General features: G+C 34.5%; 64 protein-coding genes and 1 tRNA gene (1 of these 65 running past the window's edge). 44 read left to right on the top strand and 21 right to left on the bottom strand.

Translation table 11 applies throughout. The annotated features are described in order from the left end of the window. Nucleotides 1-358 carry the beginning of an aldehyde ferredoxin oxidoreductase family protein gene (locus HPY60_07875; GenBank protein NPV51094.1) on the bottom strand. 1,361 nt of this gene lie to the left of the window's left edge, so only the first 358 of its 1,719 coding nucleotides appear in the window; the start codon lies at nt 356-358; the stop codon falls past the left edge of the window. 136 nt (nt 359-494) lie between these two features. Here HPY60_07875 and HPY60_07870 point away from each other — a divergent pair, with 136 nt between their 5' ends. The 3 genes from HPY60_07870 (at nt 495) to HPY60_07860 (ending at nt 3,299) form a co-directional block, all read left to right on the top strand. Then, nucleotides 495-1,598: a PAS domain-containing sensor histidine kinase gene (locus tag HPY60_07870; GenBank protein ID NPV51093.1), complete on the top strand. Its 1,104-nt coding sequence runs from the start codon at nt 495-497 to the stop codon at nt 1,596-1,598. After that, nucleotides 1,585-2,928 (top strand): DUF835 domain-containing protein, encoded by a 1,344-nt coding sequence (locus tag HPY60_07865; protein ID NPV51092.1) that lies wholly within the window; start codon nt 1,585-1,587, stop codon nt 2,926-2,928. Before HPY60_07870 ends, HPY60_07865 begins: the two co-directional genes overlap by 14 nt. A 62-nt stretch (nt 2,929-2,990) precedes the next feature. Then, a complete protein-coding gene (locus tag HPY60_07860) occupies nt 2,991-3,299 on the top strand; it encodes a hypothetical protein (GenBank protein NPV51091.1) in 309 nt (102 codons plus the stop codon). Here HPY60_07860 and HPY60_07855 read toward each other — a convergent pair. Both HPY60_07855 and HPY60_07850 read right to left on the bottom strand, forming a co-directional pair. Further along, the gene (locus HPY60_07855; GenBank protein ID NPV51090.1) at nt 3,293-4,867 is read right to left on the bottom strand and encodes an MMPL family transporter; all 1,575 of its coding nucleotides are present in this window, start codon (nt 4,865-4,867) and stop codon (nt 3,293-3,295) included. The genes HPY60_07860 and HPY60_07855 overlap by 7 nt on opposite strands. After that, complete coding sequence (locus HPY60_07850) at nt 4,868-5,737, bottom strand: protein translocase subunit SecF (GenBank protein NPV51089.1); 870 nt, start codon at nt 5,735-5,737, stop codon at nt 4,868-4,870. Nucleotides 5,738-5,791: 54 nt separating this feature from the next. Between HPY60_07850 and HPY60_07845 the strand changes: the two genes are divergently transcribed. Together HPY60_07845 and HPY60_07840 are read left to right on the top strand one after the other, a co-directional pair. Continuing rightward, a complete protein-coding gene (locus HPY60_07845; protein NPV51088.1) occupies nt 5,792-6,046 on the top strand; it encodes a DUF131 domain-containing protein in 255 nt (84 codons plus the stop codon). Then, entirely contained in the window at nt 6,043-6,789 is a 747-nt protein-coding gene (locus HPY60_07840; GenBank protein NPV51087.1) for a tRNA (adenine-N1)-methyltransferase, read from the top strand. Before HPY60_07845 ends, HPY60_07840 begins: the two co-directional genes overlap by 4 nt. Before the next feature lies 1 nt (nt 6,790). Here HPY60_07840 and HPY60_07835 read toward each other — a convergent pair whose 3' ends face one another. After that, complete coding sequence (locus HPY60_07835; protein NPV51086.1) at nt 6,791-7,306, bottom strand: CDP-2,3-bis-(O-geranylgeranyl)-sn-glycerol synthase; 516 nt, start codon at nt 7,304-7,306, stop codon at nt 6,791-6,793. Between the two features lie 70 nt (nt 7,307-7,376). On the opposite strand from HPY60_07835, the gene mtnA reads away from it, so the two are divergent. Continuing rightward, nucleotides 7,377-8,414, top strand: a complete 1,038-nt coding sequence (gene mtnA, locus HPY60_07830; protein NPV51085.1) for an S-methyl-5-thioribose-1-phosphate isomerase — start codon at nt 7,377-7,379, stop codon at nt 8,412-8,414. A gap of 8 nt (nt 8,415-8,422) precedes the next feature. Here mtnA and HPY60_07825 read toward each other — a convergent pair whose 3' ends face one another. From HPY60_07825 to HPY60_07815, 3 genes are read right to left on the bottom strand one after another with little or no spacing between them, the layout of a single operon-like run. Beyond that, a complete protein-coding gene (locus HPY60_07825; GenBank protein ID NPV51084.1) occupies nt 8,423-9,877 on the bottom strand; it encodes a hypothetical protein in 1,455 nt (484 codons plus the stop codon). Between the two features lie 10 nt (nt 9,878-9,887). After that, the gene (locus HPY60_07820) at nt 9,888-10,583 is read right to left on the bottom strand and encodes a DUF4956 domain-containing protein (protein NPV51083.1); all 696 of its coding nucleotides are present in this window, start codon (nt 10,581-10,583) and stop codon (nt 9,888-9,890) included. Next, nucleotides 10,583-11,326, bottom strand: a complete 744-nt coding sequence (locus HPY60_07815) for a polyphosphate polymerase domain-containing protein (GenBank protein ID NPV51082.1) — start codon at nt 11,324-11,326, stop codon at nt 10,583-10,585. The genes HPY60_07820 and HPY60_07815 overlap by 1 nt, the downstream gene beginning before the upstream one ends. A 175-nt stretch (nt 11,327-11,501) precedes the next feature. On the opposite strand from HPY60_07815, the gene HPY60_07810 reads away from it, so the two are divergent. Genes HPY60_07810 through HPY60_07800 form a run of 3 tightly spaced genes read left to right on the top strand, consistent with a single transcriptional unit; the run spans nt 11,502 to nt 12,367 of the window. Continuing rightward, on the top strand, nt 11,502-11,693 hold the full coding sequence (locus tag HPY60_07810; GenBank protein ID NPV51081.1) for a DUF2281 domain-containing protein: 192 nt from the start codon (nt 11,502-11,504) through the stop codon (nt 11,691-11,693). Between the two features lie 40 nt (nt 11,694-11,733). Then, nucleotides 11,734-11,955, top strand: coding sequence for a hypothetical protein (locus HPY60_07805; protein ID NPV51080.1), 222 nt, complete (start codon nt 11,734-11,736; stop codon nt 11,953-11,955). 4 nt (nt 11,956-11,959) lie between these two features. Then, nucleotides 11,960-12,367, top strand: coding sequence for a hypothetical protein (locus tag HPY60_07800; protein ID NPV51079.1), 408 nt, complete (start codon nt 11,960-11,962; stop codon nt 12,365-12,367). Here HPY60_07800 and HPY60_07795 read toward each other — a convergent pair. Beyond that, nucleotides 12,342-12,575, bottom strand: a complete 234-nt coding sequence (locus tag HPY60_07795; GenBank protein ID NPV51078.1) for a type II toxin-antitoxin system HicB family antitoxin — start codon at nt 12,573-12,575, stop codon at nt 12,342-12,344. The two genes, HPY60_07800 and HPY60_07795, sit on opposite strands and share 26 nt — an antisense overlap. Nucleotides 12,576-13,066: 491 nt before the next feature. On the opposite strand from HPY60_07795, the gene HPY60_07790 reads away from it, so the two are divergent. From HPY60_07790 to HPY60_07690, 21 genes are all read left to right on the top strand, one after another. Then, nucleotides 13,067-13,207 (top strand): hypothetical protein, encoded by a 141-nt coding sequence (locus HPY60_07790; GenBank protein ID NPV51077.1) that lies wholly within the window; start codon nt 13,067-13,069, stop codon nt 13,205-13,207. Continuing rightward, nucleotides 13,200-15,902, top strand: a complete 2,703-nt coding sequence (locus HPY60_07785; GenBank protein ID NPV51076.1) for a hypothetical protein — start codon at nt 13,200-13,202, stop codon at nt 15,900-15,902. Before HPY60_07790 ends, HPY60_07785 begins: the two co-directional genes overlap by 8 nt. Further along, entirely contained in the window at nt 15,865-18,009 is a 2,145-nt protein-coding gene (locus HPY60_07780) for a carboxypeptidase regulatory-like domain-containing protein (GenBank protein NPV51075.1), read from the top strand. The genes HPY60_07785 and HPY60_07780 overlap by 38 nt, the downstream gene beginning before the upstream one ends. 50 nt (nt 18,010-18,059) lie before the next feature. Next, the gene (locus HPY60_07775; GenBank protein NPV51074.1) at nt 18,060-19,124 is read left to right on the top strand and encodes a hypothetical protein; all 1,065 of its coding nucleotides are present in this window, start codon (nt 18,060-18,062) and stop codon (nt 19,122-19,124) included. A 52-nt stretch (nt 19,125-19,176) separates the two neighbouring features. Beyond that, complete coding sequence (locus HPY60_07770; GenBank protein ID NPV51073.1) at nt 19,177-19,515, top strand: hypothetical protein; 339 nt, start codon at nt 19,177-19,179, stop codon at nt 19,513-19,515. Between the two features lie 90 nt (nt 19,516-19,605). After that, nucleotides 19,606-20,508: a hypothetical protein gene (locus tag HPY60_07765; GenBank protein ID NPV51072.1), complete on the top strand. Its 903-nt coding sequence runs from the start codon at nt 19,606-19,608 to the stop codon at nt 20,506-20,508. Between the two features lie 19 nt (nt 20,509-20,527). After that, nucleotides 20,528-21,034 carry a hypothetical protein gene (locus HPY60_07760; protein NPV51071.1) on the top strand — a complete coding sequence of 169 codons (507 nt, stop codon included), beginning with the start codon at nt 20,528-20,530 and terminating at the stop codon, nt 21,032-21,034. Then, nucleotides 21,015-22,520 (top strand): phospholipid carrier-dependent glycosyltransferase, encoded by a 1,506-nt coding sequence (locus tag HPY60_07755; protein ID NPV51070.1) that lies wholly within the window; start codon nt 21,015-21,017, stop codon nt 22,518-22,520. Before HPY60_07760 ends, HPY60_07755 begins: the two co-directional genes overlap by 20 nt. Before the next feature lie 172 nt (nt 22,521-22,692). Then, nucleotides 22,693-22,980: a hypothetical protein gene (locus tag HPY60_07750; GenBank protein NPV51069.1), complete on the top strand. Its 288-nt coding sequence runs from the start codon at nt 22,693-22,695 to the stop codon at nt 22,978-22,980. Between the two features lie 10 nt (nt 22,981-22,990). Further along, entirely contained in the window at nt 22,991-23,512 is a 522-nt protein-coding gene (locus HPY60_07745) for a hypothetical protein (protein NPV51068.1), read from the top strand. Beyond that, complete coding sequence (locus HPY60_07740; protein NPV51067.1) at nt 23,502-23,906, top strand: hypothetical protein; 405 nt, start codon at nt 23,502-23,504, stop codon at nt 23,904-23,906. The genes HPY60_07745 and HPY60_07740 overlap by 11 nt, the downstream gene beginning before the upstream one ends. 5 nt (nt 23,907-23,911) lie before the next feature. Next, on the top strand, nt 23,912-24,859 hold the full coding sequence (locus tag HPY60_07735) for an NDP-sugar synthase (protein ID NPV51066.1): 948 nt from the start codon (nt 23,912-23,914) through the stop codon (nt 24,857-24,859). Next, nucleotides 24,859-25,773 carry an NAD-dependent epimerase/dehydratase family protein gene (locus HPY60_07730; protein ID NPV51065.1) on the top strand — a complete coding sequence of 305 codons (915 nt, stop codon included), beginning with the start codon at nt 24,859-24,861 and terminating at the stop codon, nt 25,771-25,773. Before HPY60_07735 ends, HPY60_07730 begins: the two co-directional genes overlap by 1 nt. Beyond that, a complete protein-coding gene (locus tag HPY60_07725; GenBank protein NPV51064.1) occupies nt 25,766-26,923 on the top strand; it encodes a glycosyltransferase family 2 protein in 1,158 nt (385 codons plus the stop codon). Before HPY60_07730 ends, HPY60_07725 begins: the two co-directional genes overlap by 8 nt. Beyond that, complete coding sequence (locus HPY60_07720) at nt 26,923-27,828, top strand: NAD-dependent epimerase/dehydratase family protein (protein ID NPV51063.1); 906 nt, start codon at nt 26,923-26,925, stop codon at nt 27,826-27,828. Before HPY60_07725 ends, HPY60_07720 begins: the two co-directional genes overlap by 1 nt. A gap of 34 nt (nt 27,829-27,862) precedes the next feature. After that, complete coding sequence (locus tag HPY60_07715) at nt 27,863-28,990, top strand: glycosyltransferase family 4 protein (GenBank protein ID NPV51062.1); 1,128 nt, start codon at nt 27,863-27,865, stop codon at nt 28,988-28,990. Continuing rightward, a complete protein-coding gene (locus HPY60_07710; protein NPV51061.1) occupies nt 28,983-30,149 on the top strand; it encodes a glycosyltransferase family 4 protein in 1,167 nt (388 codons plus the stop codon). The genes HPY60_07715 and HPY60_07710 overlap by 8 nt, the downstream gene beginning before the upstream one ends. After that, nucleotides 30,146-31,330 carry a glycosyltransferase family 4 protein gene (locus HPY60_07705; GenBank protein NPV51060.1) on the top strand — a complete coding sequence of 395 codons (1,185 nt, stop codon included), beginning with the start codon at nt 30,146-30,148 and terminating at the stop codon, nt 31,328-31,330. Before HPY60_07710 ends, HPY60_07705 begins: the two co-directional genes overlap by 4 nt. Then, nucleotides 31,320-32,999 (top strand): hypothetical protein, encoded by a 1,680-nt coding sequence (locus tag HPY60_07700; protein ID NPV51059.1) that lies wholly within the window; start codon nt 31,320-31,322, stop codon nt 32,997-32,999. The genes HPY60_07705 and HPY60_07700 overlap by 11 nt, the downstream gene beginning before the upstream one ends. A 337-nt stretch (nt 33,000-33,336) precedes the next feature. Continuing rightward, nucleotides 33,337-34,725 (top strand): hypothetical protein, encoded by a 1,389-nt coding sequence (locus HPY60_07695; protein ID NPV51058.1) that lies wholly within the window; start codon nt 33,337-33,339, stop codon nt 34,723-34,725. Nucleotides 34,726-34,738: 13 nt separating this feature from the next. Continuing rightward, the gene (locus HPY60_07690; GenBank protein NPV51057.1) at nt 34,739-35,584 is read left to right on the top strand and encodes a class I SAM-dependent methyltransferase; all 846 of its coding nucleotides are present in this window, start codon (nt 34,739-34,741) and stop codon (nt 35,582-35,584) included. 132 nt (nt 35,585-35,716) lie between these two features. On the opposite strand, the gene HPY60_07685 is transcribed toward HPY60_07690, so the two are convergent. After that, nucleotides 35,717-36,952, bottom strand: coding sequence for an oligosaccharide flippase family protein (locus tag HPY60_07685; GenBank protein ID NPV51056.1), 1,236 nt, complete (start codon nt 36,950-36,952; stop codon nt 35,717-35,719). Nucleotides 36,953-37,129: 177 nt separating this feature from the next. Here HPY60_07685 and HPY60_07680 point away from each other — a divergent pair, with 177 nt between their 5' ends. The 4 genes from HPY60_07680 to HPY60_07665 all read left to right on the top strand — a co-directional run bounded on the left by HPY60_07680 (nt 37,130) and on the right by HPY60_07665 (nt 38,809). Further along, nucleotides 37,130-37,468, top strand: a complete 339-nt coding sequence (locus HPY60_07680; GenBank protein NPV51055.1) for a hypothetical protein — start codon at nt 37,130-37,132, stop codon at nt 37,466-37,468. Continuing rightward, nucleotides 37,469-38,245, top strand: coding sequence for a hypothetical protein (locus HPY60_07675; GenBank protein NPV51054.1), 777 nt, complete (start codon nt 37,469-37,471; stop codon nt 38,243-38,245). A 136-nt stretch (nt 38,246-38,381) separates the two neighbouring features. Then, nucleotides 38,382-38,591: a hypothetical protein gene (locus HPY60_07670; GenBank protein NPV51053.1), complete on the top strand. Its 210-nt coding sequence runs from the start codon at nt 38,382-38,384 to the stop codon at nt 38,589-38,591. Beyond that, nucleotides 38,591-38,809, top strand: a complete 219-nt coding sequence (locus HPY60_07665; GenBank protein ID NPV51052.1) for a hypothetical protein — start codon at nt 38,591-38,593, stop codon at nt 38,807-38,809. Before HPY60_07670 ends, HPY60_07665 begins: the two co-directional genes overlap by 1 nt. Before the next feature lie 171 nt (nt 38,810-38,980). Here the strand turns inward: HPY60_07665 and HPY60_07660 are convergent, their stop codons facing one another. Next, complete coding sequence (locus HPY60_07660; GenBank protein ID NPV51051.1) at nt 38,981-39,229, bottom strand: type II toxin-antitoxin system RelE/ParE family toxin; 249 nt, start codon at nt 39,227-39,229, stop codon at nt 38,981-38,983. Then, nucleotides 39,223-39,486 (bottom strand): AbrB/MazE/SpoVT family DNA-binding domain-containing protein, encoded by a 264-nt coding sequence (locus HPY60_07655; GenBank protein NPV51050.1) that lies wholly within the window; start codon nt 39,484-39,486, stop codon nt 39,223-39,225. Before HPY60_07655 ends, HPY60_07660 begins: the two co-directional genes overlap by 7 nt. Before the next feature lie 211 nt (nt 39,487-39,697). Between HPY60_07655 and HPY60_07650 the strand changes: the two genes are divergently transcribed. Next, nucleotides 39,698-40,174, top strand: a complete 477-nt coding sequence (locus HPY60_07650; GenBank protein ID NPV51049.1) for a hypothetical protein — start codon at nt 39,698-39,700, stop codon at nt 40,172-40,174. A gap of 8 nt (nt 40,175-40,182) precedes the next feature. Here the strand turns inward: HPY60_07650 and HPY60_07645 are convergent, their stop codons facing one another. Then, nucleotides 40,183-40,524 carry a DUF86 domain-containing protein gene (locus HPY60_07645; protein ID NPV51048.1) on the bottom strand — a complete coding sequence of 114 codons (342 nt, stop codon included), beginning with the start codon at nt 40,522-40,524 and terminating at the stop codon, nt 40,183-40,185. Then, nucleotides 40,514-40,810, bottom strand: coding sequence for a nucleotidyltransferase family protein (locus HPY60_07640; GenBank protein NPV51047.1), 297 nt, complete (start codon nt 40,808-40,810; stop codon nt 40,514-40,516). Before HPY60_07640 ends, HPY60_07645 begins: the two co-directional genes overlap by 11 nt. 245 nt (nt 40,811-41,055) lie before the next feature. Here HPY60_07640 and HPY60_07635 point away from each other — a divergent pair, with 245 nt between their 5' ends. The 3 genes from HPY60_07635 (at nt 41,056) to HPY60_07625 (ending at nt 42,178) form a co-directional block, all read left to right on the top strand. Next, a complete protein-coding gene (locus HPY60_07635) occupies nt 41,056-41,322 on the top strand; it encodes a hypothetical protein (protein ID NPV51046.1) in 267 nt (88 codons plus the stop codon). Nucleotides 41,323-41,390: 68 nt separating this feature from the next. Next, nucleotides 41,391-41,702 (top strand): nucleotidyltransferase, encoded by a 312-nt coding sequence (locus HPY60_07630; GenBank protein NPV51045.1) that lies wholly within the window; start codon nt 41,391-41,393, stop codon nt 41,700-41,702. A 62-nt stretch (nt 41,703-41,764) separates the two neighbouring features. Then, nucleotides 41,765-42,178, top strand: coding sequence for a hypothetical protein (locus HPY60_07625; protein ID NPV51044.1), 414 nt, complete (start codon nt 41,765-41,767; stop codon nt 42,176-42,178). Here HPY60_07625 and HPY60_07620 read toward each other — a convergent pair. The 3 genes from HPY60_07620 to HPY60_07610 form a co-directional block, all read right to left on the bottom strand. Continuing rightward, nucleotides 42,175-44,949, bottom strand: coding sequence for a cation-transporting P-type ATPase (locus HPY60_07620; GenBank protein ID NPV51043.1), 2,775 nt, complete (start codon nt 44,947-44,949; stop codon nt 42,175-42,177). The genes HPY60_07625 and HPY60_07620 overlap by 4 nt on opposite strands. 173 nt (nt 44,950-45,122) lie before the next feature. Beyond that, nucleotides 45,123-46,448 carry a PQQ-like beta-propeller repeat protein gene (locus HPY60_07615; protein NPV51042.1) on the bottom strand — a complete coding sequence of 442 codons (1,326 nt, stop codon included), beginning with the start codon at nt 46,446-46,448 and terminating at the stop codon, nt 45,123-45,125. Between the two features lie 283 nt (nt 46,449-46,731). Beyond that, a tRNA-Thr gene (locus tag HPY60_07610) sits at nt 46,732-46,803 on the bottom strand. 115 nt (nt 46,804-46,918) lie between these two features. Here HPY60_07610 and HPY60_07605 point away from each other — a divergent pair. Both HPY60_07605 and HPY60_07600 read left to right on the top strand, forming a co-directional pair. Further along, nucleotides 46,919-47,218 (top strand): nucleotidyltransferase family protein, encoded by a 300-nt coding sequence (locus HPY60_07605; GenBank protein ID NPV51041.1) that lies wholly within the window; start codon nt 46,919-46,921, stop codon nt 47,216-47,218. Continuing rightward, complete coding sequence (locus HPY60_07600; protein NPV51040.1) at nt 47,202-47,543, top strand: DUF86 domain-containing protein; 342 nt, start codon at nt 47,202-47,204, stop codon at nt 47,541-47,543. The genes HPY60_07605 and HPY60_07600 overlap by 17 nt, the downstream gene beginning before the upstream one ends. A gap of 21 nt (nt 47,544-47,564) precedes the next feature. On the opposite strand, the gene HPY60_07595 is transcribed toward HPY60_07600, so the two are convergent. Genes HPY60_07595 through HPY60_07585 form a run of 3 tightly spaced genes read right to left on the bottom strand, consistent with a single transcriptional unit; the run spans nt 47,565 to nt 49,774 of the window. Continuing rightward, entirely contained in the window at nt 47,565-48,467 is a 903-nt protein-coding gene (locus HPY60_07595) for a TIGR00269 family protein (protein NPV51039.1), read from the bottom strand. A 1-nt stretch (nt 48,468) separates the two neighbouring features. Continuing rightward, nucleotides 48,469-48,663 (bottom strand): thiamine biosynthesis protein ThiS, encoded by a 195-nt coding sequence (locus HPY60_07590; protein ID NPV51038.1) that lies wholly within the window; start codon nt 48,661-48,663, stop codon nt 48,469-48,471. Between the two features lie 4 nt (nt 48,664-48,667). After that, nucleotides 48,668-49,774, bottom strand: coding sequence for a site-2 protease family protein (locus HPY60_07585; GenBank protein ID NPV51037.1), 1,107 nt, complete (start codon nt 49,772-49,774; stop codon nt 48,668-48,670). A gap of 46 nt (nt 49,775-49,820) precedes the next feature. On the opposite strand from HPY60_07585, the gene HPY60_07580 reads away from it, so the two are divergent. Together HPY60_07580 and lysS are read left to right on the top strand one after the other, a co-directional pair. Next, complete coding sequence (locus tag HPY60_07580; protein ID NPV51036.1) at nt 49,821-50,507, top strand: nucleotidyltransferase; 687 nt, start codon at nt 49,821-49,823, stop codon at nt 50,505-50,507. Between the two features lie 2 nt (nt 50,508-50,509). Beyond that, entirely contained in the window at nt 50,510-52,063 is a 1,554-nt protein-coding gene (gene lysS / locus HPY60_07575; GenBank protein NPV51035.1) for a lysine--tRNA ligase, read from the top strand. Here the strand turns inward: lysS and HPY60_07570 are convergent. Both HPY60_07570 and HPY60_07565 read right to left on the bottom strand, forming a co-directional pair. Further along, the gene (locus HPY60_07570; protein ID NPV51034.1) at nt 52,057-53,226 is read right to left on the bottom strand and encodes a hypothetical protein; all 1,170 of its coding nucleotides are present in this window, start codon (nt 53,224-53,226) and stop codon (nt 52,057-52,059) included. The two genes, lysS and HPY60_07570, sit on opposite strands and share 7 nt — an antisense overlap. A gap of 9 nt (nt 53,227-53,235) precedes the next feature. Next, nucleotides 53,236-54,396 carry a TraB/GumN family protein gene (locus tag HPY60_07565; GenBank protein NPV51033.1) on the bottom strand — a complete coding sequence of 387 codons (1,161 nt, stop codon included), beginning with the start codon at nt 54,394-54,396 and terminating at the stop codon, nt 53,236-53,238. 203 nt (nt 54,397-54,599) lie between these two features. On the opposite strand from HPY60_07565, the gene HPY60_07560 reads away from it, so the two are divergent. Both HPY60_07560 and HPY60_07555 read left to right on the top strand, forming a co-directional pair. Further along, nucleotides 54,600-56,015 (top strand): PAS domain-containing protein, encoded by a 1,416-nt coding sequence (locus HPY60_07560; GenBank protein ID NPV51032.1) that lies wholly within the window; start codon nt 54,600-54,602, stop codon nt 56,013-56,015. After that, on the top strand, nt 56,002-57,671 hold a 1,670-nt coding region (locus HPY60_07555; GenBank protein ID NPV51031.1), incomplete at its 3' end, for a PAS domain S-box protein. The genes HPY60_07560 and HPY60_07555, both read left to right, overlap by 14 nt.

Raw genomic sequence — 57,671 nt, 5'->3', positions numbered from 1 at the left:
AGACTGGTTTTTCTGAAGCTCCTTTGATTACAACTACATCATATCCGGCCATTCTGAGCTCTCTACCAAAAAAACCGCCGGCACTTGAATCAAAAATAGTGCCTGTGAGCGGAGATTTGGAAATAACAACGTGCCTACCTGAAAGGGGAACTACAGTACCTGTGATGGGTCCAGTAGTAAAAATTAGGATGTTCTCTGACGAAAATGGCTCAGTATTTGGTGGGAGCATATCATATAACAATTTTACACCAATGCCCCTCCCACCAATGAACTTAGAAACAGTTTTTTTTTCAAGTTTTTTAGTTTCTATTTTTTCAGTATCTAGATCTATCTCAAGAAGTTTTTCTATGTGAGGCAAGTAAATCTCCTTTCCAAACTAAAATAACTCTGTTTAAGAAGTTTTCTTTTTATTTCTTTGGAATTTACTTAATTCCATATAAGATTTTCGCAATTCTAAAGCAAATATATAAAAAGAGTTCTCAAAAATAGTAAAATTGAGTAAGAATCAAATGGCACATAGTAGCGAATTTTCTCCATCAAATAGTACATTTAATGTATGTATCTCAAAAAATTTTGCCATGCCAATGGCCGAAATAGCAGATGATAAATTAATTTACTTTAACGAGGCTTTAATAGATATGACGGGATTTTCAAAAGAGGAGATGAAAAATATCTCCTTTTCAGATTTATTATGTCGTAATGAAAAAGATAACATATTGGCTATTTTGAATTCAAAGAATAAAGAAAGTATTTTTTCATATACTACAAATAGCTCTCTACTTAGGAAGAATGGAGAAAATATCCCTTGTGAAATAAAATTAGATTTTTTAGATAGAGATGGCAAGAAAACGGTATTAGCATCATTTAAAGAAATTGATAAAACTAAGGGCATCAATCTCTCCCCGTTAATTTCTGAGAAACTTGATTCAATAAAAAGACTTTCAGCTAGCCTTTCTCATGAGATTAATAATCCTTTAAATGTGATTGTTAATTACATGTACATAATTGAAAATACCAAAGATGAAGATAAAAGAAAAAAATATATTAAGACAGTAAACTATGAAGTTGAAAGAATAGCTGGCATCTTAAACTGGCTTTTAGATTTTTCATCCTATATGCATGGAGAAATTTCCGCAATAGATATTGGAAACGAGGTCAAAAGAGCAATTGAATTAGTTGAAAATGATTTTAGATCAAAAAATATACTAATCTCTTACAAAGAATCTGGCGAGTGCATAGTACCATTCACCGAAGGTCAGCTTCAAAGAGCTATTACTAATCTGCTATTAAATGCCAAAGACGCCGTTCTTAATATTAATCACAATGCAACTATAATAATAGATACTATAAAACATGAGGACTACATCGAAATTAAAGTTTCAGATAATGGTATAGGGATACCTCCAGAAAATCTTGAAAGAATCTTTGATCCATTCTACACAACAAAATCTTTTACAAATAATAGGGGAATTGGTCTTCCAATGACTCATCGTATAATAGAATCTCATGGTGGCAAAATCTATGTTGATAGTGCCTTGAACAATGGAACTACTGTTAGAATTGTTCTCCCAAGGGGGCAAATTAATGGAAAAGGATGATTTCAATATCTTAATAGTAGACGATGAGATAAATATAAGGGAAAGCCTAAAGCTAATTTTAGAAACAGAAGGCTACAATGTATTTGATGCTGAAAGTGGCGAAGAAGCGGTTAATCAATTACAGAGTAAAAAAATAGATTTAGTTCTCCTTGACTTGAAAATGAAGGGAATATCCGGAGAAGAAACATTAAAGCAAATTAAGGATATTAATCCTGAAGTAATGGTTATAATTTTGACGGGATACGCAACTCTTGACTCTTCACTTGAAGCTATTAAATACGGGGCATATGATTACCTTAAAAAACCTGTCAGCGTGAACGAAATAAAGCGTCTTATTTTCAAAGCATATGATCATTGGAAACTATCCGCCCTAGTCAAGCACTATAATACTGAGCTAAAACAGAGATATGTAAAAAGAAATAAAGAACTAATCTCAGTAATAACTTTATCAGAAAAGCTAAGGGAAATTGATTCCTTAGATAAAGGGGCAAAGCTTATCGTTGACACAATTCACGATGCAGTCGGATTTGATAAGGTTTGTTTTTATTCAGTCAATGGGGGCGGAACTCCAAGAATTTTAAATAGAATTGGATTTAATTCAAAGGAATCAAAAAAACTACTTGAAATTTACGATAATCATGTCAACAAAAAACAAAATCTTCCTTCAAAAACTAGTTTTATTTCACCTATATTTTTTGAAAAAGATATAATTGGAGCATTGTATGTAGAGAAATTAAATTCTTCTCTAGAGCAAGAAGATGAAAATCTAATTACATTAATCTCCGGAGAAGCCACTTCATTTCTTTTGAGGTTTAAGTATAACATTGTTACAAACGGAGAAGAAGAGGCTCCTTTCCCAATTAAACATCAAATCCCTCAAGGGAGGTCATTTATAGTATACGAGGATAAATATGAAAAGAGCTTTGAAATTTTTAAAGATCTTATAACACACAATATCTCTGGCCTCGCAATAACAAGAACCCCTCCAGAGTCTTTAAAGAAAAATTATGACATTGAAAAAACGCCTTTTATTTGGTTATCAAAAATAGAAGGCCCAAATACTATTTCTCCAATCTACCTTAATAGTATCATGAATCTAATAACTGATTTTATCAATAAAGGAAAAGATTCTGTTGTTATAATTGAGGGGCTTGAATATCTTGTATCTCAAAATAATTTTGACATAGTCTTGAAATTTATCCAAGCCTTAAGAGATCTAGTTATAGTTGAAAATTCAAGATTGATTATCCCCTTAAATAAAGCTGCCGTCACTCCAAAAGAAATAGCACAGTTAGAAAAAGAGCTTGAAGTCCTTAAGTTAAAAAATTGAGAAAATCGCATTTTTTAGCCAAATCTTTTTAAGCTTTTCACTTCAACTTTAATAAGATTTCTATGAGCAGCAGTATAAATGAGGAAGATTTGAGAAAGGAACTAATCAAACTTATCGAAGAAACAAGACACCAGATACCTCAAAAATCGGAAATGAAAGAGGCAGTATTAGCCAGATCTTTCATTGTATTTGCACTAGGATGCTTTACTGGAATTGAAATGTATACAATTAATCTCTTTCTGACTTCTAAAATAGAACTAAGCTTGGTACTCCTATTGTTCTTCTTTGCCGTTGGATTCTTGATTGGCGTCTTTGTGGAAAAAATAGATTTAATAAAAGTAAAATCTAAATATGGCCATTTAGATTATTGATTTTTTAATAATATTTTTGCTATATTTCCATATGCAGGTCTTGTGATTGTTATACCGATCAAAAGACCTATTATTGTAGTCACTGCAAATCCTCTAAGCATTCCCAAACTTAGGTATGCAAGAGGTGCCATTGCACCTATTGTTGTAAAGGCTGAGGTGAATATAATAAAGAAGGCATGTTCTACTCTTTTCTTGATGCTCTTTCTTTTCCTCTTCTCTCCACCCTTTTCCATTATAGATTCATCTGTAATAACTATCTGGTGGTCTACTCCGGTACCGATTGCCGCAATTATACCTGCCATTGCTGCAAGGTCTATTGTCCAGTGAATAACTGATGCAACCCCAAGTATAATAATGATCTCAGAGAACGATATCATTATTATTGGCAATGAAATGAAAATTTTTCTATATCTTATGAAGACAATTGCCGCTACTGCAATGAGAGCTGCAAGGCCTGCGATTAAAACTTGTCTAATGAATTCTGAACCTAGAGTTGGAGAAATAAAACTTTTTCCAGCAATGTTTGTTGCGACTGGCAGTGCACCTGACTGAAGTATAATTTTAAGTGATGAAGTTTCTTTTGCAGCTTCAGCAGGAGTTGCTGAAGTTCCAGTAATAACATATGCCGGTGTGGCAGAAGCTTCCCCTGTAGCGAGATCATCAGAGAGCCTTGGTGAGCTCATAAGCCCAACTACCCTAGTAAAGTAAGTATAATCGCTTTCATTTTCTGCTCTAGTTTCCCTGTCTGTTTTGAATCCCATGTCTCCTATCTGATTTAGAGTGTCCCTTCCAACTTCTTCTTCTGTTGCAAGGACAATTACTCTTTCCTTATCTCCCACATAAGTTTTCAAAAGTGTCGGGATTTCAGAACTGTTGTTGAATGTAAGTAATTTTATGTCGTCTCCAATCCTCTTTTCAATGGGGAAAGGATCCTGTATCTGAGGAATTGAAACATTTGCATCAAGTCCTGAAATATTTAAATCTAGTGTGGAAGCGGTAAGTGAATTGTAAATGTTCTTGTTCATGACAATAACTGAGTTAGCTGGTCTATCAAGAAACATATCAACTGGGTATCCCCCTTTACCTTTAGCAACATTTGCAAAGTTCTGACCTGCTTCTTTTGTAATAGTAAACGGCACTTTCCATTCAGTAACAGCTTGATATCTTGATTGAACTATTTCGGGAGCATCTACCCTTATAATGTCTGAACCTTTTACAGCAACAACTCCGTCAATTCTAGCCTCGTATACCCCTTGTTCTTGAAGAATTTTGATTACACTCGCTTCTTTTTCTGCAGAAGTCCCTGAAACTTCTACCATTATATTTGATTCTCCCCAAGGTCTAACATTTACATCAGAGATACCAAGCCTGTTTAATCTCAACTCAAGCCTTGTAACTGTATCCTCCATTACATCAGTTGTAACAGCCCTTTCAAGTTCTAGTGTAACTAATGTTCCACCTTCAAGGTCAAGACCTGTGGATATGCCGTTAAAATAAATTGCAGTAACTGAAAATATGACTGCAAGTATTAATATGAGAACCCTACCATTTTTTAGAATCTTGCTCATTTATTCGCCTCCTTTCTGCCTTCTTAGTGCATACCATTTCAAAACTCCGGCATTGAATAGCCATGTCATCATAAGATCCCCAATTAGACCGAATATTAGAACAATTGCAATGTCATCAAGGACATCAGAAGTGGAGAATATGTAAAGGGCACTCAATGCAGCAAGAGTAGTAAAAGTCATGGTAAGCCCTGTTTTCATAGCGGTCCTTACCTTTTCATTTACATTTTCCCCTTTCTCTTTAATCACTCTTGCCGTAAGAAGAATATCCGTATCGACAGAGTAACCGATTAACATCAAGACTGCAGCTATAGTGTATCTTGAAAGCTCAATTCCTGTAATGGACATAAATCCAAGAGCAATAAGCATATCTGAAAATGCTGAGAAGACAACTGCTGCAGAGGGTATGGGTATTCTGAAGGCCAAAAAGACAACAATTGCCATAAATAGAAATGCAAACAATACAGCTTGAGTACCCTGTTCTAAAAATGAAGCTCCTAGGGAGGGGCCTATATTCTGTACGCTTATAGCAACATCAGGATACCTCTGATTGATCAAGCTGATTAACTTTGCAGAATCAACATCAGGCCCAGTTTCCACAATAAACCCTTCTGTAAGTGGGCTGAAAATTGATCTAACTTTAATTGTAGAATCCCCTAAGTTTGTAATAAGATAATTTTGAATTTCAGGAGTGTATTCAACTCCCTGAACTGTTGCAAGTGTCCCACCTCTTAAATCAACACCTAAGTTAATGCCAAAAGTAGCTATGAATACTACAGACATTAAAACTAAAATTAATGGGAATATTACTAGTTTTTTATAATTATAATTTGTTACATCAATTTTATCAAATATTTTTTCAAAGGTCGCCATAATAACCCTCCCCCAAAGGAAAACTCTTAAGAACTATTTAAATAACTTTGTATCATGTATTTTGAGAGACTTATTCCCTTAGGATTTATTTTTATTTTAATAGGGATCTTAATTATCGTGGCGGGAACTTTTTTGTCTTCATTTAAGGGGTATTCAGAGAGTCACATTGAAACGGGAGGGGTAATATTTATTGGCCCAATTCCTATACTCTTTGGGAACTCTAGACCTCTTATATTTATATCCATAGCAGGTGCAGTTATTCTTATGGTCGTTTATTACTTAATTTCAAGGGGGGATATAATACGATAGCAGAAAATGATAGGGTCTTACTGTTGGATCCAAGAGGAAAAAAATACCTTATTACAGTTACAAGCAAAATATTCCATACAAATCTAGGCAAGCTTGATCTTTCTGAGCTTGTAGGGAAGTCTTATGGAGATAAACTTAAATCCCACATGGGAAAGAGCTTTTCGATTCTAAAACCAAATCTGATTGATTATATCTACATGATGAAAAAGATGCCACAGACAATTAACCCTGACGACGCATGCCAGGTTATTGCAAATACTGGTATCTCTTCTGGGGATACTGTTGTCGAGGCAGGCGCGGGGTCAGGTGCCATGACGTTGATATTATCTTATACAGTATTCCCTGGAAAGGTCTATTCTTACGATATTAATGAAAGATTCCTAAAAGTTGCTAAAGAGAATATTGATATATATGGCAAAGGAAACGTCGAATTTAAGCTAAAGGATATCTATGAAGGGATAGACGAGAGAGATGTTGACCTTATTTCTCTAGACCTACCTGAACCATATAGGGTCGTTGGTCATGCATATGAAGCTTTGAGAGCAGGTGGATTCATATTCTCATTTTCTCCATGCATTGAGCAGGTCATTGATTTTAGAAGAGAAATATCTAAGTATGATTATTCCGAAGTAAGAACAATTGAGACCATAATCAGAGAGTATGAGGTCAAAGAAAAAGGAACAAGGCCAAAGACTAGAATGCTGGGGCATACCGGGTACATGTCATTTGCACGAAAAGCTTAATTTACCACCAGACTTCTTTTTTACCGGCAAGATACCATACAACATTTGAAACAAAGTGGACAAACGGAGTTATTATAATAGATATGAGGACAACTTCAAAAGAGGGAAGCCCTAGGGGCGCAACTAGTATTATTGCACCTAACATGAAATCAAGCTGATCTAGTAAAGGCGCTGCATTACCACTTTCTATATTTACTCTCCTTTTTATGAAACTTCCAAATATGTCCCCACCAATTGCACCAGCACCCATCAGAAATCCCCTTAGGATGGCATAACCTAAAGAGGGGAATGGCAGTGCTATATGCTGCAAAAGGCTTATTATTATACCTGCCAGGATTCCTACAAAAGTTCCTTTTATTGTCTTTCCTTTACCAAACAACCTTCTACCATCAGAAAGAACCCTACCGCCATCAAGTGGGGGGCCTCCTCCCCAAACGGCCGGTGCCATATTAGCAATGTAAGGTGGCAGTATAAACCAGATAATATTGAATATCAAAAGAGGCGTTATTTCGATCATATTGGGTCTCGTTAGTTTTTTATAGCCAATGAGAGTGGAGTATTTAAACCTTTTTAGGGAGGCCATTATGATTAAAACTATTTATTTTGAAGATAATATGGTCAAATATATAGACCAGACGCTTTTGCCAAATGAGTATAAAGTTGTATCTTGTACAGATGTTAAGAAACTGGAAGTTGCCATAAAGACCCTAGCTATCAGAGGCGCACCTGCAATCGGCGTTGCAGGGGCATATGGCATAGTCCTAGGGGCTTTAAGCTACAACGGAAATAATAAGGATGATTTTTTCAAAATAATTAAAGATTCTGAAAATATAAAAAATGCTAGGCCCACTGCAGTAAATCTCATGTGGGCAGTTGAGCGGATGATGCGTCATTTTGCCTCTATAAAAAATAACTCAATTGAAGAAATTAAAAAAGAGCTCGTTCTAGAGGCCGAAAGGATAAGGAAGGAAGATGCAGAGATTAATAGACAAATGGGGCAGTATGGGCACCCCCTTATTTCCACTGGAGATGGAGTACTTACTCATTGTAATGCTGGAGCACTTGCAACTTCTGAGTACGGGACCGCACTTGGGGTGATCAGGGCCGCCGTTGAAGCTGGAAAGAAGATTAGAGTCTACTCAGATGAAACAAGGCCGCTTTTACAAGGTGCAAGGCTAACTACATGGGAGTTAAAAGAGGACGGAATACCTGTAACTTTGATATGTGATAACATGGCCGGGATTTCCATGAGAAGAGGATTGATTCAGAAGGTAATAGTTGGGGCAGATAGAATCGCCATGAACGGGGACGCCGCGAATAAGATTGGAACCTACCAAGTAGCAGTTTTAGCTAAAGAAAATAACATTCCGTTTTACATTGCAGCGCCCATTTCTACATTTGACCCAAAAGCAAAAACAGGCGAAGATATACCTATAGAAGAGAGAGACAAGGAAGAAGTGACCCATCTTGGCGGCAAGAGGATAGCAACAGAAGGGATAGATGTTTTTAATCCTGCTTTTGATGTTACACCTGCAAAATATATATCAGGCATAATAACTGAAAGAGGCGTATTAAAGCCCCCTTATGAGAAGAGCATCAAGGAATTATTTGATAATTCTTGCTAGATTTTTTTCTATTTACAAATACCTTCTCTTTTTTGATTTACATACTCTATCATCTTTTGGACTTCAGCATCATAGGTGCTCTGATCTAAAATATTATGTTCTTTATTATACTCAGTAAATACTTTGGCGATATATTCTATTTCTTCTATTAGTGCATCATCACAATAAATTTTCTTTGATATTTCATCATATTTTTCTTGGTACATCAGGCTAAACTTCTCATTTGCAAAGAATCTTTCTTTGAGTTCATTTGTTCCCTGCATACCACCTTGCATCATACCTTCCGGCCTTTGGGCAGTCATATTGAAATCCCTTTGTGGCATTCCTTCAGGTCTTACAAAAGTCATGTTTAGATCTCTGTTTTGAGGCATTTGAGCACTCATATTGAAATCCATTTGATGCATACCGCCAGGCTGTTGGAAGGTCATATTGCCATCCCTATTTTGCATGTTTCTGTTCCCCCCTCCAAACCCACCAAAGGCAAGATTAAAGTCCCAGGCAAGCATTGTGAACTGCTCAGTCTCAGGATTATAGTAAAGGTAAAAATTTCGCCCCTGATTGTAAAATGAATCTTGATTGTCTATCAACTCATTTATTGCAATCATCGTCATAAAAGAATCCAGTTCTAGCCAGTTTGGTAGTTCTTTTTCAAACTCTTCATCACTTGATTCAGAAACAAATTTCATGAACTCAATTAGTTTTGAATAGTCCTCATTCTTCTTGTTTGTCTTCTGTTCGTACTCACTTACATATTTAGTCTGATCTTCTCCCTTGTATGCAAACTCTGGAGAGTTTCCTTTTTTGTATAGGATGCCGTTAGTTTGGTCAAAGTGCTTTTCTATATAGTTACCATCGATATTTTCACATATTACATAATAGTAAGCTTTGTTATCCCCAATCTTTACACTTGCATAGGAGTACTCTGGAACTATCTGGCCATTTTCTTGATAGATGAAAAGTGAGAGTGGCTCTTCTAGAAGAGCGCTACCGCTATTGAAGCTACCTGTACGTACTGCAATTTCTTTGTAACCTTGGTAACTCTGGCCATCCACATACTCATCTAATTTTATTAAATAAGGCGCTTGAACATCTTGACTAATAGTATTTTTCTTAAATAGACCATTTAGGGAAGAGTTTCCTTTTAATCTCAATCCAACGTTTTTGATCGTGACGCCATCTATAGTAATATCTGCAGGGAAATAGTCTTTTTCACCAGTTTCACTGAAAGTTGTGATCATCAAATTATAGTTTTCTTCCGTCATCTCAATTTGGATTTCATGAACTAGAGAGTCATCAAAGATGTATACGTCATTTTCAATAGTATCGGTATTTGCATTAACATTAAGATTGTTAGAAGAGCTATAAGGCACAATCATGGTATTCCCAATAATTACACCAAAAAATAAAATGGTAAAAATAAAAAGGAGAATAACTTTGTAATGCCTCTTTAGTTTGATATCCATGGTCTCCCCCTCAAAGGTCAGTTGTGTTGTATCCAGTGATCAGCGTGACCTTTAAGTTGCCGTTTAGTGTCTTTATCGAACTCAAAAACTTGTGTTTGTCAGAGTTTTTCTTTAGTTTAACACTATATACAAGTTCAGTGAGCATACCAGACCTAACAGAGTCGACACTTATCAGGTCAGATGATTCAGTGTACTTGACAAATGTATCGTCAAATAACTTCTGGAAGTCTACTTCGTTATTGACCTGTATCTTTAGTATCTGGCTTGTAAGTGGCCTTGAATACCAGTCAAATCTATACATGATGTAGATGATCATACCTATTATTATTGTAGCAACTATCGAAAGGAAGTAGAACTTTGTTCCTGTTGACATCCCTATCGCCATTGCAAAGAATATGAATCCAACATCCCTTGTCTCCTTCATAGCATTTCTAAATCTTATTATAGATAGCGCCCCTACAAGGGAGAATGCCCTAGCTATGTTTGATCCCACAACAAGCATTATTATGTCAACGACAAGCGCCATAAGCACTAGTGTCTGGACATAACTCTGGGTATAGGACGCACCCTTGTGAGTCTTCTGGTATATCCACCCGATAAATGAGACCAACACAAAAGAAAGTGTTAGTCCTAGCACTACATCTGTTGTGGAAAAAGTACCGCTCAAATCCTGAAAATTAAAAATTTCATCCAATAAATTTGCCATTAAAACACCTCATAAGCGTAATTTGGAACCTTTTGCGCCGCCTCTAATCCTGTGCAGTATTTACTAATTCTAATAAGCCTATAGTTCCTGTGCCCTATGACTTCAGTCACCCAGTAGGGTATCCTTTCATTTGCCTTAATTTCTAGAATTGATCTGTCAGGAGAGATAAGGAAATTTCCTATCTCTTTGGAATCCAAGACAAGATTATTTACCCTATACCTTATGTTTGTGTCAAAAGTTATCCTAAGGCCGATATCGTAGTCAGAGCCGACATAAGCCTTCCTAAAATAACTTGTAATTAGTGTGGGCTTTAAGTTGTAATTAATTAGCATTGAAAGAATTTCCTCTATCACAAGAGAATCTCTTGGATCGTGAGGTGGGATCTTTCTTTCATTGCAAAGAAGAAGGGCATCTTTGTATTTTAGTGCAACCCTCCTCTTCTGCACAGTTTTGTTAGTCCTCTGCTTTATCTCGACAAAGACAATTGAATCTTCAGTTAATTTATCAATTGTTTCGTAGAATCTTATCCTTAGTTTTCTCCTGAACTTTATTCCTTCGATCTTCTCCCAGTAGAAGCGATAGTCTTCAGTGTCGTAGTAGAGGCTTGTTATAGCGTAAGTTCCAGAGTTTCCATGGTCGTCCAATAGGAGGTATTTTTCCAGATCCTTCTTTAACTCCTCTACCTGTTCTATCGAGAGGAGATACTTTAATTCAAATCTGTTGAACTTCCTTATTGGCTCCATAAATAGGGCGATACTTATAATTAATATAGGGATTTTCTAACATTGTCTTGGAACATTGTAACTAGAAGTTTTAAGAGGTGGCTAACGTATCTAGCCAGTGTTAAAAGCAAAACTCCAAAGATTTCTTTCATTCATTTAGAAAAGACTTAAATAATCTCATACTTCAAAATATATGATGAAAGTTAAAGAAATAATCATCAAAGAAATTGAAAAAACTCCTGAACCTATTTTAGAAGAAGTATTAGATTTCATGATTTATTTAAAAACAAAGAAAATGGATATTCTTGAAATTTCTCTAATGAGTGAATCCTCTCTAAAAAAAGATTGGCTAACTGTAGAGGAGGATAATGCTTGGGCAGATTTGTAAAAGCCAAATTTTATATATTACTTTTATAATATTTAATCAGATGAAATCCGATATTATTTCAATTCCCGAAGATATTAAACTAGAAATGGAGAAATTTTCTGACATTAATTGGTCTGAAATAGTTAAAAATGCGATAATAGAAAAAATCTCCTTTTTAGAAGAGATGGAAAAAAATTTGGATAGAAGTGCCCTTACTATTGAAGATACAATTATTCTTGGTAAAAAAGTAAATAAATCTTTGAGAAAACACTATAAGGATTGATATATTGGAACTTGTAGTAGATGCCAACATTATATTTGCTGCATTTATTAAAGATAGTAAAACTAGAGAAATTTTAATTAGTAATAAATATGTACTATACGCTCCTGAATATTTACAATTTGAAATAAATAAACACATTGATTACCTACAAAATAAAACAGGATTATCTAATTCTGAATTAAAAAAATATGTTTCTAGATTGTTTTTTGAATCAAATATTAATATAATTTCTAAAAATTATTTTTCTAGCTTTTTACAAAAGGCAGAAATAATATCGCCTGATCCCGATGATTGCGCGTATTTTGCTTTAGCCTTAAAATTAAAATGTGGGATATGGTCAAATGATAAGGATTTGAAAAATCAAAATATTGTAAATATATACTCAACTAAGGATCTTCTAGATATCTTCTAAAATAGTCCATACATCTTAGTTCAATTAAGGTATTATTTCTTAGAATTGTAAAGCTCTTTAATTTATTTAAATCGTTTGGATTTTGATCTTCTAAGCAAAGCTCTATAGCTTCTTTGATGTTTTCCATTGCTTCTTCTATAGTTTCTCCATAAGAGTGGCAACCTTTGAGTTGTGGGCAACTTACTATATATACGCCATCTTCATCCATCTCAATAATAATAATTGGAAGATGCAGTTTTTCCAGAGTATCGCCTATTCCATATATGTTACTACGGATATAAACTTTTCTAATACATATTTATCACTATTTTAGCCAGTGTTAACAGTAAAAACTCCAAAGATTTCTTAAGAAGTATTTGCATTGATAAGCAATAAATGCGAAAGCTTTAAATACTATTAGCGATAAATGATAATGATAGTAGATAACAGTTTATACATATATATGCCGAAAACTGATAATTGTTAATCATAGAGGTTAATTGATGAAAAGTATAACGATTAAGGGCATCCCAGACGATCTCTACTTCAAGCTCATCGAGTGGAAGGGCAAGATGAAGGCTGAGAACTGGGAAGATTTTTTGGAAAAGATGGTAAAGATGTTGGAGGAGAGCTAAAATTGAGTGTTTCATTTTCTGAAATTATGGTAAAATCGTTTCATGATAATGTTTTTATATCGTTTCACATTAGGGAGGTATTAGCTTGAGATATTATGAACCAAAAATTGGTTTAAATTATGACACAATTAAGAGAATTGATTATATGGATGATACTGTTAAGAATCGAAATCTTATGATAAAAAAACTAATCGTTTCAAAAAAGGAGGTAGATTTGTTTGAATAAGAAGATTTTAAGTTTTATATTTGGATCATTGTTAGTATTTAGTTTATTTGGAGCAATTGAGTTTGGGGAGGTTAGTGCTGCAGAAACATGGGGAGTTGCCTTAACTAGTGCAACTTCTGGAACGGCTTATTTCAATAGCGGAAGCATGCCGATGAATTTCAATGTTAAAATTACTTATAGTAGTGTTCCATCAGGAACTCCACTAACTAAGATTACTATCACACCACCAGCAACATATACCTTAGCTAATCTTGGTAGTCAGCCATCTGCCCCATCAGGGTGGTCAATAGATTATACTAGCCCTGCAGGAACAATAAGTTATAATCATACCGGGGCTTCTGGAAGTGCTACTATTACATTTCCTGTTAAGATTACAGCCGCACCTTTGGTAGATACTTTAGGTGACACTTGGACAATAGCGGCAACTGGTGGTGGTACATTAGGAAATCTACTCCCAAATACATTTGTAGATAATACCCCTCCTGAATTTGAAATGAGATACATTAAATCTCCAAAAGTTGAGAATGCGATAGGGATTAACGATATCTTGGGATTAGGTACTGTTACTCTTCAACTTTTTGCAGATGAACCAGTGGCTCCGACTTCATCAACTAGCGATAGACCCACAGTAAAAGTCAAACAGATTAATAAAACTGAAACGTCAGTTACAATGACCTCACAATCATCGTCATATCCTGATAGCATCTTTACTGGTTCTTATTCAATAACAAGTACCAGCGGGGCAAGTGATGGGTTAGCAACAGTAACTGTTTCTGCAAAAGACATGGCCGGAAATATAGGAACTACTATCAATTGGGCAACATACGATGGGCCTTCATTTATAGTAGATTCACAGTGTCCTGTTCCAGTACTTTCTAGCCCCTCTAACGGTGCTTCTCAAGCATCTCCTACAGTTGTATTCATATGGGAAAAGATTCCCGATATTTCAAATAAAAATGTAACTTACACATTACAATATTCTACCTCTTCCACATTTGGCTCTAATGTCGTAACCGTAGCCGGAGTTTTTGATGATGATGCAGGCACCCCATTATCTGGGGCTGCATGGACTGTTCCTTCAGCCTCAACTAGGGCATATACAACTAGTATTATACCTGGTACATACTACTGGAGAGTAAAGGCTGCAGACACATTAAATAATGAAAGTGCTTACTCTTCATCAAGAAGCCTTACTGTTACTTCAGATGATACAACTCCTCCTAATTTCAGAATTCGTTATCTAAAAACACCTAAAATTGATTATAATACAACACCGGATGTAGTAGGCGGAGGGTCAATGCAAGTTAGGATCCATGCATCTGAAACTCTAAAATCAAAACCAACAGTTCAAGTAAAACTACACAATCAAACTACATGGACTACACTCACTGTCACTGAATCTGCGCCTGCATCTATTTTCACCGCTACCTACAATATTCCAACTTCAAACACATATAATGGATTTGCTCAAATTACTGTATCTGGGGAAGACATCTCTGGAAATGTAGGAACAACTATTAATGCTTCTGCATGGGATCCCCTTAGAAGCACCACTCCACCTTACTTGTCAAAAGAAACTGATTCAGACGGTGCATTCTTCTATGTGGACACTGCAACAGATGCGCCTGCATTAAGGTTTCCAAATAATGGGTACTCAGTTCCAAATCATCAAAACGTAGTTGATTTCAATTTCAGTAAAATTACTGACATTTCAGCTGAAAGACCAGCAGATCTTGGACAAAACAACTGTATTACATACCATATCCAATACTCAACAACAGCTGATTTCTCATCAAATGTTATTACACAAAGTGTTGATGTAAATGAATCTATAAATTCTCCTGTTTTTTGTGATACTGGCTCAGCTGCAAATTACAATAACTGGTCAATAGGAACATCAGTTGTAAATAGTAGGGGCCACAAATCTCAAGCACTTTCAAATGGATCATGGTACTGGAGAGTATGGGCGACAGATAAACTAGGTAATCAGAGCCCATATTCTGAAACAAGGCAGTTCTCAGTTTCAACTGTAAGACCTGGACTTAATTCACCAACTGATCTCTCTCTCTTGAATTATAATGACCCAGTTTTAAGATGGGGAAAAGTTCCAAGTGCTACATCTTATAACATAAGACTCTCTAGAGGGGACAATGTCTTTATTAACTATACATTATACCCTGATAAGATCGCAGTCAACGGATTTTCAAATGATTGGGACCCTTTAACAACTAGTATAATGGACTATAATGTTTCAGTATCAACTCCGCCAACACCAGCCATAGGCAGGCTTGAAGACGGGGTCTGGTACTGGGCGGTTTCATCAAACTTAGATTCACAGGCTTACTCTGGGACTTGGAGATTTACTGTTGATACAACAGGCCCTCCAGGACCACAACTAATTACGTTGACAGATGGACAGGTAAGCCAGAACAAGAGGCCAACATTTACTTGGGCGTCTGTATCGGATACGAATGATTTATCTAATCCAGTAAGATACTATATCCAAATATCTGGAAATGCAAGTTTCCCCGACGCACCAGGACCTGCAAATTCTTCATTTAGTGGAACTTCTCCTGATTCAAAATGGAATACTAGCCAATTTACGCCATGGAAAGACGTGACTTATCAAAGAGGTCCATTAACTACTACAAGTTTTTGTGCCTACAAAGGATTTCCCAGAAACTCTATTAACTAACCCAGGCGATGCTTACTATTGGAGAGTATATGCAGTTGATTCTGCTGGAAATCGTGGAACAAATTCGCCTACAAGAAACTTTAGGGTAAGCACATCCCCTCCTCTAGTTTGGGGCGAAATACCTTCAGGGGTAACTACTTGTAACAACAACTGGCCAGATGAATGCTTAGTTGCTCCAAGAGACAATTTAGCATTAGGACTTAGATCACCATCAAATGGATTCACTACTAACACAAGAAATCCCTCTTTAGAATGGAGACATTCAAGGTGTGATTGTGTAGTAAGGGAGATATCAAGCTATATAATACAATACTCCAAAGATATTACTTTCCCCTCTGATAAAACAACAGATATCGCTGGGGTTTTCCAGGTATTGGGAGTTAATCCAGACAATAACCTATTACTAAACATGGGGTACACCATTCAGACACCACTCTACAATGGAACATACTTCTGGAGAGTATGTGCAGTAGATACTGCAGGAAATAGAACTCAGTTCACAGCCCCATGGAGTTTTACAGTGAATGTCCCTGACAACGAGCAGCCATCAACACCAGAGTGTTCTTCAACAGTTCCATGTCCCTCAGGTCAGACCTGTCAATCTGGTGTGTGTGTTCCAATAACATACTCTGCAGGAAACTTGACAATCACAGTACAAAACTCTGGAGGAACTGCAATATCCGGTGCTACAGTCACAGTTGACGGCACAGCCCAGACAACTGATGCTGCAGGGCAGGTAACATTCTCAAGCCTTTCCGGAGGTAACCACACAATAAACAACATAACTGCCTCAGGATATGTCGACTATGGAACAGCTACAGTCCTAGTTAATGGAAACACAACACAGACTATAACTCTAACAACACCAGGTACAGAGGGTTATGTCTGGGGATCAGTATACTTTGATGCAATAGGAACTGCTGCACCAAATGTCTTGATAGACATATACAATCAGTCTACAGATGTAAAGGTAGATAGCCGTCTTACAAACAGTGAAGGAAAGTTCCAGTCATCACCACTCCCCTCAACAGGCACATACTACATAAAGATCCCGGCATACGAAAAGGAATTAAGAGACTTACAGCCTACATCACTCACAACTGGAGAAAAGATTGTAATCCTTGAAACAAAGGGAACAGTCACAGGAATAGTCCAGGATGACACCGGCCAGATAGTTTCATCTGCAACTGTTGTATTGAAGAAGTACCCTGGTGAGGAGTTTGTCGATACAAAGACAACTAACTCAATAGGCCAGTTCTCCTTCGATGCACTACCTGGAACATACATCGTGACAATATCAAAGGCAGGATACGATGCATACACATCCTCATCATTCAGTGTCCAGTCAAAGCAGACAGTAAACTTGCAATCTGTTCTTGGAAACATAGTGCTTAACTCAATAAGAGGTACACTAACAGTATCAGTTAAAGATGACAAAGGTGCAACAATAAACACCGCTACAGTAACAATAAGATCAAGCACTGGAGCTGTAGTTAGGTCAATTACAACATCTGGAGGTACAGGCTCAACTCAGCTTGCACCAGGCGCATACAGGGTATCAGCAGTATCTAGTGGATTTGCAGAAAGCCTTCAGCAGACAACTAACATCACATCAAACCAGACTTCATCACTATCTATAACTTTAGCCCCTGCAACAGGCTCAATTAGGGTAGTTGCAACAGATGCAAGCGGCGCACCACTTACTGGAGCAAGTGTCTATATCGACGGCACACTTTCTGGAATAACAGATGACCAGGGAGAGCTTCTTGTTACAGGGCTCAAACTCGGAACACACACAGTCAAAGTATCGAAAGGCGGATACACTGCAGTAGAGGAGCAGATAACAGCAGGCGAGGCAACAGCAATTGTTGACACTGCACTTCCAAAGAACAACTTAATACTATACCTTGGTATAGGTCTTGGATTACTAATACTTGCTGGTGCAATATACTTCCTTAAATTTGCAAATAAAGGAGGTCCAAAGAGACCACCAATGCCAAAGGGACCAGCCCTACCAGGAAGACCAGGCGCACCAAAGCTTAGACCTCACAGACACAAAGGCGGACTACCACCATCCTCAATTAAGATAAAGAAAAAGAATCTTTAATTTTTTAATCTTTTTCTTTTAAATTATTTTTAATACTATACTAAATAGCCATGAAAAATAATCAAATGCCTCCCTCAGCCGAAAGACAGCTTTTCAGGCTTGAGAGGGAATATGAAAACGGATCTATTCCGGAAAAGGATTATGAGATAAGAAAAAGGGAAATTCTAGCTAGGGCAAGCGGTATCCCTCAAGGACACACAGATACACATCGCATAAAAAAACAGAAGATTAGAAAACAAAAAATCCAAAAACCCGCAAAAGATTCTAGTTTTATAAAAAATGCATTCCCATTTATTTTGATTGGATTGCTCTTGATAGGTCTTTCTTTTAAGATAATTCCAGAGCTTGGGCAAAAGGGCTCTGTAATAGTCAGCACAATTGAGAAATCTGTCCCAAAGGAGATAATCCCTTCATTGAGCCAGGATAATAGCCAGGCAGGCAATCAAAATTCTGAGCCATACTCCCCTCCAAATATCCCTCAGATTTCAGTCCCGCCACCTGTTTCATCCACATCTACCATAGAAACACCTACATCAACAATTACACAAACAAACACTATAATCGATGATTATATTTCCCAAGATAAAGCCACACACACCTTTACAGTCCCAGAGGCAAATTCAATTATCTACAAGGTTCAATCGGAATTGAAGATCAATGTACCGAGATCAATGAGCTTTGGCACACCTTCAATATACGGTGGTGAAGGTATAATAAACACTTCAGTTGTGAGGGGCGGGTACTACCTCTTCTCTGACAGGCCACCCAAAGACAGTAACACGATGATAACGATATTTGTCATTGAGCCCGGCAAGGAAGATACATTCTTCAAAGAGCTTGACCGATACATGTCATCGTTTGAATCTGCATACAACATAAATTCTACATTATATGAGAAGGTGGACGGCCCTAAACTCACATCTTCACCCTCAATCCAATACCAGTTCAAGTTTTATCCGGCAGGTGACAAATCTTTCCAGTCAAATGTAAGGCTTACAGCGATTAAAAAATCTAATCTTATCGTCTATATATACCATCTTGACAACCTTGGGCTCTTTTCCTCCCAGATAGACAATGAGAAAAAGATCATTTCAATATTAAATTCTTACAAATAACCTTAAGGAAAAACTTATAAAAGAAATTTAACTAACTATAATGAGGATATATATGAAGTCTAAGTTATCTTTATTTGCAATAGCAACTATCCTAATCTTTAGCTTATCTTTAGTTTCTGCCCAGTACCCTTCAGTAGTTGACAACTCATCTTCATCAGCAGGCGTAGGTCCCCAGGTAAATCCAGACGGGTCATACACCTTCATTGTAGAATCTCCAAGCGGAGTATTCTCGTCAGTCTCCGTTGTAATTAACGGCAAGACTTACCCTATGGAATACAGTAACACTAGATGGATTGTTACAATACCGGGGCTTTCATCAGGTACAATTTATTACTATCAAATTGTAACTTCCGCAGGGGTAGTATTCCAGGGCGCAAACCAAAAGCTTTAGAGATTAGATCAAATTAAATTTTTCTTTTATTTATTTCTTAAACTAATTAAACAGAAAAAGTTAAAAAAATATTAGATTATTTTACAGTTGATGGCCACAAACGATGAGTTCGATAGAGAGATTAGGGAAGCAACGAGAAGATATGTCAGAGGCGAGGTATCAAAGGACGAGTTTGAATCTTTAAAGAAAGAGATAGTTTCCCGCCACTTGAAAAGAGCCTATCAAAAAGATATTGAATCCCGAAAGAAAACTCCAAATAAGCTATCTAGGGGCAATAAAGGCTTACTTTTACTTTTGATCCTACTGATTTTATCCTTATCCACATACGCGATTGTTACAAATGTACTGTACGTCGCTCCGCTAGATACAACTGCTAGTGAAGAGGAGACTATATTTGAAAAGATTATTTCCATACCTAAGGCCATAATTGAAAATGATCCTGCTACTACTATCGAGCCTATTGATAAGGCGATAATTGACGACAAGTCAAGGCACATATTCACACAAGGAGAAGCTAGCACTGTTCCAGCTAAGATTCTAGCTACCTTGCCATTTTCCTTGATGCGGAGTATGACTATAGACAACTTCTCTCTTGACGGGGCGGAAGGTGTGGTAGACCTCTCAGTTGTAAAGGAAGGATATGTTATTTACCCCTCCAAAACTACGGGTGGTGCTGAAGTCTATATAACACTGTTTCTCGTTGAATACGGCAAACACAACAAGTTCTTCAGGGAGATTTCAACTTATGTTGGAAGTTTTGACAGCTTAAGGAGGGGCTATACAAGAGGAGGGGACGGCGTTTCTACAGAACTTTCTTCCATACAATACGATTATGCCCTAACTGAAAACAGTAACAGATATCCAGTGAGGGCAATATCGTTTAAGAGTTCAAATATTGTAGGCTTCATCTACTACCTTGATCCAAAGGGGGAGTTTTCCCTCCAAAGCCAAATAGAAGGGAGCGTTAAATCCGTACTAAAATCTTATGAGTAGCCAAGAGGAAAGAATTACTATGAGAAAACTTTTGCCTGTGACTTTAATTATACTCTTCACATCTCTTGTTCTCTTATTCTCTAAATTGAGTGGGGTGCTCCCAGAAAATAACGATGCACTACGTATTATTATTTTTCTTGAGTTGTTATTGATATTTTTTGCTGCTCTGAACTATTTTAACTTTAAAATAACTGAAAAGAATATTGGGCCAGTTGTTTTTGTTCTAATCATAGTTACCCTTTTGATATACGTCTTCTATTCCTTTAAGCTCTATTCAATGCCGGTCTTAGGATTTCTTGTCTTGGCATGCATACTGGCCTCTTTAATACTGCTATTTAATGCTAAAGATAAATCCGTGAGATATTACCTAGGTATAGTAATACTTGGGATACTGGGTGGCGGCCTTATTACTTATAGGTTCTGGGACCTTTCTTATATTTCCATACTGCTTGGGATAATGACTTCTGTCTTGATTATATCATTATCTTTACTTCTGGAGGAGGAAGATGAAAAGCCCAGCAGTTAAGATATTGGCACTTTCCATTATACTTGGAAGTTTCTTAAGATTGTACAAGCTTAACACCAATTACGTATGGTTCAATGATACCTTTTTTAGATTGACTCCTGCTTTGGAGATATTGCAAGGTGTACCTGTAAAATACGATTCTGGCATGATAGGTGTAACTGGACTTGGCCTACTGTGCTTTTCCATATCAAAAGATTTGTATCCTGTTGTTCTAGCAGTCTGTTTAGCCGGGATACTCTGCATACCCTTATCCTATTACTTTGTCTTAAAGATGACAAAGGATGAAAGGATAGCTGCTTTGGCAGCACTATTTGTATCTATCAATCCTACATTGGTGGCCCTGTCAAAAGTCTTGATTTGGGACATCTTTGTCGTTTTTTTCTTTTTAATATCGGGGATTATTTTTTTGTCTTTAAAGGAGAAGCCCAGCACGGTAAAAGGGATATTACTTGGGATTTCTCTATTCCTCTTATTTTCATTTAAACTGCCGAACGTCCTATTTGCTATTGTGTTCTATCTTTTCCTATTTTATTTTAGGAAATTTTCTATTCCCAAAAGTAAAGATCTTCTTATTTCTGGAGCGGTGTACGGGGCTTTACTTGGAATATTCTTCTATTCCTTCCCGAATGCTTTAAATTTTTTTACAAGAGGAGGGGGGCCAAATTTTTTTATAAAAGAGGATTACATTTCATTGACCATTGCAACCCTAAAGTTACTACTCTCTCCAGTAGCCTCACCACAAACAAGTATGGCCTTTTCATTTGACATGGGGATTGGCATCTTTTTTTCTCTTGGGATTATCTCTATCATACCCTTTATCTTTTATTTTAAAGATATTAGGAAAATAGACGAATTATTCTATGTTTCAGTAGTTCTAGTTATATCCCTCTTCTATATTAATTATAGTGGCTGGTCGCATAGGTACCTTTCAGTGCCACTAGTTTTAATGCTAATTTTTGTTTCATACGGCATAATAAAGATGAGGGAGAAAAACAATTTAATTTCGTTTGTAGTTATCGGTGTCTGCATTTTTGCTTCGTTGGGATCATCTGTTATTACGGTGGACAACTGGGCTTCTGATAAATCCCTTGCAGAAAATCATGTTGCAACGCCACTTTCTCTTTTTGATGGCGTTACTGAAATGGTAGAAATTGAAGGCGTGGATGCTATTGCTTCCCCTTATGGAAGGGTCTTTAAATTTTATTATTTATCTGGGCATCTTAACTCTGAGATAATTGATTTTTATTCCTTGGAGGATACAGAAGTTAAAGAAAGGATTGATACAGCAATTTTCAATGGGAAAAAGGTGTGGTATGTTGAAGGGTGGCCAGATGTATTTGTTTCCGGTGGAAAAAATACAATAAATTACAAGGCCATTATAGAAGATTCATTTTTCCTTAAAAATTATTATATTTCTAGAGAAATGATATATCTATCGGACATTGCATACCCTTCCCTTACAATTTATGAAGTTGAAAACAAATAAAAATATGGAAAAAAATAGGGAAAATAGGGAAAAATTTAAATTTTCCCTATTTTTTGCGAATATCTTAAATTTTTTTAGAAAGATTTATATATTAGAAAAAAAATCAATTATCGGTGATTAAATGAAAGCAAAGTTGATAGTAGGACTTGCTATATTAATGATGGTAATGGCAATGGCAAGCGTTTCTGCTCAGTACCCTTCAGTAGTTACTGGGGGAGTCAGCTCTAGCCCATTTCCACCAGGCCCTCAACAAATCGGTAACAACTATTCCTTTGTAGTAGATGTGCCTTTAGGAACCTTCGATTCAGTCCAAGTTATAATTGATGGAATCGCATACGATCTAACATATGAAAATGGGGCTTGGAGAGGAGTATTCCCAGCCAAACCAGGTCAGACCTATATCTACCGAATTACAACAAGATTTGGAGTAACATTCGAGAGCAGTCCACACAAACTGTAAGTTGAATCATATGAAAGATATTTTTTCGTTAGCTTTTATAATTTTAAATTTACTAATTTTTGGGTATGTTCTAATAGGTTTTCATGAAATTGGTCAATTGTTGTATGGTAGCACCATTTTAATAGGACAAAATATAGCAAGCGCTTTTGCGCTAGTTTCTTATATTTATGTTGGATTTGATTTATTTAAAAATAGATCCTATAATGGAATAGTATTTGCTTTAACTTTAACATGCCTTATTTGGGCCATATCTTTGGCATTATATTCTACAACTTTTTTCCTTGAGATGGGAAAACAGTTGGCCTTGCCTTTTATTTTCACCATGTTTCTATTTTACAAAAATAGACAAGATATTTCTACTAGGAAAATCCTGACTGAAATACCTCTCGCTGCTATTTTTTGGATAAGTCTTACCATTTTAAGTTTTGAGAATATTTATAATTTAGTAATATCAATTATGGTATTGGGGATAGCTTACTATTTGATTGAAATGATCTACCCAATTCAAAAGGAGGTCTTAAATGAAGTATAGATTAGTAATAGTTTTATTGATTTTAGGAGGAATATTATTTTCAGGTTGTTCAGAGAAAAAGACTACGGTCACACCTGAGGAACCAGCAGAACAATACAAAGAGCTAATTGCATATAGGACGTATATTGACAGAATTGAGCAAGATGGTAGAAGGACCATGGTAATCATTGTAAGCTCATCTGCAACTAAAACGCAAGTTAAGGACCTTGTAGACTTTCTAGTAAAAGATATCAAAGAAACAAAGATCTGGTTAGAGGTATGGGATGACCTTGAGACATTGCAAAAGGGAAGTGCAATAACAGATGCAGATAAGATTGCACATTACATTATGTATGCAGAAGTAGACAAAAGCACAGGTAAGAAAGGCTACTACTGGGAAAGAACATACAGTTGAGCGAAATGATTGGAATAGTTCTTGCAGGCGGCTTTGCTACACGAATGAAACCGCTTACCTGTAGTAAGCCTTTGCTACCGCTAGGCAATAAATCCTGCTTAGAGCATGTCTGCGATAAATTATCTGAGATAAAAAACTTAGATAAGATTTACATAACAACATCAAAATTATTTGAAGAAGATTATAGAAAATGGGTGGATTCATCAGAGCTAGGTGAAAAATTTCAACTTTTTATTGAGCCTGCGAAATCTGAGGCAGAAAAACTAGGAGCTTTAAGAGCAATATTGTACCTAATTGATAGTAAGGGGATAAGTGATGACCTATTGATTTGTGCAGGGGATAACTACTTTGACTTTTCAATTAAAGAACTAGTTGATACTTATAAAAAGTCAAATTCACTAACTGTTGGATTGCATGATCTGAAAGATATGGAGAAGGTAAAACTTTATTCAGAGATAACACTTGAAAATAATTACATAAAACATTTTGAAGAGAAGCCAAAAGACCCAAAATCATCACTTGTATCAACAGCACTTTATATTTATCCGAAGAGTTCTATTTCTTTGCTTAGGAAAGCCGTTGATAGCGGCTATGTTGATAGCCCTGGTAAGTTTATTGAGTTTGCAGTAAGAATGGGACACCCTATTTACGGGAAAGTCATGGGTGGCAAGTGGATTGATATAGGGGATCGAGACTCTTACCTAGAGGCAAATTCCTTACTGCTTAAAGGCAAATCCTTTATCGGTGAAAATTCAAAAATAGATGAAAAATGTGAGATAGGCAATAACGTTGTAATTGGAAAGGATTGTAATATCACTAGTTCCCATATCGATAATGCCGTTATCCTACCAAACTCTATAGTTAGCTCATCAACTATAATAAACGCAGTTATAGGGGCAAATTCTAAGATTTTTAGTAAAACTATAAAAGATAAAATCTGTGAGGTAAATTGATGGCTAATTATTTAGTTACTGGTGGAGCGGGTTTCATAGGGAGTCATCTTGTTGATAGGCTTATCAATGACAATAATGTCACTGTAATTGATAATCTAAGCTCTGGCAAGAAAGATTATATTAATCCAAAGGCATCCTTTGTAAATAAAGACCTTCTAGATTTAGAAAGTATTTTAAGTGATTTTGAAGGTATTGATACAGTTTTTCATATAGCTGCTAATCCTGATGTCAAGCTAAGTGCAGTTGACACAAAAATTCATTTCGACCAAAATATCGTTGCAACTTACAATGTGTTGGAGGCCATGAGAAAAAAGGATGTAGGAAAGATTGTCTTCACTTCCTCTTCAACTGTATATGGAAGAGCTCCAATGCCGACACCAGAACATTATGGGCCTTTGATACCTGAATCTATTTACGGAGCGTCTAAACTTGCATGTGAGGGGTTGATTTCTTCTTACTGCCATACATTCGGTTTTAAGTCGTGGATATTTAGATTTGCCAACATAATCGGCGAAAGGTCAAATCACGGGATTATACCGGATTTTATAGAGAAGCTGAAAAAGAATCCTACAGAGCTTGAGATACTTGGAGACGGAAAACAATTGAAATCTTACCTCTATATTGGAGAATGTATAGACCAGATACTTTTTGCATATAATAATAGCAATGATAAGGTTAATATTTTCAATATAGGATCTCTAGACCACATTTCTGTAGAAAAGATAGCGGAGCTTGTTTCCAATAAAATGAGATTGAATCCAAAGTTTAAGTTTACCGGTGGGGAGATAGGCTGGAAGGGGGATATTCCAAGAATGCTATTGGGCATTGACAAGTTGATTAGCCTAGGGTATGCCCCTAAATACAATTCTTTTGATTCAGTAAAAAAAACTGTAAGGGAGCTATTGCATGATTGAAGTTTCAGTCGTTATACCGACACTAAACGAGGAGAAGACCATCGGTATTTGCATCGATAAGATAAATAAAATCTTCAATGAATACAAAATAAACGGCGAAATAGTAGTTTCAGATAGTTCAACAGATTCAACTCCTGAAATTGCAAGATCAAAGGGTGCAAGAGTTATACATCCTAAGGAAAAGGGATATGGCAACGCTTACCTTGATGGAATAAACGCTTCTAAAGGAAAATACATTATAATTGGGGATGCTGATGACACCTACGATTTTCTGGAACTACCGAAGTTTTTAGGGCCACTTCAAAACAAAGAAGCTGACTTTGTTATTGGAAATAGATTTGGTGGTGGTATTGAAAAAGGCGCAATGCCATTCTTACATCGATATATCGGAAATCCTCTATTGACTAGAGTATTGAACTTATTCTTTCATGGAAAAGTTTCTGATACCCATTGTGGAATGAGGGGATTTACAAGAGATGCCTGGAAGAAACTTGATCTTAAGACAGGTGGGATGGAGTTTGCCTCAGAGATGATTATAAAGGCAATTCAGAAGAAATTAGTTATAAAGGAAGTTCCGATAAAACTCTATCCAAGAAACGGTAGTGAAGCAAAGATAAGTTCATTCGCCGATGGGTGGAGACACTTAAGATTTATGATGCTTCTTGCACCAAACTACCTCTTCATGATCCCAGGATTATTGTTATTTGGTTGTGGACTAATACTTATGACTTTATTGTTATTTGGACCATTGAGGGTGGGTGTGATCAAACTTGATATACACCCGATGGTATTAGGTAGTTTACTTACATTATTTGGATTCCAGATAATTCTCTACTCCCTAATTGTGAAGGAGTACGGTGTTACTGAAGGGCTTATACCGGAGAGTAGGACTGTTAGTTTTTATCATTCACACTTCAGTTTGGAAAGCGGATTAAAAATTGGAGGGATAATATCTATACTTGGATTTATTTTCAATTTATGGATACTTTTGGCTTGGACCTCTAATGGTATGGGTGCGCTCCCCGTTTCATCATTGAGACTTGCCATACTAGCACTCACAATCTTTATTATAGGAATAGAGATAATGTTTACATCATTTGTCATGAGTATTTTTAATATCAAACATATATATTCAACGAGGGGATCTTAATGTCAAAATACTTAGTTACTGGTGGCGCAGGTTTCATAGGAAGTCATCTAGTTGACGAATTAATAAAAAAAGGAAATGAAACGATAGTTGCAGATAATCTACATACTGGCTCTTTAGATAATATTGCAAAATATAACAAAGATATTGATTTTATCAATAAAAATATAGGAGATATTTCCCAACAAGATGTTAAGGACATAGATGGAATATTTCATTTAGGAATCTATTCTTCCTCTCCGATGTATAAAGAAAATCCTTCTTTACTAGGAATTGCCATAAACGACTTTATTAATATGTTAAAGCTTAGCCAGAGCTTAAATGTTAAAATTGTCTGGGCCTCTACTTCTTCAATCTACAATGGAAATCCTACACCTTGGAGAGAAGATATGGATATATTTGTTAAGGATTACTACACAGAAACTAGATACGCAATGGAAAGATTGGCTAGTTTACATCATGATTGGCATGAAACTATGTCAATTGGGCTTAGATTCTTCTCAGTTTATGGCCCAAATGAAAGATCAAAAGGAAGATATGCAAATTTAGTATCTCAATTCTTATGGGATATGAAAAATGGAAAATCTCCAATCATATATGGAGATGGAGAGCAACGAAGGGATTTCATCTATGTAGATGATGTAACCAATGGTATTTTGAAAACTTTTAATTCTAAACTCAAGTTTGGAATTTACAATATCGGAACTGGAGTTTCCTATAGTTTGAATGAAGTTGTAGAGCTAATAAACGATAGTCTAAATACTTCTATTATTCCAAGCTATTTGGATAATCCAATAAAAGGATATGTCAAAGATACCTTGGCAGATACGTCAAAGAGCAAAAAAGAACTTGGATTTGAGGCCAAAATTGGATTGAAGCAAGGGATTACTTACTTGTTGAACAAATAAATGGAGATAATCTAAAATATAAAATCGTGATTGCTTGAAGATTGCTATAGTTATTGATGTAATTTATCCCTATAGTAAAGGAGGAATGGAGAAACGTTTATGGGATATCACAAATAGATTGGCATCAGAAGGACATGAAATACACATCTATTGCATGAAATATTGGGACGGAGAAAATGTAATTATAAATCAAGGAGTATACCTGCATGGTGTTTGTAAGAGTTTAGAATTATATAAAAATGATAAAAGATCTATAAAAGAGGCCTTATATTTCTCAATTAGACTATTCTTCCCATTATTAAAAGGAGATTATGAAATAATCGATTGTCAGAATTTTCCGTATTTTTCATGTCTTACGGCTAAATTAGTATCTCTATTAAAAAGAAAAAAATTGATAATAACTTGGCATGAAGTTTGGGATAATTATTGGTATGAGTATTTAGGTAAAAAGGGAGTTTTTGGAAAGATAATAGAAAAATTTGTCTCAAAAATTACAAATTACAACATTGCTGTTTCTGAGTTAACAAAGTTAAATCTAGAAAAGATTGGATGCAAAGGATCTATACAAATAATACCGGTTGGCATTGAATATGATTTTATATCAAGAGTTAACCCATCAGAAAATAAATCAGATATAATTTTTGTTGGAAGGCTAATCGAACATAAAAATCTATATTTATTATTAAGATCTATCTATCTATTAAAAAAAGAAATTCCCAATATAAAATGTAATATTGTTGGAGATGGTCCTGAAAAAGAAAAACTAATAATATTAGCAAATAACTTAAACTTGAATAATAACGTTTCTTTTTTAGCATTTATAGGTGAGCACACAGATTTAATTTCCCTTATGAAATCTTCAAAAGTTTTCGTTCTGCCGTCCTCAAGAGAAGGATTTGGAATAGTTGTTCTAGAAGCAAATGCTTGTGGATTGCCTGTAGTAACTAGTAATCATGAAATGAATGCCGCAAAATATTTGATATACGATTATAATGGACGAGTTAGTAAAATCTCTGAAAATGATTTTTCTAAAAATATATTAGAAATAATCCATTTAAAAGAAGAAAATAAAAAGAGATGTATCGAATTTGCTAAGAAATACGATTGGAGTATCATAACAAATAAAATCATAAATTATTATAGAGAGGTTAATCATGCCTGAAGAAGTAAATATTTTATCAGTTACTCCATATTCATTTCCAGAAAAAGGGGGTGCCGAGAATTATACACATAATATAGAGAAAGAATTGGTCAAAAAAAATTTCAATGTAACTAGGGTATGTAGTTCTATTCTATCCAAAGAAAAAAATTATATTGATGGTATTAATGTTATCCGACACTTACCGGATTTTGTTATTTCAAACACGCCAGTGAAAATATCTCTCCATACTATATTAAAAAGATTAGTAAAAAATGAAAAATATACTTTAATTACTTCTTATATGCCAGTTCCATACTATGCAGATATCGCATCTGTAATAAGTAAAAAGAATAGTATTCCATTTATACTAACATATCACAATGATCTTGTGAAAGATGATTCTTTCATGAATTTAATTAGTAATATTTACAATAATACTCTATGCAAGAATACTCTAAAGAATTCATCTTCAATCATTACACCTTCTCCTTATTGTTTTAATGAATCAAAAATTCTAAGTAACTATAAAGAAAAGTTAAAGTGGATTCCACCAGGAGTAGATATTAAGAAATATAATCTAGATGAATCAAATGAATTGCATGAAGATTATAATCTAAATTATTCATCTAAAATAATATTATTTGTAGGCCAATTAAATAGATCACACACACACAAAGGTGTAGATATTTTAATAGAATCTTTCAAGACGGTATTAAATGAAGTAAAAAATGTGTATCTTGTAATTGTAGGTAGTAGTGACATGATACCAGAATATAAAAATTTATCGATGAATCTTGGAATTCACGATAATATTATTTTTACTGGTTACGTAGAAGAATCTAAACTAATTGAATATTATAAAAGTTCAGATATAGTAACACTTCCTTCTACCAACATCTCTGAAGGATTTGGGATGACTTTAATTGAGGGCAATGCTTGTGGAAAACCAGTTATTGGTTCAAATGTAGGTGGAATAAAATATGTTATTAAAGATGGTGAAACAGGGATATTGGTAACCCCAAAAAAATCTGATGAACTTGCTAAATCTATAATTATGCTACTCAAAGATGAAGAAATGGCAAAAAAAATGGGAATTAATGGACGCAAATTAATTGAAGAAAAATATACCTGGGAAAAATCTAGTAAATCAACGATAAAAATATTTAAGGAATTCTTATGAAAATCTGCTTAATAAATACTCTTTATCCTCCAGATATTATAGGCGGTGCAGAGGTAATTGTACAAAAATTAGCTGAAGGTCTAAAAAAAAATGGATACGAAATATTTATAATAGCGACGAATTCAGAAAGGAAATATTTTCATGAAGAGTCTAATGGGATAAGAGTATATCGAATTAATCCTTTTAATTTATATCCTGCATATAAAGCTCAAAAATATCCAAATATAATAAAACCTATTTGGCACGTCATTGATTTGTGGAATCCATTTATGTATTTTAAAATAAAGAATATTCTTAAAGAAGAATTGCCCGATATTGTGCATATTAACAATTATAAAGGATTGTCCTTATCCGCTTTTAGTGCTGCTAAGTCTTTAGGTATCCCTTTCATATTTACTGCACATGATTATTCATTAATATGCCCTAGAGCAAATTTATTAAATAGACATGGAAAAATCTGTAATAAAAAATCAATTCTATGTAAGCTGTATATAGCTTTACAAAAATACGTTTTTGACAAAAATTCTCCTTATATATTTACTTCACCTTCACAATTTGTTATTGATAAATTAAAAGAAAATAAATTTTTAATTAAAACAAAATCAGTTAAAATCCCTTTAGGTCTTGAATTAAATAATAAATTAACAAAAAAAAATTATTCATCAATAAATATTCTCTTTGTTGGAAACTTAAGTAAACATAAAGGCCCCCACATATTAATTGAAACTTTTAAAAGAATAAAAAAAGATAATCTCGTTCTCAATATAGTTGGAAAGGGAGAAGATGAGAACGAACTTAAAGAGTTTTCTAAAGAAGATACAAGAATTATTTTTCATGGTTTTGTATCTGATAAAGAACTAGTTAGATTTTATAAAAAGGCTAATATTTGCGTTGTTCCTTCAATTTGGTATGATAACTCACCTATGGTAATATATGAGAGCTTTAAATATGGAACTCCAGTAGTTGCTAGTGACATAGGGGGGATACCTGAATTAATCGAAGATGGAGTAAATGGTTATTTATTTGAGCCAGGTAATTTAATCCAACTTAAAGAAATAATTGAAAGATTAATCAATGATACAAAAGAAATTAAAAAAATTGAAAAAGGAACTTATAATACCTCAAAATATTATTCAATCGATAATTATATCAAAAAAACAGAGGATCTCTATGAAAAGTGAAAATAGCAAATATATATTCTTACTAGTATTTTTACTATTTTGCATTACTAATTATATTCCTTTTACAGTCAACTCTTCTCAATTTTATGAAGGAATACCTCAAGATGAAGATGCTATAGCAGAAATGGTTGGTACACGCATTTTAATTGAGAAAGGGATATTCAATCCTTCGTTTGTCCACAATACAGGATACTCAATAGAAAAATATAAACCTGGCGCTCTTATTTATTATCCTATAACTCAAATTATTTTATTAAATATTAGTGAAATTTTTAGTTTAAGTACACATATCTTTCATGGCATTTTTAATTACCTATTATTATTATGCATACCACTTTTATTTTATACCCTTTTTAAAGACGAAAAAGAAAAAAATCTGAAATTATATAGCATTTTACTAGTTTTAATATCTCCTACATTATCTAGAGATATGATTTGGTCTACAAATCATACAATTTTAGCCTTAGTTTATATTTTATTATCCATATTATTTTTAAATAAATACTATAACACAACAAATCTCAAATGGCTTTTTTTATTCGTATTTTGTTTTTTTTCATTAATTTTTATACATTTATTGTCTTTTTTTTTATTAGGATTAGGTTTCATGCTTTTCATTTTTATAGAATATATAGTAGTTGGAAAAAAATTTAAGTATATTTTAGTTCTATTACTGATTTTTTTAGCAATATTTCTAGGGGCAAAAGAATTCATTACCATAGCAGGAGCAAAAATAAATTTTGAAACTTTTATATTAAAGTTTCTTTATATACAAGCAGATGCCTCTCAAGAAATGAGAATCAGTTATCCTATCCAAGATCTTTTATTTGCTTGGGGATATATTCCAACTTTCTTAGCAGGTTGTTCCATTGTATATTTTACGAAATCACGATTTTTAGATCCAATAAAATTATTAATGCTTTCTTTTCTTGTAGTCATACTAGCTCTTGGTTATTCGTACTTTTTAGGTTTTTATTTTATTAATAACAGGATATTGCTATATGGATCAATACCTATAATATTTTTTGGTACCTTTGGCCTAAATGAAATTATAGAAAATCATTTACTAAAAAAATTAAAAAATATTTTTCCAGTAGTGTTAGTCCTTATATTAATTGTCTCAATATCAAATGTATTATCCTATCAAAATATTAATCTTAATATATATACAAAAGAAAATGTTTTTCCATTAAAAGAGCATATGAATTCCTTTGTTTGGATAAAGTCAAATACTTTAGAAGACGATGTGATAGTAACATATTATGATTCATCAAATTTTTATTTAAAATGGATGCCTTATTTCACAAGCAGAAAAATAATTTTTGGTTGGCTAATTGATACTAAATTTGATCAATTATCAGATAGAATATACTATTCAAATAAAGATACTATTCTCTTGAAAGTTTTATCCCCTTTTTTATCAGAGGAGATATTTCGATCTAAATACACAATTGTGTATAACGAATGGAAAAATAAAGACAATATATCCAATATATTCAAATACCCCGACTCTGCAGACTCAAAATTGATTTTAAATGAATATAATATTAAGTATATTTATATTCCAATAAACAATGAACAGATAATTAACAAGTTTATTACATCAAGTAATTATCAACTTGTTTTTCAAAATACTAACATAATGATTTTCACAAGGAGTGATAATTAGTATGTTAAATATAATAAGAATAATTGTCATGAGTATAATTATATTTTTCTTACCTGGATTTATTCTAATTTATACTTTAGATTTAAATAAATATATGAAAGCGATAGAAATATGTCTAATTTCATTCTTACTATCCTTATCTTTTTCATTCGTTACAATTTATATTATCAATAAATTACTTAAAATAAAAATTACATTTTTAAATAATTTATATGTTTCTATTTTGATTATTATCTTTTTATTATTCTTGAAATTCATATCGAGTTATTTAGGTTGTAACCAAGTTTTAAAAAAGAGTAATAAAATCAAGACTATCATGAAGACAGAGAGGAGTTAAATGAAAAATAACTCTCCAAAAATTCTTGTTATTGGACTTGACGGAGCAACTTGGGACTTAATAATGCCTTTAGTCAAAGAAAATAAATTACGTACTTTTAAATCGCTTATAGATAATGGTACTTGTGCCAATTTAGAAAGTACTATGCCACCAATATCAATTCGCGCCTGGCCAAGTATGTTCACTGGAAAGAAACAAGAAAAATTTGGAGTTTATGATTTTAAAATTTTAGAATTTAATAGTGAAAATAATAAAATAGAGACAAAACTTGCCTTAAGTGATAAATGGAAAGGTAATTTCATTTGGGACATAATTTCTAAAGAAAATTATAAGTCATTTATAATAAACATACCCGGAACTTATACGCATTATCCAATAAATGGCCATTTAATTGGATTGGATTTTGCCCCATTAAATATGGAGAAATCTACAAAAGAGGTATATAAAGAATTAGAAAAAATTTTAGAAACTGTATCTAATTTTCATGAAAAATATTGTCATGATGCATATTTCATTAGATTTGGCATACCTGATAATATCTCACATCTTACATTAGACGATGGAGAAATGGAAAAATGTCAAATTTTAATGGATAAAACAATAAAATTACTTATTGATAAAATTAATCCAACAAACTTATTTATTGTTAGTGATCACGGGATTAAAAAAGAAAGTGAAGTATTTTATATAAATATTTTTTTAAAAGACAATGGATTCTTAAAAATACTGTTAAAATCCAAATTCAAATTAATTATCTCAAATTTCATCATTAAATTAATCAATAAAGACAGACTTGTTAAATATTATAATTTTTTTAGCAGCGCATCCAGGCAAAAAAGTAAAAGAAATAATGGAACACAATTTAATTTGGATCTTATGGACATAAATAACACCAAAGCATTTTCTTATTCTTTTTTTGAGACTAATTATGCACCAATTTATATTATTGACAAAAAATATAAGAAAGACATAATAAATAAATTAAAGAACTCAAATAATATTAAAAATATTTATACAATAACACCTAATAAAAAGGCTTTTGGACTTAAACCAGATATCATAATAGAATCTAATAAGTTAATATCTACCTCTTTATTTAAGAAAAATGAGAGAGAAAAATTTATTTCATATACTCATGACGTTAAAGGAATATTTCTTTCATCTGGTCCAGAAATAAAAAATAATCAAATGATAGAAGATGTCAAAATATATGATATCACTCCAACAATTTTACATATACTTGACATTCCAATACCTTCAGACATGGATGGAAGAGTGCTAACTGAAATATTTGAAGAAGATTCAGAATTGGCTCAAAAAAAGCCAAAATACGTTGAGCCTTATTATTACGAATCAAAATATAATAAATTTAAAAAAAGTAATATGTAATAAAGTGAATTAAATGCTAAAAATTAGAGAAGTATCCGATAAAAAGGAATTAATAGATTTATATAGGCCAAAAGAAATAGTTGAGAAATATGAGGAATATAGATTTTTTTCTTTTTATGGAATACTTTCTAATCTATTGGAAAGAGAAATATTTTTTACCATTCTAAAAAATACTAGTGAAAAAGATGTAATACTAGAAGTTGCTACTGGAACAGGTAGACTAACAAGAGGCATACAAGTTCCATACTTAGGCATTGCAATTGATACTAGTTTCGAAATGTTAAGATTTGCTAAATCAAAATCCTTTTCTGAAAATTGGCATTTCGTTCAGGCTAATGGATTTAAAATTCCGTTTGCAGATAATTCAGTTAGTTTAATAGTGACCTTTAGATTATTAAGGCATTTAACTAATGTTGATAGAATTCAAATTCTATCTGAGTTTAATAGAATATTAAAGAAAGATGGAATTATATTATTTGATATGCCAAATCCAAATAGGCCATTTATTGGTAAAATCATAGAAAAAATATTTTTCAACATGTTACTTCTCTATAACTTAATTATAAAGAAAAATAGTATAAATTCAAAAGTATATGATGACAATGAAAATAAATATAATGTTATAAATGAACTAAAAAAAACAGGTTTTAATATCGAAAATATTTTTAATGTTGGAAATTATTATTCTATAGAAGTGATATTAGATTATCTTACCATACTGCCAGCTATATCTAAACTTACCCGAAAAATTAGTAATCCCCTTATAAATAGATTTTATATGAAAGAAAAATTAAAACTTAATGACGATAGATCAAATCCAAAAGATTTCATTTTTTATTGTAGAAAGGAGAAAAATTAATAACCAATATACTGATAGAATGCTAAATTAATTAAAGAATATTTTTATTAATAGTTTATAAGAATCTCATTTCATTTGATATTAATGGCCAAATAAATAATGAAAAAATCAATCTATAGAACTAATAAAAAATTAAGATCTATATATGTAAATCAATCCTATCAAAAACAAAAATAAATTAGTAAATAACAAAATATTTATTGTTTGAAATATTGTCGAATTGAATAAAATTAACAAACAAACATGGAAAACTAGAACTATAGATATTATTTTTAAAAAATTAAACTTTTTTACAGCCACCAAATAACTAAACATTACAAGACCGAGTGAAAGAAAACTCATTGCTAAAGATAATAAAGGTAATAATTTAGATGATTCAAAATAGTCTTGGCCAAACAATAACAAAGTTATCTCCCCATCGAATAAGAAACAAAAAGTTACAAATATCAATGCAAAAAGACCAACATATAATAATGATTGATAAACTATATGTTTAGATCTCTCTTTTGATTCATCCAAGTCTGAAACTTTGGGAAACATTGAGGTTGTAATGGCGGGCGTTAGGTATAGAATTATCATTCCTATCTGTAAAGCCACTAAATAAATCCCAGTTTGCTCTGATGAGAAAAAATGTTTCACAAATAAAATATTTACTTGTTGAAACAGTAAGCTAATTGAAGTGAATATTAAAATCGAATAAGAATAATTGTAAATCTGTTTTTTATTCAAATTAATTTTTTTTGCTTTGTATTTAATAATCCTTTGGAGAGGTATGAAGTATATTGGTAAAAGAAATAAAGGCGAAATACTAAAAGAAGCTAAAATTCCGTTTAGTCCAAATCCAAATGAAAAAAAAATTATAGCCATAATAAATCTAGACAAAGTTTGCAAGATCACAAAAGTACCAAACCAATTGAATTTTTGTAATCCCTGAAGTATTCCTTGTGGTATTGGTAATATAAAAGACCAAAAAACAGAAATTCCTATTATTATAACTGGCCACAAAGAGCCAATATGTAAAAATCTGGATAGAGGCATGCTAAATATAATCATTATGCCACAAGCCATTATTCCAAAAAAACTCATTTTTTTAGAGCTAATAGATAATAAACTATTTATGAGTTCAGGGTCATGTTTCACTTTATACTCGGATGTGAATCTTGAAATAACAGTTTGTATTGTTCCAGTCGGAACTGTCAAAATCAAAAACAATGAAAATAAACTACCAAAGACTCCATATTCTTCGGGTCCCAGTGATCTTGCAACATAGATCTGGAATAGATAACCAAAAAATCTTGCAACAATGAGGGAAACAAACATTATAATCCCATGCTTTAGTAATCCAGATTCATCAAATTTTAGCTGCATCTAGTCCATGTCCTAAAGATTTTACATAATAATCTAATTGAAACTTAAATATATTTGTATATGTATAAATTATTATAATCTTGGCTATCTAGATTAAATTTTTTCCCTATTTTCCCTATCTTTTTCCATATTCTTATATATAGGGAAACACCTAACTAGAGAAGTTAGTTGGTAAAGATGCCGTTCAAAGCTTACGATATTAGAGGTATTTATCCAGATCAGATATATGAAGAGTTTGCATATAGCCTTGGAAGGGCCTTAGGTAAGTCATATAACGAAATAGCAGTTGGGATAGATAGCAGAATAGGCTCAGAGAAGATAAAAGAACTCAAAAAATTATTTAAAGGTAAAAATGTAGAAGAAATAGACGGAATTACTATTTCAGATAATAATTGGTGGGTAAATGTCAGGCCATCAAACACTGAACCCCTTTTACGGATCACTGCAGAAGCCTCTGATGAAGAAACTCTTGATTATATTTTGAAAGATGTAAAAAGAATTATTGGTGAGGAATAGATGACCCTAAACAGATATGTTGCAAAAATACCTGAAATAATCGAAAAGATAGATAATGAGGGGATAGAACTCCCTGATCTTACCGGCAGGGCATTTATAGGTAATGGAAATGCATTTCATATAGCAAGGCTTTACGCCATGCGTTTCAATGGAACTGTATTTAGGGCTGAAGAGATAAAGAGGCTACCAAAAGACCAAAAGGTCTGTGTTATCTCTGCCTCTGGTGGCAAGGACTCTATTGAGGTTACAAAACACTTTACTGATGCAGTTCTTTTAACCTGCAACCCCAACGCCCCATCTAAAGAATACTCTTCGAAATGCATAACTTTACCTGCAGAAAAGGAGCCGCCTTTTTACAACGTCACGACATACGCGGGCATGATATACCTCCTTGATAGAGTTAAATTAAATCCGCCCTTTGAAGACAAACTTCTATTAAATGAGCTAAACTATAGTGCCATAATATTCATAGCATCATTAAATAAACACCCGATAGCTTCAATGGCGGCTTTAAAGATGAGGGAGATATTTGGGAAGATGGCGCTAAGCCTCACCAGGGAAGAGGCCTACCATGGGTGGTTTTTGCACCCTACAAAGTATGAAGGTCTTGTAACAGTCGACACTGATTTTGAGTTTAACTCACCATACAAACTTTCTGGTAGCCTATTAAATCTGTTGAGCCACCTTTACTACAATATTGGAATTTTACAAGAAAAAACAACCCCAAATAAGCCAGATTACCAGAGAATTCTAGATTTAAGAAACTGGAAGCTTTAGTCTTTATAGATGCAATAAATCAAGATAAAGAAAAAGAATCTTTAATATTTTATTTTTAATCTTTTTCTCTTCTTTTCTATTATTTGATAGTTATAATTAAATAGTATAAGGTGTTCTATAATTTGAGAGGAAGTATATGGTAACTACTGAAGGGTCAGAATTACTGGAAAAAATATACAATGAGATAGTTCTAATAAAAGAAGAACTAGATGAAATCAAATATGCTCTAGTGAAAGAAGAAGAGCCAGATGAAGATGAGATTGAGGAACTTGACAAGTCCTACAAAGAAATGGTTTCTGGAAAAGCAAAAAATTGGGCCGATGTAAAAAAAGGTCTAGGGTACTAATGTTTAAAGTCAAAGTTTTACCAAGGGCAGAAAGTCAGTTAGAAAAAATTCAGAATAATGTAAAAATAAAGATTGTAGAGTTTATAGATACCCTAGAAATTACCTATTACCCAAACATGTACGATATATCTAAGTTGAAGGGACGGGCAAATACTTATCGTGCTAGAATTAGTAATTATAGAATATTTTTTATGTTGATTTCCATAATAAAGAAATAACTATTCTTTATATTCGCCCAAGAAAAAAGGCCTATAATAAATAATAAAAAATCGATATCTTTTATAATGTTATGACAAAGGTGGACTACCACCATCATCGATCAAAATAAAGAAAAAGAATCTTTAATATTTTATTTTTAATCTTTTTCTTCTTTCTTATAATTTACATTTTTACTGATCGTCTTTGTGATATAGATCCAAAAGAATTATTGTAGCTTCATTTTCATCATAGATATATGATAATCTATATGGGGCAACGTATATCTCTCTTGTACCCTTCCTTGCATATTTCATAGGTTTCCCGAATTCTGGATTATCTTTTATTTTAATAATTTGTTTTAGAATTCTTTCTTTGAGGGATTTGTCTTTTATTTTAGAAAATATTTTCTTAAAAGAAGGGTGAAATTTTACTTTTACCATTTGCTAGCTTCTTCCATAAATTCGTCAAAATCCATCTCTACAAATTTACCCTTTTGATATTTTTTGAAGGCTCCTTCAGTTCTTTTAGCAAATATGAGATCTTCTTCAAGCCCTTTAATAAAATCTGCCTTTTTAAGAATTAATTGGTCATCATTTTTTATAATAATAAGCTTATCTCCTTCTTTAATATCGTCTCTAAACTCAGAAGGAATAGATATTTGCCCCTTTGATTTCATTTCAATGATTTCAACTTCCAATCTTTCACCATATTTATTTTGATTACTAAATTTATAAATCTATTCTCAACGATAAATTAATTATCATTCTTATGAATAATATCCGCATAGGTGACATAAATCAAAATAAAGAAAAAGAATCTTTAATTTTTTAATCTTTTTCTTCTTTTCTTATTTATTTAATCGTTAATTTTTTAAAATCCAATTAAAAACATTAATTGGACGTGATAAATTGAAGAAATATATAGCTATTTTATTAGTTCTGACATTTCTACTTTCTGGCTGTATCGGGCAGGGAGCAGATGAAAGGCCAGAGAAAGTTTCAAATTTAGTAAGAGAAGCTGCCATTCTAGTCCAAGAGAAGGGTGAAGAAGCTTTTCCACAGATAAGAGAAAAAGGAAAGTTTTACACAGATGACTTCTATATATTTGTCTGGAAGGTTGAAGGGGACAAGATCACTAGAATAGTTTTCCCACCAGATTTGTCTCAAGAAGGCACTGATGTCTCAGACTATAAGGACGACAACAATGTTTCCATTACGAACATGTTTGTGACTATAGCAAACAGCGAAAAAGGCGAAGGCTGGTCTGGAGAATACCTCAGGACAAACCCAGCAGACAAAAAGATTGAGAAGAAAGTTACATACATAAAGAAAGTTGTCTATGGGGATACAACATACATTCTAGGTGGAGGCTACTACCTAAATTAATTTTTATCTTAAATATTTTCATTTATTTTTTCAATCTGCCCTTTTAATTCTGGGATTCTAAACTTTATTGTTTCCCAAACAATTCCTAAATCCACTCCAAAATAAGCATGAATGAGTCTATCCCTCATCCTTGTAGGGTCTTTCCAATTTACCTCGGTATGTCTTCTTTTGAAATCTTCCGAAATATTTTTAGTCGCTTCCCCAATTATCTCTAGATTTCGGATTACTGCGTCAACTGATTTCCTATCAGAACTAAAATCTTCAAAATCAATATCTTGTATATACTCTTCAATTTTATAGATTGCTTCTAGAATATCATCAATGTAAAGTTTTTCGTCTCTAAGAGACATAAGATACTTCCTTTAGGATTCTATTTTTTATTCTTTCTTTTAATGCAGGCCTTGTTACTATCTCAACGTCGATACCGAACTTTTCTTTTAAGTAATCTTCCATCTCAAAAAGATTAAAATAATCAATGGGCTTCTCAAAATCGACAAGTAAGTCAATATCACTGTGTTCAGTCTGCTCATCTCTAGAATAAGATCCAAAGAGTCCGATATTAGAAGCTCCGTATCTTTGTTTTAAATATGGGAGTTCTTCTTTTAACACTTTTAGGATCTGCCCTTTTGTTTTCATAAATAAGATATAAGTATTATAATTTAAAAAACTAACTAAATGATTTTTCTCTCTTATGTAAAATCTAAATCTTAAAAAATTCTTTATATGCGCATTAGTATATTGCAATATGCCATAAATGCCAATTTTAAATCTTCAAATATCTTAAATACCATACTATTAGAAATAAAAAACTCTTTTATCAATAATAGTTAGACAAATCTATAAATACCGATATAATCATATAATTCTTGCTAGGAGATGTTATGGAGGAATTGGACTACATTGAAGTTGAAGGAGAAAAGATGGAAGGCTATTGTATGTATAGCTTTAGATCTGAGAAAGTGCATGTTTTTTACAGGATGAAGGATGACTTGACCACAATTGAAGAAGAGATAATAGAAGAAAATAAGGATTACATACCAAAAACAAAGAGGCCATTGTGGTGTTTTCTTTCAAACTTCAGGAGAGTTGCAAAGAGCAGATGTTATACATCACAATGCCCATTTTTGGCATACTGCGATGTTGATTAGAGAATAGATATCACTCATCAGGATAAATATCAATAAAAGATTTATATTAGAGTTTCATAATATTTTTTATGAACTCCAGAATTAATGATTTAATACCTACTAAAAAACTCACTAAATTTTGTAAAGAGAATCATATCAAGAAAATGTCTCTTTTTGGATCTGCCCTTACTGATAGATTTAATTCTGAGAGTGACATCGATCTATTGGTGGAATTTGAAGAAGGACTGACCCCAGGTATTTTTAAAATATTAAAAATGGAAGAAGAAATATCTTCTCTTCTTGAAGGGCGCAAAGTTGATTTGAGAACCCCAAACGATATTAGTAGATATTTTAGAGATCAAGCCATAGAAAGCTCAGAGGTTCTTTATGCACGATCCTAACCCTTAAAAAACTAACTAAAAAGATATTTAACTTAGAATACCATTCTATAATTAGTGATAATATGCCAAAAGATATTGCTAAAGATATTGAATCCTTAGTTAGAGAGGCCGCATTCTTTGTTGAAAACCAAGGCGAGGATGCCTTCCCTATGTTTAGAACAGAGGGAAGATTCCTATATGGCGATATTTATGTTTTTGTCTGGATAGTGAAAGGCAAAAGGATTACAAGGCTTGTATTCCCTCCAGATAATATGGGGGAGGATATAGAAATCACAGACATGACAGACGCAAGGGATACAAACATAACAGAGATGATAATGAAGATAGCAGATAGTCCTAAAGGCGAAGGCTGGTCAGAGCCTTACCTATGGAAGAGGCCTGGAGAAAATATCGATTCAGAGAAGATTTCATTTGTAAAGAGCGTTATCCACAAGGGCAAGTTGTATGTCGTTGGGGCAGGATATTATCTGAATTAATTAACTACAGGAGCCAATTTTTTCTTAAATTCTAATCTTTTAATAAACTTTAACACTTCAAACACAATTAGGTATATCGCCGCTGAAGAGATAATGTAACCCCAATCTACTATAGTTATGCCTCCAAATGATAATAGATTACTAATTAAAGGGACATATATAGCCGTGAATACTAAGCACATTGAAGCAACTATAGAACCTAACAATAACTTATTGGAAAAGAAATTCCAACTAAAAATGGATGTGTGCCAATATCTTCTTTCTAATATGTTAACAAACTGGCAATAAACAATTGTGCAGTAACTTATTGTCGTCGCCTTGAAGTAAAAAATACTATCAAGACTTTCCATTGTTAGTATTATTCCCTCTCTACCCATAAATAAAAAGAAGTTCATAAAAGCAAGGGCCCCTATCAAGATCCCCAAGAATATAACTTCCATGCCGGACCTTTTATGGAATATATGCTCATTAGGATTTCGAGGGGGTTTAGTCATAATATCTGGATCAGGAGGGTCAAAAGTAAGGAAGGCCAGAGGCATTATCTCACCAAGAAGATCTATTGCAAGTATTTGCACCGCAAGTATTGGTATCGGATAATCCCAAAGAGCCGCTGCTAAAAGACCTAGTAAAACTAATGCCAATTGGCCACCGTTTGTAGTCATAGTTGCAAAAAATGTTTTTTTCAAGTTATTGTAAATAGTTCGGCCTCCTTTCACTGCATCTACTAATGTGGCAAAGTTATCATCTAGCAATACAACATCTGATGCCTCTTTAGTGACTTCAGTACCTTTAAGACCCATCGCAACCCCGATATGGGCCCTCTTTAGCGCTGGCGCATCATTTACTCCATCCCCGGTAACGGCAACAATTTCTCCCTGGCCTTCCAATATTTTGACAACTCTTACTTTATCTTCTGGATCTACCCTTGAAAAAATAATTGACCACTTACCTTTAATAAATTCAATTAATTTTTCATCGTTTAATTCTTTCAATTCTTTTCCAGTTATGATGGGAATTTCGTCGTCTTCAGAAATGCCTATCTCTTTTCCTATAGCCTCAGCAGTAAGTGCGTGGTCCCCTGTTAAAATAAAGATTTTTATATGGGCTTTTTTTGCATCGGATATAGCTTGTCTCACACCTTCCTTTGGCGGATCCATCATTGCTACAAGCCCCAGAAAAGTAACGTCTTTTTCAGCTTCTTCGGCTAGACATTCTCCTTTATACTCTAATGACTTGTGACCTAAGGCTAGCACCCTCATTGAATTCTCAGCATAAAATTCATTTACTTTTTTTATGTTGGAAATGTGCTCCTCCGTCAAAGGTATGTCCTTACCATTGAGGTGGATGTATTTACTTATAGAGAGGATACTGCCAACCGACCCTTTAACGTACAGTACATGGCCTGATTCTTCTTTTCTTATTGATCCCATCCTCTTTCTTTCTGAAGTAAAAGAAAACTCTTGTATTTCAGGGAATTCTTTATTATACTCTTTACAATCAATACCCGTTTTAGTCGCTGCAGTAATAAGTGCCGCTTCAGTTGGATCGCCAATGGGATACCATTCATTGTGTTCTTTGTCAGGTGGATGTATCTCTGCATTAGATGCTACAGATCCCGCTCTTAGGATTTTTTTTATCCCTTCTATCTCTTCTTTAGCAGGGGATTTACCTTCATTGTCTAAAATCTCCCCTTCTGGCCGATAACCCAGGCCAGACATTTTATATTCTTCGCCATTGAACCAGATCGATCTTACAGTCATTTCATTTTTTGTAAGAGTACCTGTTTTATCGGTACAGATAACTGTCGTTGAACCAAGTGTTTCTACTGCAGGCAGAGATTTTACTACTGCTTTTCTGTTTGCAAGGTAGTTGCTGCCATTTGACAGTGCTACAGTTACTTGAGCAGGCAAGGCCTGCGGCACAACTGACATTGCAACACCTAACGCATATACCAAGCTCATATATATGGAGAATTCCTGTAATATCCCTAAAGTGAAAAGACCAATAGATATGATAATGGCAATAATAGTTAATTCTCGTGCTAGTATTCGAAGTTCTTTCTGTAACGGAGTTTGAACATCACTAGTTTCTTCAGTTAAATATGCTATTTTTCCCGTTTCAGTTTTCATCCCTGTTGCAATGATAACGCCTATTGAGTTCCCTGAAGCTACAGTAGTACCTGCATAGGCCATATTTTTTCTATCTGCAATTCCTACTTCCTCTACAATAAGATCTTCATTCTTTGTTTGAGGAAGAGATTCGCCTGTCAGCGCAAATTCATTTGTCCTAAAATCAGAGCATTGGATAATTCTTATGTCTGCTGGGACTTTGTCCCCTTCTTCTAATTTGATAATATCTCCTGGCACAAGTTCCACTTGAGAAACTTCCACCAAAACTCCATCTCGGATAACTTTTGCACGGGATTTAACAAAGCTCTTCAATTTTTCTATAATTTTATTTGCCCGATATTCCTGGACAAATCCTATTATTGCATTTACAATAACTATAACGAAGATGATTATCCCATTTCTATAACTTCCAATCAAAATAGAGATTAGGGCGCCTATAACTAATATTATTACGAATAATTCCCTGAATTGGGATAAAAGTAATAGCCATAAAGGGATTTTAATCTTTGATTCCAATTCATTGTTTCCATAGAGGGCCAAACGTTTTTTGGCTTCTATAGATGTTAATCCTTTTTCTTGGGAAGTCGACAGTTCCAAAATTATTTCTTCAGAGGATCTCCTATAAAAATCATTAGATGGCATTTTGAACATGCTTTTTTATGATTTTTATTATTTAAAACTAACTTATCTTGGAAGTTTAATATCGATTCAGAGAAGATTTCATTTGTAAAGAGCGTTATCTACAAGGGCAAGTTGTATGTTGTTGGGGCATGATATATCTGAATTAAGAATTATGATATAAAAAAAGAAAAAAATTATTCTTCTTTAAGTAATCCCAATATTTTTAGTATCTTTGTTATCGGAAGGGATTTAGGTCTTCCTGCCACTTCCTGTGGTGCCGGTACAACTCTTCTAAGATTGTAGTTATTCTGACCAAACTTTGGCCAGTTTGAGTTTGTGTATGTTCTCATTGAATTTTCGTATGTCGCATACGTCCATCCTGGGCTACTGTATATGGCATAAAGTTCACCAACACCACCCATATCAGTTCCAACATAGATTGTACCATCAGCGCCAATTGCAGGCGAGGCAAAAATAGCCTTCCCTATGGAGTCTGTTTTCCACTTTAGAGTACCGTTAGGATTTACTGCGTAAAGCTGGTAGTCACCAGAATAAGTTCCAACATAGATTGTACCATCAGCGCCAATTGCTGGGGATGTGTAAACTAATCCTGCTATGAAGTTTGTTTTCCACTTTAGAGTATTGTTGGGATTTATTGCGTAAAGCTCTGAATCTCCAGAATATGTTCCAATGTATATTGTGCCGTCACTACCTATTGCAGGTGACGACCAAACTTGTCCTGATGTGGGGTAATTCCATTTACTAGATCCATCTAAAGGATTTATTGCGTAAAGATTATTGGAACTATAATATGTTCCAAAGTAGATTGTGCCGTCACTACCGATTGCGGGCGATGAAAACATTCCAAATCCTGTAGTTGTTTCCCACTTCTTAGATCCATCCGTGGGATTTACTGCATAAAATCGACAGCTAGAACTTCCTTCAGTTCCAACATAAATTGTGCCATCAGCACCAATTGCTGGCGAGGCATAAATTGGATTAGTTATGAAGTCAGTTTTCCACTTTAGAGTACCGTCGGTATTTATTGCGTATAGTTCTTGTGCTCCTGAATGAGTTCCAACATAGATTGTACCATCAGCGCCAATTGCAGGCGATGAATAAATCAGGCTCCCAATATTCGCTTTTCCGACTTGTCCAGTATGCCATTTCAATGTTCCAGTAGGATATATTGCATATAGCTCTCCATCACCAACGAAGGTCCCAACATAGATTGTGCCATCAGTACCGATTACAGGAGATGAATAAATCAGGTCTCCTATGAAGTCAGTTTTCCATTTTAATGTCCCGTCTTGATTTACTGCGTAAAGTTGCCCATCACCAGAACCTGTTCCAACATAGATTGTACCATCACTACCTATTGCCGGAGATGTTAGAATACGACCTCCTATATTCGCTTTCCCGACTTGTCCAGTATGCCACTTTAGATCTCCATCTGCTGCATACACTGAACTAATAGAAACTAAAAATATGAAACAAACTAAAATAGATATTTTTTTCATATATACACCACTTTGAAATAATCTAGTTTCTATGAAAATAAAGTTTCCATATATATAAAGATATGGAAAAAAATAGGGAAAATAGGGAAAAGTATATGGAAAACATGGAAAAATTATCTTTTTCATTTTATTTTTTCTCTAAAACTAAGCAAAAATTATTCTTTTCTCTTTATTACTGAATATCCAAATAATACTAGATTATACTTCATGTATATTTAATTTGGATAATAATCTACAAACTATTTTTTTTAAAATAGCCTAAGGCTTTACAACTAAAAAAATAAGCCCTGGGCGGGGATTGAACCCGCGACCTCCTGCTTACCAAGCAGGCACTATACCACTAAGCCACCAGGGCATAAGCTTTAGATTTTCATATTATTATAAAAGGTTTTTCTATAGAAATCAGTTTAATCTAAATTTATAAGTAAGTCTTAAATATATATTATCTTTATCTTTAATAGATGAAAAAGATTAGGCTCTCTGATATTAAGACTAAGTCGATTCCAATTTTAAAAAAACACGGAATAAAAAAAGCTGCTGTTTTTGGATCCTACGTTCGAGGAGAAGAAACTAAAGATAGTGATATCGATATATTAGTTGAATTTGCAGATGTGGAAACTAAATCTTTACTTGATTTAATAGGCTTAGAACAAGAACTTGAAGAATTTTTTAATAAGAAAGTTGATGTTATTACTTACAAATCAATTCACCCTCTATTAAAGGATTATATTTTAAAGGAGCAGGAAGTATTCTATGAAGAAGGATCTTAGGATTTTCCTACTACATATTCTTGATAGCATAGTTTTAATTGAAGAATATATGAAGAATAAATCAAAAGAAGATTTTAAAGATTCACTTTCTCTTCAAGACATGACTATACGAAGACTTGAAATAATTGGCGAAGCGATAAAAAATCTTCCCCAAGAATTTAAAGATAATTATACCCAAGTTCCTTGGAAAAAGATATCTGGATTGAGGGACAAATTAATTCATGAATATTTTGGCATTGATATAGATTTAGTATGGACAATAATTGTGAGAGATTTACCAGAATTAAAACAAAATATAGAAGATATCTTAGAAGAAATTTCATAGAATATATTTTGAATATTTTCTCTATTCCTTTTCCAAAATCTTGCACCTCATGCATGTGCCGTCCATAGTGGGCTCCCCACATACCTCACAAACTCCAATTGAGTCCGGGATAAAAAACTGATTTAATGCCGGGAGGACTTTATCATACCCAGACAAAAGGGAGTATTTCGTTGTAGGCCTTAACTCCTCCATCCTGTCAAGGAACTTCCCTACTTCACCCCTCATAGCGTACTCCGCATATGGGCACTCTGAAGAGTCAAATGTTAGCTTATTATTAAGTGCAAATATTACTATCTCCTTCTCTAAGAAATACCGTAGGGGTTTAATTCTTTCAACAAACTTGTCACTTATCTTCTTGTAGTAGTTCTGTCCCCTTGAAAACCTTATCACATCGCCCCTCATGAGATTCATAATGACAGACTGATCCTCATCATCAAGGTTATGGCCTGTTGCAAGCTTTGTGCAGGATAGCTCCCTTGCTTTTTTGTTCAAGATATATCTTCTCAATATCCCACATGTGGAGCATGCATTTTCCTTGTTGTTTTCAACAAAAGAGTCAAGGGTTTTCCCAAAATTATCCTTAAAAGACTCGATGTGATATTCTATCTCAAGTTTTTCAAGCTGTGATTTTGCGGCATCTAGGGTATGAGCCCTGTACCCGGATATCCCCTCATCAACTATTATAGCCTCCATCTGAAAAGGGTATCTGGCTTGGAGCTTCTTTAGGAGATAAGCTAAGGTCAAGCTATCCTTCCCACCGCTAACAGCGACTGCAACCTTCTCATTCTTTTTTATTAGCTGGTCTTCTCTAATAATCCGCATGAACTTTTTCACAAAATAGCTATTGAAGTGCTCTCCACAGTAGTACTGGCCAGACTGCCTCTGGAAGTATATTGCATCCTTCTTGCATCTTGAACACTTCAAATTAACCACCTGAAGCAACTGTGAATAGCTCGATAGTATCTCCGTCTGATAATGATTCATCCTCGCAGACTATCTTTCCGTTTTTTATCACGACATACTGCTCTCTCAATATGGCTATCTTTGAGAATACTTCGGAAACATTCTTCGCTTCCACTTCAACAGTTCTCTTGTCCCGTAAAAAAACTACCTTTATCATAACATCATAAAAACGAAGGCAGGATATTTATTGCAAAAAGCATTATGCCTATTATAGCAAATACCTTTTGAATAGTATTTGAGTTGGCCTCGCTGAACTTTGTGTCAACTATCTCTTTGAATATCTTCCCTCCGTCAAATAGGAACGGTAGGGGGAAGAGATTAATCAATCCTATATTGAAGTTCAAGAGGAAAACCCAGAACAATACGCCGCTTATAGGGGTCAAAATCTTCATATTTATGGGTGAGCTGTAATATTGTGACGTGACAATACCTATGTAGCCTTTACCTGGCTCCCTTGGATGGTCACTCAGTGTAATATTGAATGTGCCCTTGTTTGATACAATATTTAGTTGGTCGCCTGGATTTGTGTCTTGCATGATGTCATAGAAGTTCTGAAGCGTTTCAATCTTTATCCCGTTGATCTCTGTAATTATGTCTCCTTGGGACAATAACCCAAATGCACTTGATGAATCTTCAATTGAAACTATCTGGATACCAGAAGGGGTCAGTAGCGGGTTTACTAACCCTACTATCAGTACAAAAGCTATCAAAGCTGTGACAAAGTTTGCCATAGATCCTGCTGCATAGACCTTCATCCTTGTGAGCCTTGAAGTCTTTTTTAGCTCTTCTTCGTCTGGCTCAACAAAGGCCCCGGGTATTGCAACAAATAGGGCCAACCCAGTCGATTTGAGCTTTATGTTGTTTGCTCTAGCGATTACCCCGTGAGATCCTTCGTGCACCATTAAGACAACTATAAGGCCTATTATGCTGTACCAGAATGGAACAGTTACTCCAGGTATGACAAAACCGACTCCGGGAGAAGGCTCTGGTGAAAGTAACACCTTGATAGCATTTGAGAATAGGAAGTAAAAAACTGTGATCATGCCGACTACCGCAGCACCTATCCCAATTATGCTATAGACGTTCCATACTTTCTTACCCTTCTTTGAAACGTTGTCAATAAAGTCATTGAATCTTTTTGTCCTCCATAAGAGGATTATCCCTTGGAAATCGACACCATACTTTGAAAGATTATACCTTTTGTTAACCTCTGAGAGCGCTACCCAGAACAAAATTATGCCTATAAGCACTACATAAAGCGGGTTCATACCAAATTGCTAAGATAATGATTTATATTTCTAACTGTAATTTTTTATAATGAAAGAGAAAACAGTCGCATTTCACAGGAGAAAAGTAACTTATAACGATGAAAATTGGAGCATGCTTTCATCAATAAGGTCAAAAGCTCTTATTGTCATGGAAAAGATATCTGATTTTCAACCTATTCTGTATGGGTCAGTTGCGAGGGGTGATGTCCATAAGGGGTCAGATATTGACTTTTTCATAGAGCATATCCCTGAAACATACCTATTGGAGATGGCTTTAGAGGATATCGGGATTAAAGAAAGGAGCATAGTACAGGCAACCCCATGGCACCTTGTCAAGGGCTCAATTACCCTCTATACAGGGGAAACGATAACATTTCCCATAACTGAGTCAAAGTTACGGGAGATTGAGTTCTACTATTTTGGTGGAGCGATTGAGCTTGAGGACCTTAAAAAAGACAAGAGAGTGCCTGGTGTTGATAAGAGATTGATATTGATTAGGCCAACTGAAGATGGGCACATTGAAGAGGAGATAACTGGCAGGGAAGCAGAGGTGTCAAAACTGCTTAATGTCTCAATTGATATAGTTAGGGAGCGCTCCCAAGTACTTACAAGAAGGGATAAGATTGGCAGGACCGGAGTCTATCTCAATAGGGTTTTAATGCACGATGATTCTTTTGAGCAAGTCTTAAAAGAGATATGCGACAAAGACTCAAATGTCAGACGGAGAGGTTAGAAATGCACTGGGCATCAACGTTTGCTGAGAGAATTATTGCAGAAAGAGGAGAGAAGAAAGAGTATATTTGTGAATCTGGGGTTACACCCTCAGGGCACTGTCATATAGGCCACTTTAGGGAGGCCATCACAACAAATCTTGTAGCATTTGCGCTAAAGGACATGGGGCACAATTCCCGTCACATACACATGTGGGACGATTATGACCGGTTTAGGAAGGTTCCTTCAAATGTTCCGGCCAGTTATTCAGAGTATATAGGATTGCCTGACTATAAGGTACCAGATCCTGATGGCTGCCATAGCTCATTTGCTGATCACTTTATGGAACCTTTTGAAGTTTCACTCTCTGAGGCAGGGATGGAACCTGACTTCTTGAGGGCTTCTGAGCAGTATAAAAAAGGCATATACCGCGATAATATCAAGATAGCTCTCGAAAAGAAGGAGAAGTTAATAGAGTTATTGAACAGCCAGAGGGGTGGGGAGAAACTTGCATCTGACTGGTATCCAGTTTCTGTCTACTGCCCAAAATGCGGAAAGGACATAACAAAGATAACAGCATTTGATGGAGAATACGGTTTAAGTTACTCCTGTAAGTGTGGATTTGAAGAGACTGCTGACATTAGAAAGGCAAACTACATCAAGCTAAAATGGAGAGTCGACTGGCCATCAAGATGGGCTGAGCTAGGTGTTGACTATGAGCCTTATGGTAAAGACCACGGTACACAGGGTGGAAGTGCCGATACAGGCCAGAGGATAATACAGGAGGTATTCAATAAACCCCCAATTATAGGTGCAACATATGAGTTCGTATCTCTTAAAGGCGCAAGTGGAAAGATGTCTTCCTCCAAAGGCAATGTAGTTCTACCTTCAGACATTCTTTTAGTCATGGAGCCTGACGTATTGAGGTATCTATTTGTCAAGACAAAACCTACAAAGGAGCTAAAGATTGCCCTAGATCTTGACTTCCTAAATGTTTATGACGAGTTTGATAGAGTAGAGACTACTTATTTCAGTGATGAAGAGATTAACAAACGAGAGAAGTATGATAAGCTCTACGAATTTTCAAACATCTGGGGTTATAAAAAACTCCCAGCACAACCATCCTTTAGATTCATGTCAGTGCTCGTACAGATTACTTCCGATGTAGATAGGATAATCAGAATCCTGAAAAAAGAGGGGCATCTAAAAGGAGAGCTCTCCGAAATAGATATTGAAAGAATCAAAACAAGGGTAAACCTTGCTACAAACTGGGTTAAACTCTATGCTCCAGACATGATAAAGTTTGAAATATTGACAGAAGCACCAAAAGTAGATCTTTCAAAAGAGCAGAGAGAGGGGCTGAAGATTATTTCTGATCTAATTCAGGGAGAAGACCTAACTGACGTTGAGCTCCACAATAAGATCTATGAAACCGCGACAAACATTCCAATAGAGCCAAAAATGCTCTTTGGAGCCATATACCAAGTCTTGATTGGCAAGGAGTCTGGCCCCAAAGCAGCTGCGTTCATAAATGCCCTTGAAAAAGATTTCGTAGTTGAAAGATTCAGTAGCTACTGACGCCTTCTGTAGAGGAAATATATCAAGGCCGCTATAACAGTCCCAAACCCATAGAATGGGACATTTTTTGTTTCCCTATAATATGTGTAAACGTTGTCGTCAAATGAGCCATAAACTACATATCTCTTGTTCTTTATACTAAAGCTGTCAACAGCAGAAACATATGATCCTGCCTTTGCAGAGCCAATAAACTTCCCATCTCCTTTTAACATGTAGAAGTTTTCATCCATCGACCCAAGGAGCAGTATAATTTCATTTCCCTCCTTGTAGGAATAGATGTCCTTTACCTCCTTTTCTACCTTGTAGGTCCATAGCTCATTTAGAGAATAATCGTAGCTGTTTAGATTTCCCTTCCCATCAGCCAGTACAATCATATTTCCAGTGTCATGGCCTGTTATGAAGTATTCGTCCATGTTCTTCTGGAAAACTTTGTTCCCATCCTTGTCCAGTACATAATAACCCCTTGTAAAAACAAGTATCGATGGGTTTCCCAGATACGTAAAAGGCATTGTGCCCCATATGACCGAGTTACTCTGATTCTTCCACAAGAGATTAAGATTGCTGTCTAGAAGATAAACATAGTTCCCTAAACCGCCTGTTATTATCTCAAGCTTTTTATCGCCATTTAAGTCATAGAAGTTTAGATCCATTATCCTGTTTGAGGTGCTATAGTTTGCGACTTCTTCTAAGTTTTTAAAGATCCTAATAAAACTTGATCCAGTAATAACTTCATTCTTCCCGTCTCCGTCAATATCCACTATCTTTATAGATAAGACGTCTCCAGATTCTGGATAAACTTTTACTATTTCTCCACTGTTAGAGATAAAGTAGATCTTTGAATCGGTAGAGGAGCAAACGGCATCAAGCTTTCCATCGCCATCAATATCCCCTATATCAAGAGTTCTTACTTCCTGTGGCATCCTAGCCTGCCAGACTATAGTGCCAGACACATCAAAGACGGTAACATATCCAGGATTGCCACAGCAGCCTGAGGCGACAACGATTTCATCAATGCCGTCTCCTGTAAAATCGCCATGCATTATATCCCAGACGTTTCCCCCCATATTGTGCGTCCATAGTTTATTGATATACTCTTCTTCTGCATATACTCCTTGGAGCAATAGTCCAGATATAATAAATAAAGCCAGTAATATATTTTTCATTTATCCACCTCACAAGAGGGAAATTATATAGGGGATAGCATATATCGTCCCTATAGTACTCCCTATATTGGAAAAAGCGACAACGAGGATTATCCTTGTAACTCCATTTTTCCACAGGTCAGTAAATCCTTCAATACTATTCAATCCTTCAAAATCCTTTATTTTAGGTTTTCTAAACTTAACCTCAGAAAGCCCTGCAAACCAGCCTGCCGCAATTGTAGGGTTAAGCGATGTAATCGGTGCTGCTATAAAAGCAACTAGTATAGACACTGGGTGTGCAAAGGCAAGTGCTGCGCCAAGTGCAGATAATGTCCCATTCACGACGATCCATATGAAAAAAACTCTTAATGTAAACTCAAAACCTTTAGTGAAAAATCCATAGATGACAATCCCAAAGAAGAGTATGGGGATTAGGTATCCAACGTATTTCCATGAGCTTTTCTTTTGTGGGATTACTTCAAGTTCCTTTATGTCTTTTTTAGCGCTCTTCTTGTTTAGCTCATTCAAGGCTCTTTTTACCCCTTCCATGTGGCCTCTGCCAATAACAGCAACGAACTTCTTTGCATCGCTTTGTAGTATCTTTAACGCCAGGTACCTGTCACGCTCATCAATAAGTGTTTCTTTGACGGAGGGTATCTCTTTTGAAAGCTCATTTAAGAGCTCGTTTATGATGTCTTTGTCCTGAAGCTTTTCAATGATGTCTTCTTCTTCCTCTTCTTCAAAGAATCCCAAAAAGACACCAAACATCAACTTCAGTTTTTCTTTTAGTTTCATTTTATTCCATGCGCGCTTTAATGTCGTCTGGATGTCTCTATCGATAAGGGCAATTTTTATCTTCTCTTTTTCCGCAACGTTAATCGCTTCTACAAACTCAGAACCAGGCTTGACCCCAAACTTATCGCCAAGCCTTTTTTGATAATTAGATAGTAATAAATTTATTAAAAAAAGAAAGATCTTTCCCTGCTTAATTATGTCCAAGATATTTGTATCTTCCCACTTTTTGACATTTTTAAGCGCTTCATATCTACTCTCGCAAAGCTCAACGCCTACAACGTCAGGCTTTTCCTTTTCGATTACGTCCCTTACCTCATCGACACTTTCCTTTGATATGTGTACAGTGCCTATTAGTATGACTTCTTTATTTCCAATCTCAAGCGTTTCTTTAGTCATCTTCTCTTAATAGACACCAAGATTACTCCTTTTAAATATTACTTTGCAGCTCAATGTAAAAATATTTAAATAGAGAAAATAATAATAAAAGTTAGGCTTTCCATATTTTCCATATTTTCCATATTTTTTTCCATATTCTTATATATATGGAAAAAGAATATTGGCTGATTCAAGGGTAAACTGTTGCTTCAAGAAGGTCTCCTATGGACAATAAAGATAACACCTCTCAAAAGGTTAAGAAAAATAAAAAACAAAATACTTTTCTTCCAGATTTATATTTAAATCAGATTTATTCCCTTCCCAATATATCCGTCAATAGAGAAGGGATAATTGTCTATGCAAATGAGGACACTTCAAGGATTCTTGGATATCCAAAAAAAGAGCTTCTGGGGATGGAGGCCACCCAGATATATACTCATCCCTCTGACAGGGAAGTTTTACTAAAGGAGCTATACGGAAAAGGCGCCATTCAAAATTTTACCACCGTTCTAAAAAGAAAAGATGATAGACAAGTCGAATGTACCCTTGAAATGCAAGTTTTTAGAGATAGCGAAGGCAATATCCTAGGCCACACCGGCACAATAAAGGACATAAAACTAGAAAGTGACCTTAGATTGAAGCTAGAAAAGGAGAATAAAAGACTCTTTTCCGTTCTTGATAAATTGCCAGTTTATGTCTGCCTTTATGATGCCAATCGTAACGTTGTATTCGCAAATAAATATTTAAAAAACAGATTTCAAAAAATTGAATCAAAAAAGTGTTACAAGGTATTTTACGATTCTGACAAACCCTGTGAAGACTGCCCAATACTATATGTTTTTGAAAGCAATAAACCCATAATTTATGAAAGAACTCAGAAGGATTGTCTGACATGTGAAATTCATTCATACCCTTTCACGGATGTAGATGGGAATAGATTTGTATTGGAGATTGGAATTGATATAACTGGGCGTAAAAAGGCGGAAGATAATCTAAGGGAGTTAAATGAAACTCTAGAAATATTGAATAAAATATTGAGGCACGACATACTAAATGATCTAACAGTTGCACTAAACTTTTGTGATTTAATTGAAACAAAGGATGTAGAGCTTAAAGAAAGAACTATGAAAGCGATATCAAAAAGTGTCGAGTTAATAGAAAATACTAGAGACCTTGAAAAAGCTTTCAATGGGAAAATAAAGTCAAAAGATGCCAAACTTTACGATGTGAAAAATAAACTAGTAGAACTAACAAAACATTATCCTGGAATTAAAATAAATATGTTGGGCAATTGCAAAATCTTTGTAGACGAATCAATAATGATTGTTTTTGATAATATAATTAGAAATGCAAATATTCATGGCGGGGCAGACCAGATAGACGTGTCTCTAAAAAGAGAGGGAAAGCACTGTGAAGTTTCATTTGGAGATAACGGCACAGGTATAACTAGGGAAGTTAAAGATAGATTGTTTGAAGAAGGTTTTAGCTATGGCCCGAACAAGGGATCTGGACTTGGGCTCTATATAGCTAAGAAGATAATAGAAAAGCACAATGGAGAAATTCAGGTAAAAGATAATAAGCCAAAAGGTGTCGTAATTACTTTAAAATTTAAGAGTGAGGATGTCAATGAAATCTGTTAGAGACAATACAGAACAAATGTCAGAATCTATTGAAGAAATCCATAAACCTGATTTCAATGAACAAAATATAAATTATAGTTCTATAATTGAAGCAGCCCAAGATATGATTTTCATTCATGACCTTGAAGGAAAAGTAACATATGTCAATAAAGCTAGTAGTATTCAAAGTGGATATTCTGAAGAAGAGCTTTTGAATATGAACGTTGCCCAAAATGTACCGCCAGAGTACTATCCAATTATGGAAGAACTCCAGATTAAGAGAATGCAGGGTAGTCGAGAGGTATTCACATACGAAATGGAATACTTGAAAAAAAATGGGGAAAGAATACCTGTAATGGTCAGTTCCTCACCATTGTATAAGGGGGATAAACTAAAGGGCGTTATCCATATCGTTAGAAACATTTCTGATTTAAAAAAAGCAGAGATGGTATTGACTCTACAGATAGAACTTGCCTCGAAACTCTGCCAGACAAACAAAATGAGTCATGCGCTTGAAGCGGCTTTGAATACTGCATTGAAAATTGGGGATGTCGATTGTGGCGGCATATATATTATAGATGAAAAAACTTCTGAGTTTAGGCTTGAATATTTTAAAAATATCTCAGATGAAACACTTGATTTTTTCAAATCAATCAGCCAGAAAAATAAATTTATCTCCGGGCCACTATTTGTGAGTGGAAATGAATCTACAAATGGAATTCCGGCCGAAATTTTAGAAAAGTTAAGGAACAAAGAAAAATTGAAATTTTTCACCATAATACCATTTTTCCACATGGGCAAACCTCTTGGTAGCCTTAATATTGGAAGCCATGAAAAAGACGATATACCTGAATTATCAAAGAAAATACTTCTTGCCTTATCTCAAGAGATGGGTGGAACAATTTCAAGGATACGATTTGAGGAATCAATGCTGGAGAGTGAAAAAAAGTATAGGCAGATAGTTGAATCAGCAAATAGTATTATCTTTAAATTTGATAAAGACGGTAAAATTCTCTCAATGAATGAGTACGGGATGTCTTTTTTTGGTTATAAGCGAGAAGAGATCATAGGGAAAACGGTTTACGAGACAATCACGCCTGAATATGAGTCAACAGGACGCGATCTTAGAACTCTAGCATACGACATACACAGAGATGAGGAAAAATACAAGATTAATATAAATGAAAATATAAAAAAGAATGGAGAGAGGGCCTGGGTATACTGGGCGAATAAACCAATAAGAGATAAAGATGGAAATTTAATCGCTGTTCTAGCCGTTGGAAACGATATTACTGAGCAGACAAAACTCCAGGAAGAAATTAAATATTCAGAATTAAAATTTAAAACTCTTTTTGAAAAAGCATATGAGCCGATATTTATTTTGGATCAAGACCTATTCATTCGAGACACTAATCTTTCAAGTGTTGGGCTTTTCCATTACTCTAAAGAGAAGCTTTTAGGGATGAGTCTTTATGAGTTGATAGCTCCCCTAGAATCAAAGAGGCTGCAACACGTTTTAAGAAAAGAATTTGATAATTCTAGTATTTTCATGGAGACAAACTTTATTAAAAAAAGTGGGAGTATCTTTCCAGCCGAAATTAGCTTAACGGCCCTGGATATACGAGGAGAAAAATCAATAATCTGCACAGTTAGAGATGTTACTGAGCAGAAGAGAAC

Origin of the sequence: Methanofastidiosum sp. (assembly GCA_013178285.1) — an archaeon.
GTDB lineage: Archaea > Methanobacteriota_B > Thermococci > Methanofastidiosales > Methanofastidiosaceae > Methanofastidiosum.
The sequence above is the reverse complement of the archived record's forward strand: the minus strand, read 5'-3'. Positions and strand labels throughout refer to the sequence as shown.

Bases quoted from the DNA above. Each gene is read 5' to 3' on its own strand.
- HPY60_07620 (NPV51043.1), bottom strand. From the start codon at position 44,949: ATGCCATCTAATGATTTTTATAGGAGATCCTCTGAAGAAATAATTTTG.
- HPY60_07695 (NPV51058.1), top strand. From the start codon at position 33,337: ATGAAAAATAACTCTCCAAAAATTCTTGTTATTGGACTTGACGGAGCA.
- HPY60_07700 (NPV51059.1), top strand. From the start codon at position 31,320: ATGAAAAGTGAAAATAGCAAATATATATTCTTACTAGTATTTTTACTA.
- HPY60_07805 (NPV51080.1), top strand. From the start codon at position 11,734: ATGAAATCCGATATTATTTCAATTCCCGAAGATATTAAACTAGAAATG.
- HPY60_07755 (NPV51070.1), top strand. From the start codon at position 21,015: ATGAAAAGCCCAGCAGTTAAGATATTGGCACTTTCCATTATACTTGGA.
- HPY60_07630 (NPV51045.1), top strand. From the start codon at position 41,391: ATGAACTCCAGAATTAATGATTTAATACCTACTAAAAAACTCACTAAA.
- HPY60_07670 (NPV51053.1), top strand. From the start codon at position 38,382: ATGGTAACTACTGAAGGGTCAGAATTACTGGAAAAAATATACAATGAG.
- HPY60_07740 (NPV51067.1), top strand. From the start codon at position 23,502: ATGAAGTATAGATTAGTAATAGTTTTATTGATTTTAGGAGGAATATTA.
- HPY60_07810 (NPV51081.1), top strand. From the start codon at position 11,502: ATGAAAGTTAAAGAAATAATCATCAAAGAAATTGAAAAAACTCCTGAA.
- HPY60_07625 (NPV51044.1), top strand. From the start codon at position 41,765: ATGCCAAAAGATATTGCTAAAGATATTGAATCCTTAGTTAGAGAGGCC.
- HPY60_07585 (NPV51037.1), bottom strand. From the start codon at position 49,774: ATGAACCCGCTTTATGTAGTGCTTATAGGCATAATTTTGTTCTGGGTA.
- HPY60_07825 (NPV51084.1), bottom strand. From the start codon at position 9,877: ATGGATATCAAACTAAAGAGGCATTACAAAGTTATTCTCCTTTTTATT.
- HPY60_07865 (NPV51092.1), top strand. From the start codon at position 1,585: ATGGAAAAGGATGATTTCAATATCTTAATAGTAGACGATGAGATAAAT.
- HPY60_07725 (NPV51064.1), top strand. From the start codon at position 25,766: ATGATTGAAGTTTCAGTCGTTATACCGACACTAAACGAGGAGAAGACC.
- HPY60_07680 (NPV51055.1), top strand. From the start codon at position 37,130: ATGCCGTTCAAAGCTTACGATATTAGAGGTATTTATCCAGATCAGATA.
- HPY60_07855 (NPV51090.1), bottom strand. From the start codon at position 4,867: ATGAGCAAGATTCTAAAAAATGGTAGGGTTCTCATATTAATACTTGCA.
- HPY60_07660 (NPV51051.1), bottom strand. From the start codon at position 39,229: ATGGTAAAAGTAAAATTTCACCCTTCTTTTAAGAAAATATTTTCTAAA.
- HPY60_07690 (NPV51057.1), top strand. From the start codon at position 34,739: ATGCTAAAAATTAGAGAAGTATCCGATAAAAAGGAATTAATAGATTTA.
- lysS (NPV51035.1), top strand. From the start codon at position 50,510: ATGCACTGGGCATCAACGTTTGCTGAGAGAATTATTGCAGAAAGAGGA.
- HPY60_07750 (NPV51069.1), top strand. From the start codon at position 22,693: ATGGCAAGCGTTTCTGCTCAGTACCCTTCAGTAGTTACTGGGGGAGTC.
- HPY60_07645 (NPV51048.1), bottom strand. From the start codon at position 40,524: ATGTCTCTTAGAGACGAAAAACTTTACATTGATGATATTCTAGAAGCA.
- HPY60_07775 (NPV51074.1), top strand. From the start codon at position 18,060: ATGAAAAATAATCAAATGCCTCCCTCAGCCGAAAGACAGCTTTTCAGG.
- HPY60_07675 (NPV51054.1), top strand. From the start codon at position 37,469: ATGACCCTAAACAGATATGTTGCAAAAATACCTGAAATAATCGAAAAG.
- HPY60_07765 (NPV51072.1), top strand. From the start codon at position 19,606: ATGGCCACAAACGATGAGTTCGATAGAGAGATTAGGGAAGCAACGAGA.
- HPY60_07860 (NPV51091.1), top strand. From the start codon at position 2,991: ATGAGCAGCAGTATAAATGAGGAAGATTTGAGAAAGGAACTAATCAAA.
- HPY60_07815 (NPV51082.1), bottom strand. From the start codon at position 11,326: ATGGAGCCAATAAGGAAGTTCAACAGATTTGAATTAAAGTATCTCCTC.
- HPY60_07820 (NPV51083.1), bottom strand. From the start codon at position 10,583: ATGGCAAATTTATTGGATGAAATTTTTAATTTTCAGGATTTGAGCGGT.
- HPY60_07850 (NPV51089.1), bottom strand. From the start codon at position 5,737: ATGGCGACCTTTGAAAAAATATTTGATAAAATTGATGTAACAAATTAT.
- HPY60_07710 (NPV51061.1), top strand. From the start codon at position 28,983: ATGCCTGAAGAAGTAAATATTTTATCAGTTACTCCATATTCATTTCCA.
- HPY60_07640 (NPV51047.1), bottom strand. From the start codon at position 40,810: ATGAAAACAAAAGGGCAGATCCTAAAAGTGTTAAAAGAAGAACTCCCA.
- HPY60_07600 (NPV51040.1), top strand. From the start codon at position 47,202: ATGAAGAAGGATCTTAGGATTTTCCTACTACATATTCTTGATAGCATA.
- HPY60_07760 (NPV51071.1), top strand. From the start codon at position 20,528: ATGAGAAAACTTTTGCCTGTGACTTTAATTATACTCTTCACATCTCTT.
- HPY60_07735 (NPV51066.1), top strand. From the start codon at position 23,912: ATGATTGGAATAGTTCTTGCAGGCGGCTTTGCTACACGAATGAAACCG.
- HPY60_07835 (NPV51086.1), bottom strand. From the start codon at position 7,306: ATGATCGAAATAACGCCTCTTTTGATATTCAATATTATCTGGTTTATA.
- HPY60_07770 (NPV51073.1), top strand. From the start codon at position 19,177: ATGAAGTCTAAGTTATCTTTATTTGCAATAGCAACTATCCTAATCTTT.
- HPY60_07795 (NPV51078.1), bottom strand. From the start codon at position 12,575: ATGGATGAAGATGGCGTATATATAGTAAGTTGCCCACAACTCAAAGGT.
- HPY60_07615 (NPV51042.1), bottom strand. From the start codon at position 46,448: ATGAAAAAAATATCTATTTTAGTTTGTTTCATATTTTTAGTTTCTATT.
- HPY60_07635 (NPV51046.1), top strand. From the start codon at position 41,056: ATGGAGGAATTGGACTACATTGAAGTTGAAGGAGAAAAGATGGAAGGC.
- HPY60_07570 (NPV51034.1), bottom strand. From the start codon at position 53,226: ATGAAAAATATATTACTGGCTTTATTTATTATATCTGGACTATTGCTC.
- HPY60_07665 (NPV51052.1), top strand. From the start codon at position 38,591: ATGTTTAAAGTCAAAGTTTTACCAAGGGCAGAAAGTCAGTTAGAAAAA.
- HPY60_07685 (NPV51056.1), bottom strand. From the start codon at position 36,952: ATGCAGCTAAAATTTGATGAATCTGGATTACTAAAGCATGGGATTATA.
- HPY60_07730 (NPV51065.1), top strand. From the start codon at position 24,859: ATGGCTAATTATTTAGTTACTGGTGGAGCGGGTTTCATAGGGAGTCAT.
- HPY60_07705 (NPV51060.1), top strand. From the start codon at position 30,146: ATGAAAATCTGCTTAATAAATACTCTTTATCCTCCAGATATTATAGGC.
- HPY60_07590 (NPV51038.1), bottom strand. From the start codon at position 48,663: ATGATAAAGGTAGTTTTTTTACGGGACAAGAGAACTGTTGAAGTGGAA.
- HPY60_07560 (NPV51032.1), top strand. From the start codon at position 54,600: ATGGACAATAAAGATAACACCTCTCAAAAGGTTAAGAAAAATAAAAAA.
- HPY60_07720 (NPV51063.1), top strand. From the start codon at position 26,923: ATGTCAAAATACTTAGTTACTGGTGGCGCAGGTTTCATAGGAAGTCAT.
- HPY60_07565 (NPV51033.1), bottom strand. From the start codon at position 54,396: ATGACTAAAGAAACGCTTGAGATTGGAAATAAAGAAGTCATACTAATA.
- HPY60_07745 (NPV51068.1), top strand. From the start codon at position 22,991: ATGAAAGATATTTTTTCGTTAGCTTTTATAATTTTAAATTTACTAATT.
- HPY60_07845 (NPV51088.1), top strand. From the start codon at position 5,792: ATGTATTTTGAGAGACTTATTCCCTTAGGATTTATTTTTATTTTAATA.